This window comes from Rhizobium sp. CBN3, assembly GCF_030518245.1.
Taxonomy (GTDB): Bacteria; Pseudomonadota; Alphaproteobacteria; order Rhizobiales; family Rhizobiaceae; genus Rhizobium; species Rhizobium aethiopicum_A.
In genome coordinates this window covers 111,285-166,617 of the sequence record NZ_JAULSE010000012.1, presented here as the reverse complement: position 1 = coordinate 166,617, position 55,333 = coordinate 111,285, and the positions used below count along the sequence as shown (strand labels likewise).

The 55,333-nt window shown below is 60.8% G+C and carries 60 protein-coding genes (1 of these 60 running past the window's edge); 10 read left to right on the top strand and 50 right to left on the bottom strand.

Annotation, left to right across the window (positions count from 1 at the left end; genetic code table 11):
- Positions 1-94: 94 nt before the first annotated feature.
- From QWJ46_RS19510 to QWJ46_RS19400, 23 genes are all read right to left on the bottom strand, one after another.
- Complete coding sequence (locus QWJ46_RS19510; protein ID WP_184457317.1) at positions 95-634, bottom strand: hypothetical protein; 540 nt, start codon at positions 632-634, stop codon at positions 95-97.
- Positions 634-999 (bottom strand): hypothetical protein, encoded by a 366-nt coding sequence (locus QWJ46_RS19505; RefSeq protein WP_003556590.1) that lies wholly within the window; start codon positions 997-999, stop codon positions 634-636. Before QWJ46_RS19505 ends, QWJ46_RS19510 begins: the two co-directional genes overlap by 1 nt.
- A gap of 123 nt (positions 1,000-1,122) precedes the next feature.
- Positions 1,123-1,686, bottom strand: a complete 564-nt coding sequence (locus tag QWJ46_RS19500) for a rod-binding protein (protein WP_302753012.1) — start codon at positions 1,684-1,686, stop codon at positions 1,123-1,125.
- Between the two features lie 31 nt (positions 1,687-1,717).
- Complete coding sequence (locus QWJ46_RS19495) at positions 1,718-2,131, bottom strand: hypothetical protein (RefSeq protein WP_064800702.1); 414 nt, start codon at positions 2,129-2,131, stop codon at positions 1,718-1,720.
- 7 nt (positions 2,132-2,138) lie between these two features.
- Positions 2,139-2,891, bottom strand: a complete 753-nt coding sequence (fliR, locus tag QWJ46_RS19490; protein WP_184457313.1) for a flagellar biosynthetic protein FliR — start codon at positions 2,889-2,891, stop codon at positions 2,139-2,141.
- Positions 2,888-4,975 carry a flagellar biosynthesis protein FlhA gene (gene flhA, locus QWJ46_RS19485; RefSeq protein ID WP_184457312.1) on the bottom strand — a complete coding sequence of 696 codons (2,088 nt, stop codon included), beginning with the start codon at positions 4,973-4,975 and terminating at the stop codon, positions 2,888-2,890. Before flhA ends, fliR begins: the two co-directional genes overlap by 4 nt.
- 149 nt (positions 4,976-5,124) lie before the next feature.
- A complete protein-coding gene (fliQ, locus tag QWJ46_RS19480) occupies positions 5,125-5,391 on the bottom strand; it encodes a flagellar biosynthesis protein FliQ (protein ID WP_184457310.1) in 267 nt (88 codons plus the stop codon).
- A 91-nt stretch (positions 5,392-5,482) separates the two neighbouring features.
- Positions 5,483-5,908 carry a flagellar hook assembly protein FlgD gene (gene flgD, locus QWJ46_RS19475; RefSeq protein ID WP_184457308.1) on the bottom strand — a complete coding sequence of 142 codons (426 nt, stop codon included), beginning with the start codon at positions 5,906-5,908 and terminating at the stop codon, positions 5,483-5,485.
- On the bottom strand, positions 5,899-6,348 hold the full coding sequence (gene flbT, locus QWJ46_RS19470) for a flagellar biosynthesis repressor FlbT (RefSeq protein ID WP_012482697.1): 450 nt from the start codon (positions 6,346-6,348) through the stop codon (positions 5,899-5,901). The genes flgD and flbT overlap by 10 nt, the downstream gene beginning before the upstream one ends.
- Positions 6,345-6,692 carry a flagellar biosynthesis regulator FlaF gene (gene flaF, locus QWJ46_RS19465; RefSeq protein ID WP_184457306.1) on the bottom strand — a complete coding sequence of 116 codons (348 nt, stop codon included), beginning with the start codon at positions 6,690-6,692 and terminating at the stop codon, positions 6,345-6,347. Before flaF ends, flbT begins: the two co-directional genes overlap by 4 nt.
- A gap of 31 nt (positions 6,693-6,723) precedes the next feature.
- The gene (locus QWJ46_RS19460; RefSeq protein WP_302753004.1) at positions 6,724-7,776 is read right to left on the bottom strand and encodes a flagellar hook-associated family protein; all 1,053 of its coding nucleotides are present in this window, start codon (positions 7,774-7,776) and stop codon (positions 6,724-6,726) included.
- Between the two features lie 3 nt (positions 7,777-7,779).
- Positions 7,780-9,267, bottom strand: coding sequence for a flagellar hook-associated protein FlgK (gene flgK, locus QWJ46_RS19455; protein WP_302753002.1), 1,488 nt, complete (start codon positions 9,265-9,267; stop codon positions 7,780-7,782).
- Between the two features lie 19 nt (positions 9,268-9,286).
- Positions 9,287-10,585 (bottom strand): flagellar hook protein FlgE, encoded by a 1,299-nt coding sequence (locus tag QWJ46_RS19450; protein ID WP_302753001.1) that lies wholly within the window; start codon positions 10,583-10,585, stop codon positions 9,287-9,289.
- A 126-nt stretch (positions 10,586-10,711) separates the two neighbouring features.
- A complete protein-coding gene (locus tag QWJ46_RS19445; RefSeq protein ID WP_064709879.1) occupies positions 10,712-11,383 on the bottom strand; it encodes a winged helix-turn-helix domain-containing protein in 672 nt (223 codons plus the stop codon).
- Positions 11,384-11,663: 280 nt separating this feature from the next.
- Positions 11,664-12,248 (bottom strand): lytic transglycosylase domain-containing protein, encoded by a 585-nt coding sequence (locus QWJ46_RS19440; RefSeq protein ID WP_302753000.1) that lies wholly within the window; start codon positions 12,246-12,248, stop codon positions 11,664-11,666.
- Complete coding sequence (locus QWJ46_RS19435) at positions 12,169-13,611, bottom strand: flagellar hook-length control protein FliK (RefSeq protein WP_302752999.1); 1,443 nt, start codon at positions 13,609-13,611, stop codon at positions 12,169-12,171. The genes QWJ46_RS19440 and QWJ46_RS19435 overlap by 80 nt, the downstream gene beginning before the upstream one ends.
- Positions 13,608-14,903, bottom strand: a complete 1,296-nt coding sequence (gene motC / locus QWJ46_RS19430; RefSeq protein ID WP_184457295.1) for a chemotaxis protein MotC — start codon at positions 14,901-14,903, stop codon at positions 13,608-13,610. Before motC ends, QWJ46_RS19435 begins: the two co-directional genes overlap by 4 nt.
- Positions 14,904-14,913: 10 nt before the next feature.
- Positions 14,914-16,251: a MotB family protein gene (locus QWJ46_RS19425; RefSeq protein WP_302752997.1), complete on the bottom strand. Its 1,338-nt coding sequence runs from the start codon at positions 16,249-16,251 to the stop codon at positions 14,914-14,916.
- Positions 16,248-16,877 (bottom strand): hypothetical protein, encoded by a 630-nt coding sequence (locus QWJ46_RS19420; RefSeq protein WP_184457291.1) that lies wholly within the window; start codon positions 16,875-16,877, stop codon positions 16,248-16,250. Before QWJ46_RS19420 ends, QWJ46_RS19425 begins: the two co-directional genes overlap by 4 nt.
- A gap of 202 nt (positions 16,878-17,079) precedes the next feature.
- Positions 17,080-18,042, bottom strand: coding sequence for a flagellin (locus tag QWJ46_RS19415; RefSeq protein WP_184457289.1), 963 nt, complete (start codon positions 18,040-18,042; stop codon positions 17,080-17,082).
- Between the two features lie 298 nt (positions 18,043-18,340).
- On the bottom strand, positions 18,341-19,252 hold the full coding sequence (locus tag QWJ46_RS19410; RefSeq protein WP_184457288.1) for a flagellin: 912 nt from the start codon (positions 19,250-19,252) through the stop codon (positions 18,341-18,343).
- Positions 19,253-19,498: 246 nt separating this feature from the next.
- Complete coding sequence (locus QWJ46_RS19405; RefSeq protein WP_184457286.1) at positions 19,499-20,407, bottom strand: flagellin; 909 nt, start codon at positions 20,405-20,407, stop codon at positions 19,499-19,501.
- Between the two features lie 282 nt (positions 20,408-20,689).
- The gene (locus QWJ46_RS19400) at positions 20,690-21,595 is read right to left on the bottom strand and encodes a flagellin (RefSeq protein WP_184457284.1); all 906 of its coding nucleotides are present in this window, start codon (positions 21,593-21,595) and stop codon (positions 20,690-20,692) included.
- Between the two features lie 428 nt (positions 21,596-22,023).
- On the opposite strand from QWJ46_RS19400, the gene QWJ46_RS19395 reads away from it, so the two are divergent.
- Complete coding sequence (locus QWJ46_RS19395; protein ID WP_184457282.1) at positions 22,024-23,940, top strand: glycosyl transferase; 1,917 nt, start codon at positions 22,024-22,026, stop codon at positions 23,938-23,940.
- Positions 23,941-24,019: 79 nt separating this feature from the next.
- On the opposite strand, the gene fliP is transcribed toward QWJ46_RS19395, so the two are convergent.
- The 13 genes from fliP to flgF form a co-directional block, all read right to left on the bottom strand.
- Positions 24,020-24,757 (bottom strand): flagellar type III secretion system pore protein FliP, encoded by a 738-nt coding sequence (fliP, locus tag QWJ46_RS19390; protein WP_184457279.1) that lies wholly within the window; start codon positions 24,755-24,757, stop codon positions 24,020-24,022.
- Positions 24,754-25,257, bottom strand: a complete 504-nt coding sequence (gene fliL / locus QWJ46_RS19385) for a flagellar basal body-associated protein FliL (RefSeq protein WP_184457277.1) — start codon at positions 25,255-25,257, stop codon at positions 24,754-24,756. Before fliL ends, fliP begins: the two co-directional genes overlap by 4 nt.
- 12 nt (positions 25,258-25,269) lie before the next feature.
- Positions 25,270-25,986, bottom strand: a complete 717-nt coding sequence (gene flgH, locus QWJ46_RS19380) for a flagellar basal body L-ring protein FlgH (RefSeq protein WP_064800681.1) — start codon at positions 25,984-25,986, stop codon at positions 25,270-25,272.
- The gene (locus QWJ46_RS19375) at positions 25,983-26,522 is read right to left on the bottom strand and encodes a MotE family protein (RefSeq protein ID WP_184457275.1); all 540 of its coding nucleotides are present in this window, start codon (positions 26,520-26,522) and stop codon (positions 25,983-25,985) included. Before QWJ46_RS19375 ends, flgH begins: the two co-directional genes overlap by 4 nt.
- Entirely contained in the window at positions 26,519-27,640 is a 1,122-nt protein-coding gene (locus QWJ46_RS19370; RefSeq protein ID WP_085776956.1) for a flagellar basal body P-ring protein FlgI, read from the bottom strand. The genes QWJ46_RS19375 and QWJ46_RS19370 overlap by 4 nt, the downstream gene beginning before the upstream one ends.
- Positions 27,637-28,119 carry a flagellar basal body P-ring formation chaperone FlgA gene (flgA, locus tag QWJ46_RS19365; protein WP_064800678.1) on the bottom strand — a complete coding sequence of 161 codons (483 nt, stop codon included), beginning with the start codon at positions 28,117-28,119 and terminating at the stop codon, positions 27,637-27,639. Before flgA ends, QWJ46_RS19370 begins: the two co-directional genes overlap by 4 nt.
- Positions 28,120-28,135: 16 nt before the next feature.
- Entirely contained in the window at positions 28,136-28,924 is a 789-nt protein-coding gene (flgG, locus tag QWJ46_RS19360; RefSeq protein ID WP_011424026.1) for a flagellar basal-body rod protein FlgG, read from the bottom strand.
- 19 nt (positions 28,925-28,943) lie between these two features.
- On the bottom strand, positions 28,944-29,285 hold the full coding sequence (locus tag QWJ46_RS19355) for a flagellar hook-basal body complex protein FliE (RefSeq protein WP_302752991.1): 342 nt from the start codon (positions 29,283-29,285) through the stop codon (positions 28,944-28,946).
- A 3-nt stretch (positions 29,286-29,288) separates the two neighbouring features.
- Entirely contained in the window at positions 29,289-29,705 is a 417-nt protein-coding gene (flgC, locus tag QWJ46_RS19350) for a flagellar basal body rod protein FlgC (RefSeq protein WP_064693821.1), read from the bottom strand.
- 5 nt (positions 29,706-29,710) lie between these two features.
- Positions 29,711-30,103, bottom strand: a complete 393-nt coding sequence (gene flgB, locus QWJ46_RS19345) for a flagellar basal body rod protein FlgB (RefSeq protein WP_011424023.1) — start codon at positions 30,101-30,103, stop codon at positions 29,711-29,713.
- Between the two features lie 160 nt (positions 30,104-30,263).
- Positions 30,264-30,806, bottom strand: a complete 543-nt coding sequence (locus tag QWJ46_RS19340) for a flagellar protein (protein ID WP_184457269.1) — start codon at positions 30,804-30,806, stop codon at positions 30,264-30,266.
- Between the two features lie 2 nt (positions 30,807-30,808).
- On the bottom strand, positions 30,809-32,206 hold the full coding sequence (fliI, locus tag QWJ46_RS19335) for a flagellar protein export ATPase FliI (RefSeq protein ID WP_302752985.1): 1,398 nt from the start codon (positions 32,204-32,206) through the stop codon (positions 30,809-30,811).
- 3 nt (positions 32,207-32,209) lie between these two features.
- Positions 32,210-32,944 carry a flagellar basal-body rod protein FlgF gene (flgF, locus tag QWJ46_RS19330; protein WP_302752983.1) on the bottom strand — a complete coding sequence of 245 codons (735 nt, stop codon included), beginning with the start codon at positions 32,942-32,944 and terminating at the stop codon, positions 32,210-32,212.
- A gap of 254 nt (positions 32,945-33,198) precedes the next feature.
- Here flgF and motA point away from each other — a divergent pair, with 254 nt between their 5' ends.
- The 6 genes from motA to QWJ46_RS19300 all read left to right on the top strand — a co-directional run bounded on the left by motA (position 33,199) and on the right by QWJ46_RS19300 (position 38,500).
- A complete protein-coding gene (gene motA / locus QWJ46_RS19325) occupies positions 33,199-34,071 on the top strand; it encodes a flagellar motor stator protein MotA (RefSeq protein WP_020920386.1) in 873 nt (290 codons plus the stop codon).
- Positions 34,072-35,022, top strand: coding sequence for a FliM/FliN family flagellar motor switch protein (locus tag QWJ46_RS19320; protein ID WP_302752980.1), 951 nt, complete (start codon positions 34,072-34,074; stop codon positions 35,020-35,022). It begins immediately after the preceding gene.
- 65 nt (positions 35,023-35,087) lie between these two features.
- The gene (gene fliN, locus QWJ46_RS19315; protein WP_302752978.1) at positions 35,088-35,675 is read left to right on the top strand and encodes a flagellar motor switch protein FliN; all 588 of its coding nucleotides are present in this window, start codon (positions 35,088-35,090) and stop codon (positions 35,673-35,675) included.
- 27 nt (positions 35,676-35,702) lie between these two features.
- Complete coding sequence (fliG, locus tag QWJ46_RS19310) at positions 35,703-36,743, top strand: flagellar motor switch protein FliG (RefSeq protein ID WP_064800671.1); 1,041 nt, start codon at positions 35,703-35,705, stop codon at positions 36,741-36,743.
- Positions 36,744-36,974: 231 nt separating this feature from the next.
- On the top strand, positions 36,975-38,054 hold the full coding sequence (gene flhB / locus QWJ46_RS19305; protein WP_302752976.1) for a flagellar biosynthesis protein FlhB: 1,080 nt from the start codon (positions 36,975-36,977) through the stop codon (positions 38,052-38,054).
- A 5-nt stretch (positions 38,055-38,059) separates the two neighbouring features.
- Positions 38,060-38,500, top strand: coding sequence for a hypothetical protein (locus QWJ46_RS19300; RefSeq protein WP_302752974.1), 441 nt, complete (start codon positions 38,060-38,062; stop codon positions 38,498-38,500).
- Positions 38,501-38,547: 47 nt separating this feature from the next.
- On the opposite strand, the gene QWJ46_RS19295 is transcribed toward QWJ46_RS19300, so the two are convergent.
- The 13 genes from QWJ46_RS19295 to QWJ46_RS19235 form a co-directional block, all read right to left on the bottom strand.
- Complete coding sequence (locus QWJ46_RS19295; protein ID WP_302752973.1) at positions 38,548-39,294, bottom strand: helix-turn-helix transcriptional regulator; 747 nt, start codon at positions 39,292-39,294, stop codon at positions 38,548-38,550.
- A gap of 8 nt (positions 39,295-39,302) precedes the next feature.
- Positions 39,303-40,049: a helix-turn-helix transcriptional regulator gene (locus QWJ46_RS19290; protein WP_184457257.1), complete on the bottom strand. Its 747-nt coding sequence runs from the start codon at positions 40,047-40,049 to the stop codon at positions 39,303-39,305.
- Between the two features lie 445 nt (positions 40,050-40,494).
- Positions 40,495-42,180, bottom strand: a complete 1,686-nt coding sequence (fliF, locus tag QWJ46_RS19285; protein ID WP_302752972.1) for a flagellar basal-body MS-ring/collar protein FliF — start codon at positions 42,178-42,180, stop codon at positions 40,495-40,497.
- A 196-nt stretch (positions 42,181-42,376) separates the two neighbouring features.
- Complete coding sequence (locus QWJ46_RS19280; protein ID WP_302752971.1) at positions 42,377-42,766, bottom strand: hypothetical protein; 390 nt, start codon at positions 42,764-42,766, stop codon at positions 42,377-42,379.
- 16 nt (positions 42,767-42,782) lie between these two features.
- Positions 42,783-43,337 (bottom strand): chemoreceptor glutamine deamidase CheD, encoded by a 555-nt coding sequence (gene cheD, locus QWJ46_RS19275; RefSeq protein ID WP_184457253.1) that lies wholly within the window; start codon positions 43,335-43,337, stop codon positions 42,783-42,785.
- Positions 43,334-43,723, bottom strand: coding sequence for a response regulator (locus tag QWJ46_RS19270; protein WP_004672258.1), 390 nt, complete (start codon positions 43,721-43,723; stop codon positions 43,334-43,336). The genes cheD and QWJ46_RS19270 overlap by 4 nt, the downstream gene beginning before the upstream one ends.
- Positions 43,724-44,767, bottom strand: a complete 1,044-nt coding sequence (gene cheB / locus QWJ46_RS19265; protein WP_064800663.1) for a protein-glutamate O-methylesterase CheB — start codon at positions 44,765-44,767, stop codon at positions 43,724-43,726.
- Entirely contained in the window at positions 44,764-45,672 is a 909-nt protein-coding gene (gene cheR / locus QWJ46_RS19260; RefSeq protein ID WP_020920377.1) for a protein-glutamate O-methyltransferase CheR, read from the bottom strand. Before cheR ends, cheB begins: the two co-directional genes overlap by 4 nt.
- On the bottom strand, positions 45,669-46,136 hold the full coding sequence (locus QWJ46_RS19255; protein WP_184457251.1) for a chemotaxis protein CheW: 468 nt from the start codon (positions 46,134-46,136) through the stop codon (positions 45,669-45,671). Before QWJ46_RS19255 ends, cheR begins: the two co-directional genes overlap by 4 nt.
- 3 nt (positions 46,137-46,139) lie before the next feature.
- Positions 46,140-48,416, bottom strand: a complete 2,277-nt coding sequence (locus QWJ46_RS19250; RefSeq protein ID WP_184457249.1) for a chemotaxis protein CheA — start codon at positions 48,414-48,416, stop codon at positions 46,140-46,142.
- Positions 48,417-48,433: 17 nt separating this feature from the next.
- On the bottom strand, positions 48,434-48,799 hold the full coding sequence (cheY1, locus tag QWJ46_RS19245; RefSeq protein ID WP_003570362.1) for a chemotaxis response regulator CheY1: 366 nt from the start codon (positions 48,797-48,799) through the stop codon (positions 48,434-48,436).
- The gene (locus tag QWJ46_RS19240; RefSeq protein WP_064809596.1) at positions 48,796-49,092 is read right to left on the bottom strand and encodes an STAS domain-containing protein; all 297 of its coding nucleotides are present in this window, start codon (positions 49,090-49,092) and stop codon (positions 48,796-48,798) included. The genes cheY1 and QWJ46_RS19240 overlap by 4 nt, the downstream gene beginning before the upstream one ends.
- Before the next feature lie 63 nt (positions 49,093-49,155).
- The gene (locus QWJ46_RS19235; protein ID WP_184457247.1) at positions 49,156-50,787 is read right to left on the bottom strand and encodes a globin-coupled sensor protein; all 1,632 of its coding nucleotides are present in this window, start codon (positions 50,785-50,787) and stop codon (positions 49,156-49,158) included.
- A gap of 647 nt (positions 50,788-51,434) precedes the next feature.
- Here QWJ46_RS19235 and QWJ46_RS19230 point away from each other — a divergent pair.
- Complete coding sequence (locus QWJ46_RS19230; RefSeq protein ID WP_302752951.1) at positions 51,435-52,856, top strand: glycosyltransferase family 39 protein; 1,422 nt, start codon at positions 51,435-51,437, stop codon at positions 52,854-52,856.
- Here QWJ46_RS19230 and QWJ46_RS19225 read toward each other — a convergent pair.
- Complete coding sequence (locus tag QWJ46_RS19225) at positions 52,823-53,167, bottom strand: DNA-binding transcriptional regulator (RefSeq protein ID WP_302753070.1); 345 nt, start codon at positions 53,165-53,167, stop codon at positions 52,823-52,825. The genes QWJ46_RS19230 and QWJ46_RS19225 overlap by 34 nt on opposite strands.
- Before the next feature lie 34 nt (positions 53,168-53,201).
- Between QWJ46_RS19225 and ybaL the strand changes: the two genes are divergently transcribed.
- Together ybaL and QWJ46_RS19215 are read left to right on the top strand one after the other, a co-directional pair.
- Positions 53,202-55,010, top strand: coding sequence for a YbaL family putative K(+) efflux transporter (ybaL, locus tag QWJ46_RS19220; protein WP_302752950.1), 1,809 nt, complete (start codon positions 53,202-53,204; stop codon positions 55,008-55,010).
- Between the two features lie 54 nt (positions 55,011-55,064).
- On the top strand, positions 55,065-55,333 hold the 5' portion of the coding sequence (locus tag QWJ46_RS19215; RefSeq protein WP_302753069.1) for a hypothetical protein. It continues 112 nt past the right edge of the window; the window shows 269 of its 381 coding nt (coding positions 1-269); it begins with the start codon at positions 55,065-55,067; its stop codon lies off the right edge, out of view.

The window sequence follows — 55,333 nt, the reverse complement described above, 5'->3', positions numbered from 1 at the left end:
ATTTTGATGCTCGTATAAGTAGTTTATTAACCAAAGGCGGCCCAACGACAAACGGCGCCCGAAGGCGCCGTTACTGCATCGATAATCGGTTGTTTCAATGGGCGGCCGGGGCCGGTGCTCCCTCGGCTGGCGCGCCATCGATGATCTTGACCGGTGCGCCGAGTTTCTTCGGTTGACCGGCCGAATTTTCCTTGACCTCTTCCTTGGAGAGATAATCGAGCTGCTCCAGCATCACGTCGGCGACATACTCGCCGCCGAGGCGCTCGTTCATGCCCTTCCTGATCTCCTCGCGAAAGGCTTTTGGGTCAAAAGATTTGATGTGAGCAAGATCGACCATCTTGTTGCCGACAAGCAGGCTGAAAAGTTCGTCGGTCGTCATCTCGGTGAGCGGCAAGGTCACGCCCTTCAGCATGTCCTTGTTCATCATGAAGGAAATGCGGCCGAGAAAATAACCGGTGATCGCACCGTCGCCGATGACCGGCACAGTAATCGTTTCGCCCTTCACCAGCTCGAGCGCGCTCTGCTTGGAATCCGTTGCCGCGGGTGCCGGCGCCGTCGCCAGGTACACCGAAAAATAGACCGAGGCCAAGGTGATGGCGCAAACCCAGATACCGGTGAGGACGAGCTTGACCATCAGTTTCCACGCGCGGCGAATTGTTCCTGGGAATAGGTGCCGTCGGCGTCGGCGTCCTGAACCGCATTCTTCAGGAGGTCGGCCACGGCACGAACCGCTTCGAGATGCGCCTCGACACGCCGGGCGTTCAGAACCAGCTTCTTTTTCAGGCCGTGCAGCTGATCGAGATGGGCAGCGGCAAGCTCGGCCGGATCGGTATCGCGGAAAAGCATCGATAGCTCGTAGAGGCAACGGCTCTTGTGGGCGTTGGAGACCTTGAGGTCGAACTGCGGATCGTTGCCGATTCGGGTGTTCTCATTGTCGATGATCATCTCGAGGCGTCCGAGAACGGATTTGATCCTGTATTCGTTCGAAACTATTTCCATTGTGCCCTCGGTTATGTGTCGCTGAGAGCCTGATGCCGAAAAGTGTGCGCGGTTTTCGGACGACATCATGCTCTAACTAATAATTGAGAACAGGGTTCAGATTTCAGGCCAACAGGCCTAAAATCATCCTGTTCTATCGGTCTTGGAGTCGGCGGTCGGCGTGCCGAAGGTCCTGCGCTGGAAATCATCGATCATGCTGAGCGCGGTGTTGCGGTCGCGATCATCGGTCGAAGCGTTGACGATCTTGCCTTCCTGGCGGCGCAGCTGCTCGCTGTACATCTGCTTGGCGATGCCGATGCCGTCGCCCTTGGCCATGGTGTTGCCGAGCTGCTCGGCCATCATACCCTTCCAGATATCGCCGGTCGCGCCCTTGCCGTAAACGTCTTCACTCTCGCTCGGCAGCATCGACTTGACGAAGTTCTGCAGCACCATGGCCTCGAACTTCCGGTAGCTTTCCGGAACCTCCTCGGTCTTGGTGCGGTTCTGGATGTTGGAGAGGCCGCTCTTCTGGCCGATATGATCGAGAACGTCGACCGTATTGGAGAAGCCCTTGCCGTTCTCGGCGAGACTCGTCGCGGCAAAGGCCGCACGATTTGCCTTCAATTTTTCCTGGGCTGCCTGAACCTCCATGGGGTCGGCAGCTTTGACCACGTCCAGGACCAGATCACTGGGGGGCGAAATAGCCACGTTACAATCCTCTGAATTAAGATCGCAACGATTATGGTTTTTGAAGCTTGCTGGAGGCTGGCGTTGCGAATTGCTGATCGATCACATCGTAAACAGCATTGTCGTCGGCCTCGCGGCGCTCAGCGTCCAAGGCCTCTTTCATACCTTCTTCCAGCCGATCGGCCTTGGCGCGCTCGCGCGACAGCCGCATCTCGTGGATCTGCTGCATGCCCGTCAGCTGCTGATCCTTGATGGTGAGCCTGCCGAATCGATCGGCATAATTCTGCGAGAAAGCGTGGTGGACGGGATCCATCGAGCCAAGCGCGACGATGACGTCGTCCATCGCCGCATTGACCTCGATGCGTTGACGGCTGGTTTCGGCCAGATCGTTTTCCGCCATCCTTTCGATATGCCGCTGCACCGACAGGAGGCGCTTGAGCTTCTGGGAACGGCTCTTCTCGATCATGACGGCCTCATCGCCCGATGTAGATTGAACTGAAAGCCTGGCCGAACTGGCTGATCAGCGCCGCAATCGAGATGTAAAGCAGGAAGAGCCCGCCCATCAGCAGATAGGGCGTGGAAATGAAATAGACCGGGATCTGCGGCGCCAGCTTGTTGATGAAGCCGATCGAGACGTTGAAGATCATGCCGTAGATCAGAAAGGGGCTCGACAGCCGCAGCATGATGTAGGTCGTCTGCTCGAGCGTGTCGGTGAAGGAGATCAACGTCGCGCGCATCTGCACCAGGCCGCCGAAAGGCATGGTCGTGTAGGAATCGATCAGGGCGCGGAAGACGATGTGATGGAAATCCATGATGAAGAGAATCATGATGCCGGCAAAGGTGATGAAGGCGGAAAGGCTGGTCTCGGGCGTGTCTTCGATGACATCGGCCGAACCCGGTTGGGTATAACCGACCATCATGGCGAGGATCGTCGCGGCGAATTGCATGCCGAGCGTATAGAGTCTGGCCAGCATGCCGTACATCACGCCGATCAGTGATTCGCTGAAGATCAGGCCGATATAGGTCGCGGATCCCGTGTGGACGGCGGGATAAACAGTGTCCCAGAGCAGCGGCATGACGGCGATCGACAGCGCGAGGGCAATGAAGACGCGCAGTTGCTCAGGCACGCGCGCCGAGGAAAAACCCGGAAGAACCAGCACACAGCCGCCGATCCGGCAGAAAACCAGAAACAGCGCAAGAACCGTCCCTTGCGGGTCTGTTATCATGAAATCGAGCCCAAAATCTTTATCTCGATGCCCTTGGCCAATTCGACATGCGACAGGACCGGGAGCGTGGCGAACAGCCGTTCGATGATCATGCGCACATAGGAGCGTGTTTCCGGCGACGTGACAAGGGCGAATGGCAGGCCGCGATCCATGAACTCACGGATAACTTTGCTGGCCTGCTCGCTGAACTCCTCCAGGCTGCGCGGATCGATGTCGAATTCGATCACCTCGCCCTTGGCATCGCGCTTCAGCGCCTGGTGGAAGGCGAGATCCCATTTGCTGCCGAGGCGCAGCACACGCAAGACGCCATTATCGGCGAGATCGCCGCAGAGCTGCTGGGCCATGCGGATGCGGACATGCTCGACGATCTGCTCGGTCTTCCTGACATGCGGGGCGAGCTCGGCCACCGCTTCGAGAATGAGATGCAGGTTGCGGATCGACACTCGCTCGGCAAGCAGGAGCTTGAGCACCGCCTGCAGGCCGGAATAGGACATGTGCGACGAGCAGATCTCATCGGCGAGCTTCTTGTATTCCGGGTCGAGGCGGTCGATCAGCACCTTGACGTCCTTGTAAGACAGAAGCTGCGGCAGGTTGTTGCGGATGACCTCGCTCATGTGCGTGAGCACGACGGAAACATTGTCGATCGGCTGGAAGCCTTCGCGTTTCAGATCGTCGGCGAAGTTTTCGAGGATCGAGACGGCCGGCATGCCGAAAGCGGGTTCGCGGATTTCATCACCCGGAATGCTGGGCTTGCGGCCGGCGCCGGTGACGACCAGGACTTCGCCGACACGCAGCAGATTGGATGCGACCGTCGTGCCGTGGATGCGGATCTGATAGGATTTCTCGGCGATGGCGATGTCGTCCGTGACCTTGATTTCCGGCACGACGAAACCGTATTGGGTGGCGAACTTCTTGCGCATCTTGCCGACGCGGAACGCCAGCTCCTGGTGAGCGCCGAGCAGGCGCGTCGACACCATCTTGCCGAGCGCGAGCTCGATTTCGGAGGTGCGGAGCACCGACTTGACCGAATCCTTCTCCAGCTCCTTGCTCTGGACGACCTTCTTTTCCTCCTGTTCGCGGCGAAGCTTGTTTTCAGCCTCGACCTGCCGCGGAATGAACCAGGCGCCGAAGGCGAGAAGGCTGCCAAGGATCACGAAGGGGACAAAGGGCAGGCCCGGCATCAGGGCGAGAACGAACATCAGCACCGCCGAAACGGAGAGCGCGCGGGGATAGCCGCTCAGCTGGTTGACGACCGCCTGGTCGGTGGAGCCGGTCGTGCCGCCGCGCGACACGAGAAGGCCGGCCGCGAGCGAAACGATGAGGGCCGGCATCTGCGAGACGAGGCCGTCGCCGACGGAGAGCTTGACGAAGACGTCGGCCGCTTCGCCGATCGGCATGCCGTGGCGGAAATAGCCGATGATGATGCCGCCGAAGACGTTGATCGCGGTGATGATGAGACCGGCGACGGCATCGCCGCGCACGAATTTCGATGCACCGTCCATCGCCCCGAAGAAGGAGCTCTCCTCTTCGAGCTCCTTGCGCCGGCGCTGGGCTTCCTTTTCGTCGATGATGCCGGCCGAGAGATCGGCATCGATCGACATTTGCTTGCCGGGGATGGCGTCCAGGGTGAAACGCGCGCCGACTTCGGCGATGCGCGTGGCACCCTTGGTGATGACGATGAAGTTGATGGTGATGAGGATCAGGAAGACGATCAGACCGATGACGAAGTCGCCGGACATGACGAGACTGGCGAAACCGGCAATGACGCCGCCGGCCGCATCGTGTCCTTCATTGCCGTGGGACAGGATGACGCGGGTCGTCGCGATGTTGAGCGCCAACCGTGTCATCGTCGCGATCAGCAGAATGGTCGGAAAAGACGAGAAATCGAGCGGCTTCTGGATCCACAGCGCGACCATCAGGATCAGCACCGAGAAAGCGATCGAGAAGGCCAGGCCCATATCGATCAGGAACGGCGGGATCGGCAGGAAGAGAATGCAGATGATGCCGATGATGCCGAGGGCAAAACCGATATCGCGCAAGCTCGGGGCGACTTTCGGAAGGGGGAGTGCAGGTGGTTGCGCCATGACGATTCCGTCTCTTCATGAGAGGAGGCGGAGATGGGTCCGCCCAATTCGGATCGAGAATTAAATGGCGAAGCTTGCGCGAAGGTGGCTCAGAGCGGTTCAGCTTTTTATGGAGGCGTAGAACCGCTGCACAGTTTTGCTCGAATTGTTCAGAAGCCGGACTGGATGCGCGAGAAGACGAGATTGGTGAAAATGGAGATCTGCGAGCCGATGAAGGGGGCAGTGATTCCGACCACGACGAGCACCGCGACAATCTTCGGCACGAAGGTCAGTGTCGCTTCCTGCACCTGGGTCAGCGCCTGGATCAAGGCAATGACGAGACCCACCACCATCGCGGCGAGAACCGCCGGACCGGAGGCAATCAGGACCGTCCAGATTGCGGCCTGGAACAGATCCAATGCATCAGCTTCATTCATCTGAAGGCAACCTCATATCGCCTCGAAGCAGCCCCGCTATGACAGGGCTGCGATTGATCTGGTTTGTCGGGCGCGCTGACGCCCCTTTGCGTCAGGAGCTGCTGCTCGGCGCCTCGTCGGCAACAGTGATTCCCGCCTGCACGAGTATCTTATCGCCATCCGTGGTCGTCGCAATGATGCCGTCGGAATAAACTTTGACGGAATCGATCACGCCTTTGACAGTGCCGTCGGCGCTTTCCATATATTTGCCGACATAGCTGCTGGCCTGGGTCAGGCTCGAGCTTGCCAGAAGCGTATCCAGCTTGGTGTTGGTCTGGATCGTCTGCTCGACCTGTGAGAAGGTCGCAAGCTGAGCGACCTGCTCGCTTGCATCCATCGGATCGGTCGGATCCTGGTTCTTCATCTGCGCGATGAGCAGCTGAAGGAAATTGTCGTAGTTCAGCGTCGCCTTGCTCTGGGTCGAGCTCGAGCTCGTCGAGGTCGAACTCGTCACGCTTGACGTTGCGTCTACCGCCATGGTGCGATCTCCCTGCGAATCTGCTCGACCATCGTCGGCGGCAGTTCGTGATTGTTGAGGATATTGTCTTCGATCGCGTAGAGACCGCGGATCGCCTTCAAGGCGTCGAAGGCGCGGCCGGTCGACACAAGCGCGTCGATCCGCTTCAGCTCAGCGAGGATCTCTTCGTTCTTGAAGCAGGTGAGCAGCATGGTGATCGACTTGCGGAACATCGCCGTCGAGTGGTCCTTGCCCTCGGGATTGATGAGGATCATCTGCGCGATGAAATAGAGCTGGCGCAGGGGTGTCGTTGCGCCTTCCGGCTGGAGGACGTGATTCTCGAGAAGGAACGTCACATCGTTCAGGAATTCCAGCGCGACCTTGCGGTCGACACGCAGGACGGCGCCGTTGATGAAGATTCTTTCTCCGGCTTTCAGAGAAATTCGAAGTGTACTTTTCATTTAAGTCCATCCCTGATGATGGTGGTAACGTCGATGATGCCCTGGTAGTTATTCGACAGACGTTTTCTGATCCTGTCGCATTCCTTCAATATCCAGATCGCAATCGAGATGAGGTTGGCCCTGAGCTGGATATCCAGCTGGTTTTCCGGATGTTTCAAATCCTCGATAAAGCTGATCCACACCCGGCGCGTATAAAACAGGGCTTCGATGGCTTCCCGACCGTATTTTTCCTTGTCGCGCGCCAACGACAGCAGCTCTATGGACCGGTCAAGAACCTGCCATTCCCGCTCTTTCGCGTCGGCCACCGAGTCCTGCATGACTTCGGCATATGAGAACTGATACATTCATGCATCCTTCTGTGCGCGCCTTTGATCATCAAAGGTAGTTTACGAGACTCAACTGCTGGATTTTCGAGACGATCGTGTAAGCGGTTTCAAGCTGCGTTTCCAAAGTCTTGACGAGGGTCGAGGCTTCGTAGGGATCGACGCCCTGGAGATCGACCAGCTTGTTCTTGATGATGTTCGACTGGGCATCGAGAGCGTCGTTGGACTTCTTGACGCGCTCCTGCGAGAGGCCAAGCTGGCTTGCCTGCGTCACGAGGCCACTTGTGGCCTTCGCTGTGTAGCTGATGGCCTGCTTGGACACCGTCGTCATTGCATCGGTGCTGAGGTTCTGGCTCAGCAGCGCGGTGGTCACGACCGAGGCGAGCGCCAAATAACGCATGCCTTCGGAATTGGCATTGGTAGAGGATTCGATCACTTCCGAGTTGCTGATGCGGCTCGTCATGTTCTGGCTCGATGCCTGCGACCAGCCGGTCGTCGTGTTGGTCCAGTTCGCCTCGCTGAACATCGGCTCGACCGTCGAGGTGATGAAGGTCTGCATTTCATCGCCGGTGAGATCGCTGACCGCTTTCGGCGGGACAAGACCGGCTGCATAAGTGTTCAAAGCCGTAACGATTGCCGTACTCGTGGCGGTCGTCTTGTCGGTGAGCGGCTGGACGTCGGTGTTGATGCCGGAGAACAGATATTCGCCGTTCACCATGGTGTTGGCCGTATCCATCATGGTCGAAAGTGCGCTGGTCGCCGACTGAATGGCGACCGTGATGCTGCCCGGATCGTGGCTGCCCTGCAGCGCCGTCAGCTTCGACACGAGGCCGTCGCCGACATCCTTCATCTTGGAAAGACCGAGCTGCGAGGATTCCATGCGCGCGCTGACGAGCGAATTGCTTGATTTGATCGAGTCTATTCTGTCGGTCTCGCGGGTGAAATCCACACTTCTGGCCGCATTGCCGCCCAGCGAAACACCGATATCCGCGTAGACTCCGGTCGTCGCTTCCATCGTCGCCTTCGTCATCTGATTCTGCGCCTGACGGATCGTCAACCGCATCGCGTTCTGAATGGCCGAACTTGAAATAAATGAGCTCTTCATGGCTTAACTCGCAATATCCAGCAATGACTTCAACATTTCGTCTACGGCGTTCAGAATCTTGGTCGCCGCCTTGTAGGACTGCTCGATATCGAGGAGCAGCGTCAGCTCCTCATCGAGATTGACGCCCGTCTCATTGGAATAGGCTTCGTCGGAGCGCGACAGTGCCGCCGAAGTGTTTTCGGCCGCCGTTGTTGCATTGCTGCGGTACTGCTCGAGCCAACCGAGGGAATTCGTGGCATATTCCATGATGCTGACGTTGGAATCGATGCCCGTCGTGGCGTCGAAGCCGACCGGCGCTCCAGCTGCCGGGTCGAAATCCATGTCGGATGTCATCGCCGTATAAAGGCGGTCGAGTTCAGCCGTATAACCGCTGACGCCTGACGTGTTCAGGACGACGCCGGCGGCGTTGACGCCACCATCGCGCAGACGCATCGGATCGCCGCCCTGTGAGGTGATCACGCGGGTGCTGACCGTGATGGTCGACGCCATGCCGGCGACCGCGGTGGCGCCAGTATCGACCGTGCCGCCGCTCCAGGTGAAGAGGCCGGGCACATCGGCCGGGGGCCCTGCCGTGTTCTGCTCCTTGAAGAGCGAGACGAGGCCACGGGCGATTTCGTCGAGCTGCTTCTGGAAGTTGGGGGCGATTTCGTCGCGAATCTGCAGGAGCGACTGGAGGCTTCCCTGCCCCGTCGTCGTCGAACCCTTGCCGAGCGGCAGCGCAACACCGTCGATATAGACAGAATTGCCGACGGTGGTGGCGGTATAGATATCCTGGGACTTGAATGTCACCTTGCGCGGGATCGTCTCGAATAGGATCGTTCCGTCCGGCGTGCTCAGCACCATGTCGTTGTTGTCGCGCGTCGTCGCGCTGACGCCAACGATTTGCGAAATCTGCTTCAGAACTTTCTCGCGTTCATCGAGAGCGCCGGATGCATCGGTACCGGAGGCCGTGGCGGTCTTGACCGCATTGTTAGCCTTCTCGAACTGGCTGAGGAGCGTATTCAGCGTATCGACGGCGGTGGTGATTTCCTTGTCGGCGTTGGCGCGAACGTCCTGAACGGACTGCGAGGCATTGTTCAGCGAGTTGGCGACGTCCTGGGCGGCGGTGATGGCGCCCTGTGCGGCGACGGTGCTGCCAGGCGTTGTGCGGAATGCCTGCAGTTTCTGTTGGAAAACACCGAGATAGGTCGACGGCGAGGTTTCGTAGTCGTTGCCACCCATGATCGATTTGAGATCTTCAAGGCCGCCCAGCAGGGTTTGCTGAGCGCTGTCCTGAGAGGATGTCTTCAGATACTGGCGCAGCAGGGCGTCTTCCTGTGCCCGGTTGATCTGGACGACCTGGGCGCCGTTCAGGGACGTGGTGAGCATCGCCTGTCGGCGCACATAATCTTTGTTGCCCGCATTCGAGATATTGTTCGATACGACACTGCTCTGCGTGCCGGTATTGTTGAATATGTTCTGCGCGGTATTAAGTGCGGACGTGAGCGACATGGCTTACCCGTTACCCTGCTTATCTCTTGAGGTTGACGAGGACGTCCATAATGTCGGACCCCGTCTGGAACACTTTCGAATTGGCGGTGTAGCTGCGCTGCGCTTCGATCATCTCGGTCAGCTCGCCGGCAAGATCGACGTTCGAACCTTCGAGAGCGCCCGATTTGATCGTGCCGAGGCCGTTGGTCTGCGGGAAGCCGGTGACGGTGACACCGGACTGGCCATTGGCGCTGTAGACGTTGCCGCTCATCAGCGTCAGCTTGTCCGGGCTTGCGACATTGGCGAGCGGAATACGATAGAGCGGCTTGGTGCTGCCGTCTTCGTACTTGGCGTAGACGATGCCATCGCCATCGATGGTGACGTCCTTGACCGGGGTCGCCGCCTGGCCGTTCGGCGTACCGGTGCCGGAAAAGGCGGCGCCGAGCTGAGTAAAGCCGGAGAGATCCATTGCTATCGTCTGGCCGGTGGTCGTATCGTTGATGCTGAGGGTGCCGCCAGTGAGCATCTTGCCGTCACGGTCAAAGGTTAGCGATCCCGATCCGACAGCGCCACCGGCGCTGTACGGAAATGAAGTTGTGCCACCCGTCGCCGCGTTGGCGTTGCGAAAGACTGCAACCTCCCAGGTTGCAGCGGTACCGGTTGCCGGCGGCGGCGTAACGACCGAGGTCTTCGTGAAGTAGAAGTCGTACATCACCTTGTTGCCGAGACGGTCATAGGCGACCATCGAGACCTTTTTGGTGTCGGCGGTGGTGGTCGCGAGGTTTGCGCTTGGAAGGGTCGCCGGGGCAACCGGAGCGACGCTAGCGTTGGAATCAAGGTTCCCCTTGAAGACACCTGATGTCGACGCGATTGCGGTCAAACCATCCTGATTGACGTTGACGGGGACGAGGCCGTCGAAGCCGTTGACGACGACGGCGGGAGCGCCGGAGTCGTAGGAATAACCCATCAGCTGGAAGCCGGCGGCATTGACGAGATTGCCTTCGTCGTCCTTCTGAAAATCGCCGGCGCGGGTCAGAACCGGGGTGCCGTCAGGCCCTTGGACAATGAAGAAGCCGTCGCCCGAAATCGCAAGATCGGTGGAGGAGGTCGTGTAAGAAATATCGCCTTGGTCGGAGACGGCCTGGCGCACGGAGGTCTGAACGCCGCCGGAATTGTAGTTGCCGCCCGAGGAGGGAAGAACCAACGAGGAGAAGCTCGTCGATACGGCCTTGTAACCGGTGGTGTTCACGTTGGCGATGTTGTCGGAGACGGTACTGAGGCGGTTTGCCTGCGCGTTCATGCCCGACACTGCCGTCTTCATGCTGCCGAAAATGCTCATCTGAAAACCTCGTTTTACCTGTTAAACTCGAGAGTATTTGCCGGGCCTTGCGTGAAGCTGTCTGTCATGGGGAGCAGCGAGGCCGATATCGAGGTTCAGCCGGGCGCGGCCACCCGGCCGGAAAAATCAGGCCCAATCGATGCAGTAGCCGAGGAAGCGCTTGGAATCGACCGGATCGACGCCGAGCTTCTTGCGCAGCTTCTTGCGCAGCTTCGAGATGTGGCTTTCGACGACGTTCTCCTCGACCTCTTCATCGAAGATGCCGTAGATGGCGTTGAAGATCTGAGTCTTGGTGACCCGGCGACCGCGGTTGGCGATCAAATATTCGAGGATGCGGCGCTCGCGCCGGGGAAGCGCAAAAACCTCGCCGTTGATCTCGGGGTCACGGCCATCCGAGAAGACGCGGATGCCGCCGATGTCGGTGTAGTTGGCGATGGCCTTCAGCCGGCGCCGGATTGCTGCCGCCCTGGCGAGGATTTCGCGCGGATGGACCGGTTTGCGCACCACGTCGTCGACGCCGCAATCGAAAAGCGCGAGCGTGTTTTCGAGCGAGGGCTGGTCGCTGACCGCGATCACCGGCGCCATCGAGCGGTCCCGGATCGCCCGGGGCAGCTCGAAGCTGCGCTGGCCCTGACCGATCAGGAAGGCCTCGACCGCCGCAATATCCGAATCGGCGGCGGTCTGCACCCACTCGCCGAATTCCGATGGATCAAAGCCGGTAGAGGGAATGCCCTCCCGGCCAAACAGGGATGTGTATCCGTCTTTCACGAGCTCACGCTCATCAACCACTACGATCATTCGTCCGCCTCCGAATCAGTGTGGCACTTCGATGATCTATGGGTACGAATCGCGCGAATCGGCGACAACTCGTTAAAGTGAATGGCAGAAATTAATAATTGATTAAGACCTTCGTGGCGATTTGATCTACATCTAGTGGCCACTCTCGGATATCCACACATAAGTTTCGTGGAAAAGTTAACGAGTCGTTAAATGTGACTTGCACACCCATTTAGCGCCGGATTCCTGCCACATTACGACACAGTTTCGTCATAATCTGGCACTTCTATCTTTGGTTGCACTAATTTTCGCAGAAGTTACTCGCATTGGGAGTCCATTTGCCATAGCCGGTGGCCACCAAATTGGCGATGACGCGGCAGACATATTGCTTTTGCGCGGGGTTGTTGTTCGGCCCTGCATGGTATCGGGCTACCGCCATCGTCCACGTCTCATGACGGTCATGCAGGTTGCGGAGAAACTTCGCCGCATATTCGACGTTGCGATGCGGATCGAACATATCTTCGGCGGAGGCGAAATTCTCGCCGTGATAATAGTGATTGATCTGCATGCAGCCGATGTCGATGAGCTTCGCCCCGCTCCTGCGGGCGACATCGAACTGCCTCATCGCATCCTCTTCCGAGGGCGGAAAAATCGCCCTGCCTTCGACGTTCATAGCATAGGGATAGAGTGAGCCCTTGCGACCGGTCTCCGTCAGGCCGACCGAATAGAGGATGCCTTCCGGGATACCGTATTTCACCGCAGCCGACTGGATTTCGCGTTCGCAGGCACCGGTGGAAGCGGCTGCCTCAGAGGTAAACGCCGCCAGCGCCGCTGCTGCGATCACTGCCAACAGAGACGTCTTCGAAACCGGTCTCGCCTGCGCCATTGAAGCCTCCATCCGTCCGCTGCGCCATCTGATTGTGGCGCTCGCGCGCCTCGCCGCCCTGCCCTTGCTGAGGGAGCGACTGCTGCTGGGAGGCCTGCCCCTGGCTGTCGGCCTGATTGCCGGCGTCGGCCCGCTCGACGGGGGCCATGCTGATGGTTACGTTGTCGACCGCATAGCCCTGGCTGCGAAGGGATTCGAGAATCTTGCCGTGATCTTCCTTCAGCTGCCGGTAGGCGGCGCCGGTTTCGACCTTGAGGTCGACGTTCAGGGCGTCGCCGGTCAGGCGCATGGTCGCCGTCACCAGGCCGAGATCGATCGGGTTCATCTGAATCTTCAGCGTATTGACCACCTTACCGGTGCTCGTCCATTCCGCCGCGTTGGAGAGCGCCGAACTCGGCTGCATGGCGCGCGCCCATTCGGAATCACCAGAGAGAGCGGCGGTGACCGCAGCGGAATTGGTATTCTGCGCCAGGCCGATATAACGGCGCGATTCGAGGACCGAGACGTTCTCGAGATCGGTCTTCTTCGCACCGTCGTTGGACCCGGCCTGTTCCGCGCCGAGGTGAACGTCCATCGACACGCCGCGGCCATCGGCGCGGCTGATCCGGAACGTTCGGCCGTCGGCGACTTCGGTGTTCTCGGCGCCGGGAACCTTAATATCATCAGCCTTAACGCTTTCGACATTGCCGCTGACGACAGCCAGGGCGTCGGATGCGTGCCCGCTCGTTTTGGCTTCGATACCAGCGGCCGTCTTCTCGGCAGTTCCGGCCTCGCCGGTCTTGGTGATGGCTTGATGGGCGGCTGCGGCGGCCGGCAAAGCGACCGTGCCATCGGCGGGCTCCTGCTTCAGCAAACCGAGCACATCGGAGATGCCGCCGTCCTCGGCCTCACCGTCCGTATCCGCATCTGTTTTCGAGATCTCCGTCTTGACGCGCTTGACGCCCTTCGCCGCCTGCGCAGCCTCGTCAGCTGCCTGATCCTTGGCATCGGGCTTGCCGGCGCCGGCCGGCAGTTTGAGCCCATCCTTCGCAGGCTTTGCGGCGACCTTTTCGGCATTGGCGACCGTTTCCGGCTGCACGTCGGCCTGTGCCTTCAGCGCGGCGCTGCCGAGATCGATCAGCGGTCTGGCGCCGCTGCGGCTGCGGATCGTCCGCGCCACTTTCCCAGGATCGCCATCGGCGACACCCTGATCCGGCTGTGCATCGTCGGGCGCGTCGTCGACTGCGCTCCCGCTTGTCTTGGCAAGCACATCGGAGAAGCCGCCCTGCTGACCGGCGGGATCGCCCTTCCCAGCATTCGCGGATTTCGCGGCCGCAGCCGCCTCCGCACCAGAGGCTCCGCCCGAGACGCTCAAATCCATCATTGTTCGTTGCCTTCCTGCGCCAGAAGACCATCGATCTCGTCGAGCTTGGATCGGCTGGTCGTCACAAATGCGTTGAATGAGGAGTCGGTATCCTGGCTCTGGCCAGTCGATGCCACACCTCCCGGAACAGGCTCGGGAGGCGCGCCTGGCGTCCCCGGTTGCATGGCTATCGCCGCAGCCTTTTCAGAAGTGATTTCTTGTTGAGAAGTGTTAGGATTGGATGCTTGCGTCAAGCTTGCCAGATCCGGCTCACGCAGAATCTGCTCGGCAACGGACCGCGCCGCCGCCTGCAGCGCCTGATCCCGCGGCGAAAGCGTTTCGCCGTCGATGCCACTGACATTCTTCGCCGCCTGGTCGATATCGTCCGTGGGAAGGCCGGCCATGCCGCCATAAAAATCTGCGAGCGGGCCGAAGGCATTGTCGGTGCCCGCGCCAAGCAACTGCACATGTTCGACCGCCATGCGCGCCAGCTCCGGCTTGCCCGCTATCGCGGCGGCGCGGGCGATGCGCAGATAGACCTCGCGCTGGCGCGGGGCATCCATGAAGGAGAGGATATCGACGACATCCTGCGGTTTCACGTCGTGATCATGGGCGACGACAAGCTTGACGAAAAGATCAGCGAACTGGCTGGCATAGGGCGAATGCAGGAAGCGTCTGGCATAACGCTGCGAATAGGCGAGTCCCTTGTCGAGCATTCCCTTGTCGACGCAGATGGCGAGGGAACGGCGCAAGGCCGCCTCCTCGACGATCGTGCCCGGCGCGGCGAGACGTGCCTGGTCGTAGAGGTCAAGCGCATCTGTCGGTTTCGTGGCGATCATCACGTTGCCGCCGATCAGCGCGAGGTATGGACCGATCTTCTTGTCGCGATATTCCCTGGCGGTTTCCTCCAGCGTCTTGGCGACGAGCAGCCCCTTGCCGGTCAGATATTTGCGCAGCACATCGGTGACGCGGTTGTCGAAATAGCCGTTGACGTCATGGGCGATCAGATATTCGAGCGTCTGGGGATTGCCGCCGCTCATCGTATAGATCAGCGCCGCATCGACATTGCGGTCGTCATCGAAAATCGTTGTATCAGCTGTTCGCAGCCGCTCGTCGATCGTGCCCAGCATGAAGCGCTGCATTTCGCCGGCCGAATGATCGCCGGCAACGACCGAATCCTGCACGAACTGCAGCGACCGCAGCATCTTGTACGGCGCAAGATCGTCCGGATCCTGCGCTTTGCCTGCGGCAGGCGAAAGCATCGCCAGGCCGAGGGCCATAAATCCGACGTAGCGATGCTGCCGACGCGCCATCCGACTATCCCTATTCCGCCTGCACCAGGATCTCGATCCGGCGGTTGGCCGCGTTGAACGGGTCGGCGGGGAGCTTCAGCCGACGGTCGGCGAAACCGGAGACCTGGGAGACGCGCGTCTCGTCCAGCCCGCCGCGCACAAGCATGTAATAGGCGCTCTGGGCGCGATCCATCGAAAGCCGCCAGTTCTCGTTCTGCCCACCCTTGTATTGGCGCCCGTCCGTGTGGCCGCGGATGGCGACTGCGCCACCCCTCTCCTTCAGGATCGTCCCGATCTTTGCCATGGCGAGCACCATCTCCTGGCGCGGGACAGCCGAACCGATATTGAACATCGAAGCGTCGTTCTGGTCGGAGATGCTGACCAGCAGGCCGCCTTCGGCCGCCGTCACTGTCAGGCCTTCGGCGAGCTTGCCGGCAACACCGCCGATCTGTTGCGCGATCTGCGCCTGAAGCTGTTCGGCTTCCTTCTGCTGCTGCTCGGCCCCAGCCGCGCTCTTGTCGGCTTCCTTCTGATGCTCGGCATCCTTCCGAGCTTCCGCCTTCTTCTCCTCGGGCGCTTTGCCATTCGTCGCCTTGCCGTCCTTGGCCTCGGCGGCGCCGGTCGTTTCCCTGGTCTCCTTGGCTTCTTTGGCGGGAGCTTCCTTAGCGGGCTTCTGATCGGTCGCCAAAGGCACCGGCTTCATATCCTCGGCCTTGGCGATCTCCGTCGTCTCGCTCTCGGTCGCCTGCTGCTCGCTTTTGCCGGGCGGCAAGGGTTTTCCGGCCGTTGTCACCTCGACCTGCTTTGTCCAGAAATCCGGATCGAAGGGATCGCGATAGGCTTGCCCGCCATCGGCGCCGGTGGCAGGGCCGGAATCGGCGGCGCCGCCATCGCCCTTGGCGCTGACATTGGCCTGCTGGCCGACCTCCTGGGCGATCTCGGCGAGAACCGAATAGGGATTCTCGAAGAAATCGGCCTCGGAATAATTGGTCTGGTCGCCTGAGGTCGATGTCTGGTCGTCACCATCGGCGGCCGACTTGCCCTCGGTCGGATTATCTTCCTTCTGTTTCGACTTTTCTTTCTTCTCCTCGCCCTCGGCGTGATCGACAGGCTTCTTCAAGCCTTTCTCGGTCGGCTTTTCGTCGGCAAGCTTGATCGGATTGAAATAGGTCGCGACCGCGGCCTTGGTCTCCTCGTTGGCGGCGTTGACCAGCCACATGACCAGGAAGAATGCCATCATCGCCGTCATGAAGTCGGCATAGGCAATTTTCCACGCACCGCCATGGGCACCATCGTGATCACCGCCGCCATGCCGCTTGACGATAATGATCTCGTTTCTGCCGTGGTGATGGTTTTCGCCGTCGCTCATTCGAGAACTTTCTTCAAGCTGGCCGCCCAAGCGGACATACGGGTGACGATGACGGATTCACCGATTTCGACGGCTAGATCGACATCGTCGGCCTCGATGTGCCGAACCGCCGCGGCATGTTCGCCGAGCTCGGCTTTCAATATGTCGAAGAGGCTGGTCGGCCCCCTGACGACGATCGGTCCGGCCGCGCCTTCGAGAATCGCTTCACGCAGCAAAGCGGCGAGACTTTCGGCAGCCTTGGCCGCCAGCGCTTCCGTCATGACGGGCGCAATGGCCGTGGCTGCGCCGGCGCTGACCAGCTGAGCGACTTCTTCGGCGATATCGAGGACGCGGGATGCAATGACCGCCGCCGCCTCCACTTCGTAGCGAATCTTCAGTTCCTCGAGCGCGCGCGCATGGGCCTCGGCCAGGGCGCGCGCCTCGCTTTCGTATTTCTCGGTCAAATCAGCGGTCGCCGCCGCATGGCCTTGCGCATAGGCCTCGCGCCGCTCCGCCTCGATGTCGACCGGCGGTTCGCTCGGCGTCTCCGGAAAAACATCTCCGGCCAAATCGTCGATATCGATGATCGGCGCTGACGGCTTCGGTTCGCCGAAGTCCTTCAAATACCGAGAAAGCGAAATGCTCATAGAAACCATCCAGCGTCCGGGAAACGTGCGGCATGCCCGCCCCCGTTCAAAATGACCTTGCGCGCGACATGTCCTTCGCAGCGAACAAGGGCTTGACCTTGCGCCGGCACGATTTTCGGACGATGCCTTCATGCCGGAAACTAGGAAGTCAAACTTGCGCGAGGATGAATGGCGCCGCCGCCATCGGTGATCGCGCCCAGCTCTACTCCAGCAGAATGAGGATCTTGCTTGCAGCCGTGTTGAGGATCGAGATCGCTTCGACGGCCATCTGCTTCTGGGTTTCAATCGCCTTCTGGCGGATCGAAGCTTCATCCATATCGGTATCGACGAGCGCGCCGACGCTCTTGTCGATCGAATCCGACAGATCGGCCGCGTAGTCGATCTGGTCGTCGATACGCGTCTTCATCACACCGATGGAGGCGGCCGTCGTCGTCAGCGAGGAGAACAGGGCGTCGGTCACATCGAGCATGTCGACCAGCTGGGCGTCGGTGGTGTTGTTGTCGATCGCGATCTCGCTGCCCGTCGCCGACGTGGTCGAACCGGCGTCCAGCAGGTAATAGTTGCGCGGTCCGGTGCCGCTGTTGTTGATCGCCTGGGCATCAATCGCCTTGGTGAACAGGCCACCGCTCGCATTGTTCTTGTCGATGAGGATGGTCTGCGACGAAGCGAAGTCGATGGTCTGGGCCTGGTATTCGCCCGTCGAGGCGCGCACGAAGCCTGAAATGACCGACCATGTCGGCGGCGCGGTCTTGTCACTGTTCAGCAACCAGTTCTCGCCTGCAAACGACGTCGATTCGACAACTGTCTTCAACTGCTCCTTGTATTCGCTGATCTCGGCATTGATCTTGTCCTTGTCGGTGCCGGGCTCTCTTGCCGCAACCAGCTTGGCGCGGATCTGGCTGACGAGATCGATCGCCGAATTCATTGCCGTGTAGGTCGCGTCCACCTTGGCAGCGCCGAGACCGAGCGCATCGCCGATCGTGCCGAGATTGGTGCTGTCCGAACGCATGACGGTGGCGACCGACCAGTAGGAGGCATCGTCCGCGGCCGTCTCGATCCGATAGCCCGAAGAAACTTGCTGCTGGGTCTGACTGGCTTCTTTGTTGATGCTGCGCAGCACCGCAAGTGCATTCACCGCGGCCGCGCTGGTAATCTTAACGGTCATCGACAGGTCTCGGAATAAGATGAAAGGGCAGGCCGGATTGCCGGCGGCGACTGAAGTGGCCTCATGCCTCCGGCGAGTTTTCACCGGCGCGTCGCAAAAGCAAATCAACTCAAGGCGAAGTTAACTCGATATCAACTTGTTGGGCAAGAGCGGCGCCGAGAGCGCGACAAGCGGATTGTCTCGCAAGTCAAGCTACTGATATTAAATAAAGAACCGCGCCGTTTCGGGCGCGGTCCGGAAGGTTTTCTGCTTGCAGCCGAACGGCGGCGCAAGATTCGGTCCAGCTTCAGCGGCTGATTTAGCTGCGGAACAGCGTGAGGATGTTCTGCGCGCTGGAGTTGGCGATCGACAGCGACTGGATCGCCAGCTGCTGCTGGGTTTGCAACGCCGTCAGCTTGCTCGATTCCTCTTCCATGTCGGCATCGACGAGGCGGCCGACGCCCGAGTCGATCGAGTCGCTGAGCGCTCCGACGAAGTTTTCCTGCAATTCGATACGGGTCGAAATCGAACCGAGCTGCGAGGCAGCCTTGGTCATTGCTTCGAGGCCGGCCTCAATCGAGGTCAGGGCCATGGAGATCTCAGCCGAACCGAAGGTGCTGATGTCCATAGAGTAGATCGAACCGATCGTGCCGTAGGACGTGCCGATGATGCCGGAACTCGTCTCGATCGTACCGGTCGAAGTCATGCCGAAGAGAACGTTGCCCGTGGAGCTCGTGTCCAGGACGTAGTCCGTCGTCTTGACCGAGACGTTGCCGTTGCCGTCGCGGACGAAGGTCGACACGACGCTCTTGGTGCCGTCGGCGCCGGCGACCCAGTTTTCACCGGAGAAGGAAGCCGACTGCGCGATGCTCAGGAGCTGCTGCTGCAGCTGACCGATTTCCTCCTGGACCTTGGTCTTGTCGACGCCCTTTTCGGTTGCGGCGACGATCTTCGCCTTGATCTCGCTGATGACGTCGATGGCGCTGTCCATGGCGGAGTAAGCGGTGTCGACCTTGGCGGCGCCGAGACCGAGAGCGTCGGACACGGCCGAAAGCGCCTTGTTGTCCGAACGCATGGTCGTTGCGATCGACCAGTAAGCGGCATTGTCGGCAGCCTTTTCAACACGATAACCCGACGAGACGTGGTTCTGCGTGTCTTCGAGGCTGTCGTTGATTCCGCGGAGTGTCTGAAGAGCGGCCATCGCCGCGACGTTGGTCAAAATGCTGGTCATGAAATGATTGCCCCTTGTTGGCATCTGGGAAAAAGGGACATTCCGGAATGTTACCGGGAACGGGGATCAGCCTCATGCCTGTTAACCGGTTGTTAATGTCGGTTAACCCGCCGTCTCGTTGAGCTGAGAAGACAACATTATGGTTAATCAATCGTTAACGGAAATAAGAAAGCCGCGCTTCATCGAAGCGCGGCTCGAATACGAGGTGCCCGCCGGACACCGGCGGGCCATATTTTCTGGCGCTTATTAGCCGCGGAAGAGCGACAGGATAGTCTGCGAAGAGGAGTTGGCGATCGACAGCGACTGGACGGCGAGCTGCTGCTGGGTCTGCAGGGCGCTGAGTTTGGAGGACTCTTCTTCCATGTCGGCGTCGACGAGGCGGCCGATACCGGAGTCGATCGAGTCGCTGAGAGCCGACACGAAGTTTTCCTGAAGTTCGATACGCTTGGAGATCGAGCCGAGAGCAGCACCGGCGCTGGTCATGGACTTCAGAGCCGATTCGACGTTCGTCAGAGCCGACTGGATCTCGCCGAGGGTGAAGTTGGTGATGTCCATCGCGTAGACCGAACCGGTCGCGCCGTTCGAAGAACCGAGGATACCTGTGGAGGTTTCGACCGCGCCGCCGCTCATGCCGAACAGAACGTTGCCTGTGGAGCTGTTGTCGAGAACGTAGTCAGTCATCACGACCGAAACGGCGTTGGAGCCGTCGCGGACGAAGGAGGCAACGACGTTCTTGGTGCCGTTGGCGCCGGCAACCCAGTTTTCACCGGAGAAGGAGGCCGACTGAGCGACGCTCAGGAGCTGCTGCTGCAGCTGGCTGATTTCTTCCTGGACCTTGGCCTTGTCGACGCCGTTTTCAGTCGCGGCAACGAGCTTGGCCTTGATGTCGCCGACGACATCAATGGCGCTGTCCATGGCGGAGTAAGCGGTGTCGACCTTGGCGGCGCCGAGACCGAGAGCGTCGGAAACAGCCGAAAGAGCCTTGTTATCAGAACGCATGGTCGTTGCGATCGACCAGTAGGCAGCGTTGTCGGCAGCCTTGCCGACGCGGTAGCCGGACGAAACGTGAGCCTGGGTCGTCTGGAGACCCTGGTTGACGCCACGCAGAGTCTGGAGGGCTGCCATCGCAGCGTTATTGGTGTTGATGCTCGTCATAGTTTGTTTGCCCCTTGTTGGCAGATTTTAAGAAGGGACATTCCGGATTTTCGGCCGGCCCACAGCGATCAGCATCATGCCTGTTAACCATTCTCGTTAGGGTTAACTCGCCGTTTCGATGGGCCTAGAAAACAGCAAGATGGTTAAGGAAAGCTAAATCGAAATTGAAAATAACGTAAAAATATCTGATACTTAGAAAGATTTTCATTAACCTTATATTAAAACATTTCGCGGCCGGGGATAAGCCGGCCGCGAAACTTGGAAACCTTGTGCAGACCGCTCTTAGCGGAAGAGCGACAGGATGTTCTGCGAAGAGGAGTTCGCGATCGACAGCGACTGGATCGCCAGCTGCTGCTGGGTCTGCAGAGCGCTGAGCCTCGAAGATTCCTCCTCCATGTCGGCGTCGACGAGACGGCCGATACCGGAGTCGATCGAGTCGCTGAGAGCCGAGACGAAGTCTTCCTGGCTGTCGATGCGGCTGGAGAGCGAGCCGAGAGCAGCACCGGCGCTGGTCATGGACTTCAGAGCCGATTCGACGTTCGTCAGAGCCGACTGGATCTGGCCGGCTGTGAAGTTGGTGATGTCCATCGAGTAGATAGAACCGGTCGCGCCCGTCGACGTACCGAGAATACCCGTGGAGGTTTCAACCGTGCCGTTGCTCATGCCGAACAGAACGTTACCGGCGGAGCCGCTGTCGAGAACGTAGTCGGTCGTCGTGATCGATACGGCGTTGGAGCCATCGCGGACGAAGGAGGAAACGACGCTCTTGGTGCCGGCAGCGCCAGCAACCCAGTTCTCGCCGTTGAAGGAAGCCGACTGAGCGATGCTCAGCAGCTGCTGCTGCAGCTGACCGATTTCTTCCTGGACCTTGGCCTTGTCGACGCCGTTTTCAGTTGCGGCAACCAGCTTGGCCTTGATGTCACCGACGACGTCGATGGCGCTGTCCATGGCGGTATAAGCGGTATCGACCTTCGCAGCACCAACGCCGAGGGCGTCGGAAACGGCCGACAGAGCCTTGTTGTCCGAACGCATGGTCGTTGCAATCGACCAGTAAGCAGCGTTGTCGGACGCCTTTTCAACGCGATAACCGGACGAAACGTGATTCTGCGTCTTGTTGAGGCCCTGGTTGACATTGCGCAGCGTCTGGAGAGCGGCCTGTGCGGAAGAATTCGTGTTAATGCTTGTCATAAATCTGTCCCCTGGAAACTAGATACAAAAAGGAGGACATACCGGACTGTAATACCGGCGATGACGGACCAGCTTCATGCTACTCGGCGCCTGTTTGTTTGGCCCAAACCCGTCATGTCCAGGGCAATCTCGCAGCCAATGCTTGCCAACTTCTTAAAAATAGAGGCTCCGTTCCGGCTCCTTACATCCCATAGTTAATACCGGCTGAATCTATCCGTTCGCATGCTAACGTATCGGGAAAGAAGCCGTTCTCTCGGACAAGACAATGTCTTCATGAGGCGCACCTGTTTCAAGCAAGCTTCGAATGGCAACGTGGCAGGTGCCGGGATAGCATCGTCGGATCAATCCACCCATTGCCTGGGAGGACGGATCGTGCGCGCTCGGCAATCGACAGCCATGCCAGAAAATTTCCTTCACGGAGTTGGGTTTTGAACAGCAAAGTTTCGTTCTCTGCGGCATCCAAAGATTACCAGGCAGGCCGCTACACAAAGTCCTTGGCGACGCTCAACCAGCTCATCGATACTCAGCAGGACGCCAAGACCTATGCGCTGCTGGCCAAAAACCTCGTGCAGCTCGGCTTCAAGGCCGACGCCGCGAAAGCCTATGGCCTGGCCGGCAATTGCGAAGGACCGAACGCCTACGAATATCAGAAGCAGGCTGCCAAGCTGCACTACGAAACCGGCAACGAGGACGAAGCGCTGCTGATCGCCATGCGCAACCTCACCAGAGCGCAGGAAGATGCCGAACTCGCCTTCATCATCACCGCTATCTATCTGAAGCGCCAGCAGCGGGATATCATCCGTCCGTTCAAGACGGTTCTGTCGGAAAGCATGAATCCCGATCACATGCGCCTGGCGGCCCTGCTGCTCAGCGACGATCTCAACGACGCAACCAACCAGACGCTTGCCCGCAACATCTTCAAGCGTTTTCCGGGCAATCACGCCTTCCGCTTTCTTCACCTGGTTTTTGCCCGCGAATTCAACGATTTCGAAGAGGCGGCCAAGCATCAGGCAGTGATCGACGACGCGCTGGCAAAGGGCAATGTCGAGATCCTGCGCAAGGACAACCCGTTCTATCATCTGCACTGGTGCGGCAACGAAGATTTCAACCGGTATGCGACGATCGGCACGGCCCCGCTTAATCAGGAACGGGTCGCTTTCCGCCGCAACCAGCCGCACACATGGTCTGACAAGATCCGGATCGGCTACATGTCGTCGGACTTCTGGGATCGCCACGCGACGATGAAGCTGCTGCAGCGCATTCTCGAACTGCACGACAAGGACAGGTTCGAGGTGACGCTCTTCTGCCATACGGGCCCCGAATACCTGAAGCATAACGACACCGACCGCAGCCGCTGGGGCAGGATCGTTGACATTCACGGCTTCTCCGACCAGGCGGTGCTGGAAATCGTACGCGAGCACAATATCGACATCATGGTCGATCTGAAGGGTCATACGTCGGGTAGCCGCGCGGCAGCCTTCAACCTGCCGCTCGCACCTGTGCATGTCGGATGGCTCGGTTTTCCCGGCAGCACCGTCAACATCGACCTCGACTACGTCATCGGCGACCATTCGGTGCTGCCCGACGTGGCCAAGCCATTCTTCCATGAGAAATTCTGCCGGCTTCCGGAGAGCTACCAGCCGAACGATCCGATGCATCGCCCGAAGCCGCGTCCGGTCACCCGCGAGCAGCTCGGCCTGCCGGAAGAGGCCTTCATCTTCGCCTCCTTCAACGGCAACCGCAAGATCACGCCTGATGTGGTCAACAGCTGGTGCCGGATCCTCAAGCGGGCGCCGAACAGCGTGCTCTGGCTGATGGCCAATTCGCCGCGCAACCAGGCGAACCTGCTGAAGCAGTTCCAGACATCAGGCATTGCGCCCAAACGCATCATCTTCTGCCCGCGCGCGCCCTACGAAGACCACATCAGCCGCCAGCAGGCTGCCGATCTCGGAATCGACACTTTCCCTGTCAACGGTCACACGACCACCTCGGAGCAGCTCTGGGGCGGCCTGCCGGTCCTGACCGTCAAGGGCACCAACTTCGCCTCACGCGTCAGCGAAAGCCTGCTCAGGGCAATCGATCTGCCCGAGCTCGTCGCGAGCGACCTGCAGGCATACGAGGATCTCGCCGTCGAGCTGGCGCAGAATCGCGGCCGGATCGCCGAATACAAGGCACACCTCAAGGAGAGGCGCTATATCGCGCCGCTCTTCGACGCCGAACGTTTCTGCCATCACCTGGAGCAGGCCTACGAAAACATGGCCGAACGGGCGAAACAGCGCCTGGCACCCGAGCACATGGATATTCCGGCGCTGCCCCCGCGCACGGCCCCCTTCGCGGCCTTGTAACGGCTCGACTGTATGATAAACCCCGCCGGAGCGGATCCGGCGGGGTTTTCTTTTTTCCAAATAGAGACGGGCCAGCCGATCAGCTGAACGAGCGCACCAGGCTGCCGACGAGTAGGTTCCAGCCGTCGATCAGTACGAAGAAGAGAATCTTGAAAGGCAGCGAGATCGAGGTCGGCGGCAGCATCATCATGCCCATCGCCATGGTGATGGTTGCGACGATGAGATCGATGACGAGGAACGGCAGCACGACGAGAAAGCCGATTTCGAAGCCGCGGCGAATCTCCGAAATCATGAAGGCAGGGATCAGCACCCGATAATCGATCGGATCGGTGGTCTGGATATTCTGTCCGCGTTCACGCGCGAGATCCACGAACAACGCCAGATCCTTGTCGCGAGTATTGGCCGCCATGAAGGTGCGGAAGGGTTCGGCGATGCGCTGCACTGCGTCCGTCTCGTTGATCTGGTTGGCAAGCAGCGGCTGCACACCGTTCTGCCAAGCCTGATCGAAGGTCGGCGACATGACGTAGAAGGTCATGAACAGCGACAGCGACAGGAGGATCATGTTGGAAGGCGTCGAGGAGATGCCCATCCCCGAGCGCAGGATCGAGAAGGCGATGACGAAACGCGGGAAGCTCGTCACCATGATCAGGATGCCCGGCGCGACCGAAAGTACGGTCAGCAGCCCGAATGTGCGAATGATCCAGGCGGCGACAGAGCCATCGACCGGCACGTTCAACAAGTCGGTGGGCAGCTGCTGTGCCACCGCCAGTTCCGGCACCGCCATCATGGCGGCAAGGAAAACTATGAAACGAATCATTCGATGACAAAGGTCCTGAACATGACCTTCGATACCCGCCCTTGCGAGCGAAGGTCAACACGTTCCTGGATGTCATCCTTGAGATATTGAAAGCCGCGCGGCCCCTCGATCTGCTGAAGGGAAACCGTCCTGATATAGGCGAGGATATCCTGGTGAATGTCCTCGGCGACCTTGACGTCGGGCGGCCCGTTGAACAGCAGCGCGACTTCGAGTCGGACCCAGTTTTCCGAGGGGTAGGCAAGGTTCGATGTAATCGGCTCGAGCTGGACGACGTTGTTGGCCTCGGTCGAGATGCGCGCCAGACCTTCCTCGGCCTTCTTCTTGGCATCGGCTTCCTTGGCCTGCTCTACCTCCTTGGCGCCCTTGACTTCGGGCGCGACGATCGTGCCGACCGCCCAGCCGCCGCCGGCGCCGAGGAGCGTCAGGACGGCGATGCCGATGATCGTCATCAGGCCGGATTTCTTCTTCGATTGACCTGCGCTTACGTCTTCGTCTGCCATCGTCGTTCGGCCTCAAAGCGGCGAGAAGAGATCGACGGCCTGCTGGCCGCGCGGAGGCTGCTGCACTTCCATCAGGCGACCGCGGCCGCCATAGGAGATGCGGGCTTCGGCGATCTTGTCGTAGGAGATCTGGTTGTCGGCGTTGACGTCCTGCGGACGCACGATACCGGCGACGTTCAGGATGCGCAGCTCCTGGTTCAGACGGACTTCCTGCGAACCCGAAATGACCAGATTGCCGTTTTCGAGAATACCGGTGACGACGGCCGCAACAAGAAGGGTCAGCTTGTCGGTGCGCTCGATCTTGCCCTTCCCGTCGGTGCTGGTATCCGAACCGTAGGTCAGATCGGTCTTCGATTCCGGGGTCCAGCCGAAGATCTGGGCATTAACGTCCCAGTTCATGCCGCTCGAATTCTTGCGGCTGCGGTTGGTCTCGTTGTCGAAGGAGGCCTTGTCGTTGATCTGGATGTCGACGGTCAGGATGTCGCCGACGTTCAACGCGCGTGCATCCTTGAAGAGCGCGGCCTGCGAATCGCTCCACAGCGAATAGCCCTGCGCCACGGCGCGCGGCTGCTTCGGATAGAGCGCCATCTGCGGGGTCTGGCCATAAGCAAGGCCGCTGCCGATCGGGCTCATGGCGGGCGCGCGGCCGATCTCGCTGACTGCCGTCGGAGACTGGCAGCCCGCAAGGAGTGCGAGGGCGGCGATCGCGGCCGGGAAACGCATATTCATGAAGGATCCTTCGACGTATTGGGATCGGACGCACTGGCGATGACGCTGGCGATGGCCGCGGCCTTCTTCGAGTCCATCTCGTTGAGGATGAGGCTCGACTGGCGCGGGCCGAGCCGCATGATCACGGCCGACGCCACTTCGATGTTCATATCCTGCAGCTGCAGCGCCGCCGCATCCGGCTTCATCTTCTTGTAGATATCGGTGAGGCCGGCTTCCGCCTGCTTCAGGAAATCGTCGCGCCGCTTCAGCCAGTCCTGATATTCGGCCTTGCGCTTGTCCATCTCTTCCATCCGGGCGTCAATGTCGGCGCGGAGCCTTTCCAGCTCCTGCTTCTGCAGCAGGTAGCGCTGGTCACGGGCGGGATCGGCGATGTTGGTGCAGAATTGCTTGATCTCGTCCTGAGACGTGATGTCTCCCTCCGGATGCTCCTGTGCGAAGGCGCCAGGGATCGACAGCAGGACGAGGCCGGCTGCCGGCAGCGCCAGGCGGCGCAGCAGCTGCAGCACGGTCATGTCAGGATTCAGGATCGTTATCATTGCAGCACAAGCTCCGCCTGCAGGGCGCCCGCCGATTTGATGCCCTGGAGAATGGCGATGATCCCATCCGGTTTCACGCCGATATTGTTGAGGCCGGCGACAAGGGTCCTGAGGTCGGGACCGTCGATGATGGCAACGCGCCCACCGGTCTGCTCAGCCGCGATATCGGTCTGCGGCTGAACGGCGGTCCGCCCGCGCGAGAAGGGTTCGGGCTGAATGATCTGCGGTGTCTCGGTGACCTGAACCGTCAGAGTGCCGTAGCTGACGGCGACCGGCGAGACACGGACATCGGAGCCGATCACGATCGTTCCGGTGCGCTCGTTGATGACCACCTTGGCCGGCGTATCGGTTTCGACGATGAGGTTTTCGACGTCGGCCATCAGCCGGGTGAGATCGGCCGTGCGCGGTTTCTGGATCACCACTTCCTGCGAATCCTTGGCTTCGGCGACCGGGCCGCCGAAGCGCGCGGAGGCATAGCCATTGACGATGTCGGCAATGCGGATCGCCGTCGAGAAGTCGGGATTGCGCAGCTGCAGGACGAGATTGACCGAATCCTTGAAATGGGACGGCAGTTCACGTTCGATGATCGCGCCGCCTGGCACGCGGCCGGCGGTGGTGACGCCTTCGGTCACCGTTGCCGCCTGGCCCTGCGCCTGAAAGCCGGAGACGATAACGGAGCCCTGGGCGACAGCGTAGATCTGGCCGTCGGCGCCGGAAAGCGAGGTCATGACGAGCGTGCCGCCGCGCAGCGAGGTCGCATCGCCGAGCGAGCTCACCGTAACATCGAGACGGCTGCCGGGGCTTGCGAAAGGCGGCAGGTTGGCGGTGACCATCACGGCCGCGGTGTTCTTCGCGTTGGACTGGCCGCCCTGCGTCGAAATGCCGAGATTCTGGAGCATTGCCCGCATCGACTGCTCGGTGAAGGGCGAGGAACGGAAGCCGTCGCCGGTCCCCTGCAGGCCGACGATGAGGCCGTACCCGATCAGCTGGTTATCGCGGCCGGCCTGAAGCGAAGCGATATCCTTGATACGGGACGTCAGCGCCCAGGCGGGCGCCACGTCGGCCAAACTCATGGCGACAACCGCAACAAAGGTGACGATACGGAAGAACAATTTCATTTCGCCCTCACATGGATCGTGCCGTCCGCAAGCACCGTGCCGCTGACGATGACGCCGGAATCCATATTACGTGCACGGACCACCTGCCCCGTCGCACCGTCTTCGAGCGGCGTGCCGGCGGCGGAGATCGTCATGGCGCCGAGAGAGAAGACCAGACGGATCGAAGAGCCGCGCGTCACCGTATAGGGCTCGCGCAAAGCTGAAACCGAGATCGTGCGGCCCGGCAGCAGCGTGCGTTTGGAAACCAGACCTTCGACCTGCGAAATCGATTTGGCATAATCGCCGGCGAGGTTGGGGTTGGTGACCTCGACCTCCTGAAGCTGGCTGCCCGACAATGTGTCGCCGGGGTAGATGATCGTCGTCGGGACGACGGCATAACCCATGCCGGCATCCGCGTTCACGGGCAAGATGATGCCCGCGAGTGCGATCGTGGCTGCCGCCACCCATCCTGAGATGTGTCCTGCCCGGCAAAACATCATGTTTCGGCCCTTCCCTTTACTTCAGGTTCTTGCTGACGATGGAGGCCATTTCATCAGCTGTCGTGATCACCTTGGAATTCATTTCGTAAGCACGCTGAGCCGATATCAGCTCGGTGATTTCCTTCACCGGATCGACGTTCGAGGATTCCAGATAACCCTGCTTCATATACGCAAAGCCTTCCTCGTCGGGGTTGCCGACGACCGCCTCGCCCGAAGCCGGCGTTTCCTGGAAGAGATTGTCGCCGATCGGCTGAAGACCCGCTTCGTTGACGAAATCGGCAAGCGTCAGCTGTCCGAGAACGGTCGGATCGGTCTGGCCCGGCAGCTTGGCCGAGACCTCGCCGGAGCGGCTGATGGTCAGTTCGGTCGATCCCTGAGGGATGGTGATCCCGGGCAGGACCTCATAGCCGTCGATGGTGACGAGCTGGCCCTGGTCGTTCTTGTTGAAAGCGCCGGCGCGGGTATAGAGCGTGGTGCCATCGGTCGACTGGATCTGGAAGAAGCCCTTGCCGATTAGCGCTACGTCGAGGTCGTTGCCGGTCTGCGTCAGTTCGCCCTGGAGATGCAAATTGCGGACGGCCGAGGTCTGGACGCCGAGGCCGATATTGGCGCCTTCAGGAACGACGGCCTGGTTGGCCCGGTTGGCGACGCCCTTGGCGCGTTCGGTCTGGTAGAGAAGGTCGGTGAACTCGGCGCGGGCCCGCTTGAAGCCCGTCGTGTTGATGTTCGCAATATTGTTGGCAATGACTTCCAGATTGGTCTGCTGGGCATCCATGCCCGTTGCTGCGATGGCGAGCGCTCTCATGTGTTCGTCCTCAAATCAGTTACATCTGCATCTTGGTGACTTCGAGAAAGGCCGAAACGACCTTGTCGCGGATGGCAATCGCGGTTTGCAGCGTCTGCTCGGCCTGGAGCATGGAATCGACGACTTCACGGGTCGTCGCCGTGCCCTTGATGCCGGCGAAGGACATGCTTTCGGCACCCTTCAGGCTGCTGACCGCGTCGGTCGCCATGCCGCCCAGGACCGAGGCGAAGCTCAGGCCGTTGGCCGCACCCGCAGTGCCCGGCATGGTCGTTGCGGAGGACGAAGCGGAATTTTCGGTGTCGACGGCGCCGAGCGCGCGGGTCATCGAAAGATTGCTGACATTCTGGACGCTGCTGATCATTGATTATTGGCTCTTCAGAAGATCGATCGTGGACGAGATGAGGTCGCGGGTCTGCTTGATGGTCTGCAGATTGGCATCATAGGAGCGATTGGCTTCACGCATGTCGGCCATCTCGACCAGGATGTTGACGTTCGGCAATTTGACGACGCCCTTGGCGTCCGCCGCCGGATTGCTGGGGTCGAACTCGGTGCTGAAATCGCCTTCGTCGACGCCGACCTTCTTGACGTTGACGGTCTCGACGCCGCTGGTGCGGTCCATCTGCTGGCCGAAGGTGATCGTCTTGCGGCGATAGGGGTCGGCGCCCGGCGTGTCCCCGGTCGAGCGGGCGTTGGCAATGTTTTCCGAGACGATGCGCAGACGCGTCGATTGCGCCTCGAGCCCCGAACCGGCGATTTTCATAGCTGCGGAAAGCGGATCCATGACAATTACTTCCTGACCGTCATCAACATCATGCGGTTGAAGGAGCTGACCAGCGAGGTGTTCAGGTCGTACTGGCGCTTGATGTCACCCGACTTGGAAAGCTCCTCGGCCAAACCGACGGTGTTGCCGGATTCCTGAATGCCGATCTCCTGGTCGAGGGCCGCTTCCTTGACGTCGATATCGCCGCTGTCGCTGAAATCGTTGCCGCTGAAGTGCGCCGGATTGGTGCGCGCCATGGTGATGTCGGATCTGTCCAGCACGGCATCGAAGGGCGTGACGTCCTTGGCGCGGAATTTCGGAGTATTGGCATTCGCGATGTTGCCGGCAACAACCTGCTGACGGATCGTCAGCCATTCCGCCTGTCGCGAAGCCAAGTCGAAAAGTTGGATCGGTTGCATGAGAACTCTCCGTTTTTACTATCCGGAACCTAGAGCGGTAATCTTGCGTGGGACTTACGGGAATTCGGCCTTCGAGGCGCTTCGCCGAAGGCCGCCATAGAAAAGGGCTCCTGCCGGTTCGCGGCGGAGCCCCTCTTGTCTTCAGCTTTTGCGAGGAGGTTCAATCGTTCTTGTAGATATCGCCCTTGGAGGTGATGATCACCCATTTGCCCTCGCGCTGCTCGATCATCGCCAGGCGGCTTTCGTCGGGCAGGACCGAGCCGATGCGCACCACGTACATGCCCGAGGGATCCTCGATCAGCGCCCGGCCGTTGGACACGTGCAGAAGGCGGAAGGAAGACTTGCCCGGGAAAGGCTGGTCTTCCAGCATCGCGCCGCCGTCACGCTGCTTGCCGAGATCGGAGACCGTCGCCGTCGTCAGCGGATCGACCGGCGGAGCCTTCTTGGCCGCCTCGTTCTTGTTGACCATGGCCAGCGGTGAGACGCTGAAGACGTTGCGGGCGGGCCAATCCGGCAGTTCGCGCGAATTGCTGCTGGTGGCGACATGGATGCCGAACTTGTCGGCATTGAAGAAGACGTACCAGGGGAAAAAGGCGGAGGCGCCGGCAAGCGCCAGGCCGGCGAAGGTGAGAAACCGATCCAGAGTGGCGGTCTTCTTGCGCTGCGTCAGGGAAGCAATGCGTTCATCGTCGAAATCAGCCACGTCTATCTCCTCTGCATGGGTGCGCCCTGATTGCCCATGCCGGCCGCAGCCTTGAGCGCGCCGGCGAGATCGGCAAAAGCGTCGACCGAGTCGCGATCGCCTGGAGACTGTTTCAGGACGTCGTAAATGATGGGGACCTGCTTGACCGCCATGTCGAGATCGGGATCGGCGCCCTGGCGATAACCGCCGATCAGCCGCAGGTCCCTCGTTTCCTCAAAGCGGTGGATCAATACCTTCAAGCGCGACACCAGCTTTTCCTGATCCGGCGTCCAGGCCTTACGGGCAAGACGCGAGATCGAGGCGAGCGGATCGATCGGAGGATAGCGCCCTTCTTCGGCGAGACTGCGCTGCAGGACGATATGGCCGTCGAGAATACCGCGCGTCGAATCGGCGATCGGGTCGTTGTGGTTGTCGCCGTCGACGAGGATCGAGATGATGGCGGTGATCGTGCCGGCGCCCTCGGGGCCGGGACCGGCGCGTTCGAGCAGGCGCGGCAGCTCGGTGAAGACGGAGGCGGGATAACCGCGAGCGATCGGCGGTTCGCCCGAGGCGGTCGCCACCTCGCGGATCGCATGGGCAAAACGGGTGACGCTGTCGACGATGAAGAGCACGTTTTCGCCCTTGTCGCGGAAATGCTCGGCGATGGTGACCGCCGTCAGCGGCGCCATCTTGCGCAGCATCGGGCTTTCGTCGCTGGTCGCGACGACGGCAATCGCCTTCTTCATATTGCTGCCGAGCGTATCCTCGATGAATTCGCGCACCTCGCGGCCGCGTTCGCCGACGAGCGCGATGACCACCTTGTCGAAGGCGTCGGCGCGGGCGAGCATGGACAGAAGCGTCGACTTGCCGACGCCGGAGCCGGCAAAAATGCCGAGCCGCTGGCCGAGGCAGAGCGGCGAAAAAATGTCGATCGCACGTACGCCGGTCTTGAAGCCGGTCCCGACCCGCTGTCGGGTCATCGACGGCGGCGCAGTATTGGAGATCGAGCGGCGGTCGAGGCCTTCGGTGATCGGACCCAGCCCGTCGATCGGTTCGCAGAGCGAATTGACGGTGCGCCCGCACCAGCTGTCCGACGGCGCGATGCGGAAGGCGCCCTTACGGATGACGGTATCATGGATGCCGATCGGCTCGCCGGGCTCGATCGGGCAGACATAGATCAGCTCCGGCTCGACACGAACGACCTCGCCGAGATGGACGCCGGAGGCGGATTTATGCGCCACGAACTCGCCGAGACGAACATGGCGGGAAAGACCGCGGACGGTATAGTGGCCGGCGGCAATGGTCTCGACGCGACCGCCATGGGCAACGGCGAGTTCCGGCGATGCATATTGGTCGACGAGACCTGCCAGATGCGCCAGCTTGGGGGAAAGGCCATCCTCGGACAACAGCGTGGTGCTCATTGCTTAGCGGCTGCCCCCAAGCGTCTGGACGGCTTGCTTGAACGAATCCTCGCTGTCGCGCATCAGCGAGGAGACACTTTCGAAGGCTCGGTTGACTTCGATCAGCTGGGTGATCTCGCGCATGGCGTTGACATTGGAATTTTCCAGATAACCCTGTTCGACGCCGACATTGAAACGGTCGACGACGGCGCGCGGCTGGTCGGTGGTCATGATGCCGCTGTTTTCGTAGCGCAGGTAACCCTTGCTGATATCGGCCTCGAACAGGCCAAGCGAGCCGACCTGGCGGCCGCCCTGATAGATGATGCCGTCGGTGCCGACAGCAGGCTCGCCGCCCTTCGTATCGAGCTGGATCGGTGCGCCGCCGGCATCGAGAACCGGATATCCGCGGATCGAGACGAGTTCGCCGGTATCCTTGAGCGTAAAGCGGCCGTCCCTGGTCAGCACACGGCCGGCGGGAGTGTCGAGGGCAAACCAGGCATCGCCCTTAATGGCGAAATCGAGCATGTTGCCGGTGTGCTGCAACTCGCCGTTCTGCTCGTTCAGATAGTCGTTGCCCTGGGAAACGAAGGCGACCTTGGTGTTCAGCTTGTTCTTGGTGGCCGCCACCATCTCGTCGAACTTCACCTCGGTGGCGCGAAAACCGGTGGTGTTCACGTTCGCCATGTTGTCGGCGATGGTGTTCAGGCGCTTTTCAAGCGCCATCTGCGACGACAGAGAAACGTAAAGACCGGATTGCATGTCTGTAAGCTCCAAGCATTGGCGATGAACGGTACGAAAAGCCGGGCGTCGTCTGATCTGGTTCGGCCGGAATTTCGCTGAGGCGGCATCTCAGAAACGGGCGCGAGCGCCCATTCGTCTCCTTTAGATTGGCGGCAGATGCTTGCGCGAAGCTGGCACGTGGAAATGCCCCGGGACCGACCCTTTCATCAGCCTCACGCAAGGCAGAAACCCTATCCGTCTCGAAGAAAAGCAACGTTCAGATTGGGCTGACGATGAACATCATTATCGGATTTATTGTTGTCTGCGGCTGCATCGTCGGCAGCTTCATGGCGATGGGCGGCGAAGTGGATGCGCTGTTCCAGCCCTTCGAATTTCTCATCATCGGCGGCGCCGGCCTCGGCAGCTTCATCATGGCGAACCCGATGAAGGTGGTGAAGGACTCCGGCAAGGCGCTTGCAGAGGCCTTCAAGCACGCCGTGCCGAAGGAGCGCAATTATCTCGATACGCTCGGCGTACTCTACTCGCTGATGCGCGACCTGCGCACCAAGTCGCGAAACGAAATCGAAGCCCATATCGACAATCCTGCCGAATCGACGATCTTCCAGCAGGCTCCGACGGTTCTGAAGAACAAGGAACTGACGGCCTTCATCTGCGATTACGTGCGGCTGATCATCATCGGCAACGCCCGTAGCCACGAGATCGAGGCGCTGATGGACGAAGAGCTCAATACCATCATGCACGACAAGATGAAGCCCTATCACGCGATCCAGATCATGGGCGATTCCTTCCCGGCGATCGGTATCGTCGCGGCCGTTCTCGGCGTCATCAAGGCGATGGCCCACATCAACGATTCGCCCGAGGTGCTCGGGCATCTGATCGGCTCGGCGCTCGTCGGCACCTTCCTCGGCATTCTCCTGTCCTACTGCGTCTGCTCGCCGCTGGTCTCTCAGATCAAGGTCGTCCGCAACAAGCAGCATCGCCTCTACGTCATCGTCAAGCAGACGCTGCTTGCCTATATGAACGGCTCGGTGCCCCAGGTCGCTCTCGAATACGGCCGCAAGACGATCTCGGCCTACGAACGTCCTTCCATCGATGCAGTCGAACAGGAAATGATGAACCCAGGCGGCGAGAACAAGGCGGCTTAAATGACCATGAGCGATGCTTCGCATGACAAACCGGCAATGGATCCCGCCCTTCTCGCCAAGCTGACCGGCGGGCTCGGAGACAGAGGCAGGGTCGCCAAGATCTGCAGCGCCTTCGGGGATGTCTACAGCGAGTTCCTTCCCGACGTCATCAAAAGCGAGACCGGTCTCGACGTGACCGTCGGCTATCTCGGCTGCGAGATCGGCTACAAGAACCACCTGGTCGACGACCTCAGCCACAACGTCACGCTCGTCGACGCGACGCTGCGCAACTGGTCTCAGAACGTCGCGCTTGCCTGCGGCAACGGTTTCATCATCACGCTGATGGAACACCTGCTCGGCGCCACCGCCGATACGATCGAGGAGCCGGCCGAGCGGCTGCTCTCGGTCATCGAACTCGATCTGGCGGTCATGGTCTTCGACAAGATCGCCAAAGTGCTGCGCTCGGCGGTGAATGCACCGGGTGGTTTCGAACCCAGTCTTTCGGCCCCGCACGCCCATGACGCCCGCCCCCGGCCGGCGGAGGACAAGCCGGACGAATTTGCCGCCGCCATCAATATGTCGATCACGCTCGCCGGCATTGTTTCGGAATTCTCACTGATCATTCCGCAGACGGCGCTGCTCAAAACCAAGGTGACGCCGCCGAAGCCGAAGCGCCAGACCGGCAGCAATTCGCCGGAATGGACCGAACAACTCGGCGACCAGGTCCGCCGCTCGCATGTCACGCTCGAAGCGAGGATCAGGCTACAGGACCTGACGCTGCGCACCATATCGAAGCTGATGGCCGGGGACGTCATCCCGTTCCGCGACAGCGGCGACGTACGCGTCGAGGTCAGCGCCAACAGCAAGGAACTCTATATATGCGAGTTCGGGCGCTCCGGCGAAAACTACATGGTCCGCGTCAAGGATACGATGAACTCGGATGACGAACTCATCCGTCACTTAATGAATTGATCGGTTCTCTGGCTTCTGGGCCGCAAAGGCAGTTTGAGGCAAGTTTCAACTGGAATAGTGATTTCATGGCAACGAAGAAAACACAGCAGAACAGTGACCTCTCCCTGGATATGCCGGGCAGCGAAGCCGATCTCGACCAGGCGATCGACGATCTGCGCGGCGTGCTGAAGAAAGATGCCGATAGCGACCTGTCGCAGTTTGGCGGCGAGTTGGAGAATGATGACTTCGCGGCAGGAACGGATCTGGCCGCCTTCGGTGGCGAGATTTCGGATTCCCCTTTCGGCGGCGATGATTTCGGCGGCGATTTCGGCGCCGGCAATGCCAGCCCGGCCGCAGGCATGGATTTCGGCGGCAGCTCTTCGTTCGAGGCGTCATCGGCGCCGCTCGGCAGCGCGCTGACCTCGAACTTCGAGCTGATCATGGACATTCCGATCGATGTCCAGATCATGCTCGGCACCAGCCGGATGCAGGTCTCCAGCCTGATGAACCTCAACGAAGGAGCGACGATCGCTCTCGACAAGAGAATCGGCGAACCCGTCGAGATCATGGTGAACGGCCGCAGGATTGCACGCGGCGAGATTACGGTTCTTGATAACGACGACACCCGGTTCGGCGTGAAGCTGATAGAAGTTTCGAGTACGAAAAAAGCCTGATCCCTGTGGGGACGGAGAGGTTAGACCATGATGGACTTTGACGATTTCGGCGGCGCGCTAGCCGGGAAACCGTTGACCCAGGCTGAAAAGGCGGCGGCGGTCCTTCTCGCCATGGGAAAGGGTGTCGCCGGCCGGCTGTTGAAATATTTCACTCAGGCCGAGCTGCAGACCATTATCGCATCTGCCCAGTCGCTGCGCGCCATTCCGCCGGACGAGCTCCTGTCGCTCGTCTCCGAGTTCGAGGACCTCTTTACCGAGGGCGCCGGACTGATGGACAATGCCAAAGCGATCGAGGCCATTCTGGAAGAGGGTCTGACCCCCGACGAGGTGGACAGCCTGCTCGGCCGCCGTACGGCCTTCCAGGCCTACGAGACCTCGATCTGGGATCGCCTCAGCGAAGCCGAGCCGGCATTCGTCGCACAGTTCCTGTTGCGCGAACATCCGCAGACCGTCGCCTATATCCTTTCGATGATGCCCTCCTCCTTCGGCGCCAAGGTGCTGCTGCAGCTTCCCGACAACCGCCGCGCCGACATCATGAACCGAACGGTCAACATGAAGGCCGTCAGCCCGAAGGCGGCGCAGATCATCGAGAACCAAGTGATGACGCTGCTTGCCGAAATCGAGGCAGAGCGCAACGCTGCCGGCTCGACGAAGGTCGCCGATCTTATGAACGAACTCGACAAGCCGCAGGTCGATACGCTGCTCACCTCGCTCGAATCGATCAGCCGCGAATCGGTCAACAAGGTTCGGCCGAAGATCTTCCTCTTCGAGGACCTCATGTATATGCCGCAGCGCAGCCGCGTCCTGCTGCTCAACGACATTTCGACCGACGTGCTCACCGTCTCGTTGCGCGGCTCGCCGGCCGAGATCCGCGAGTCGGTTCTGTCCGCCATCAGTCCGCGCCAGCGCCGCATGATCGAATCGGATCTGCAGAGCGGCATGGGCGGCGTCAATCCGCGTGAGATCGCGATTGCGCGGCGCGCTGTGGCGCAGGAGGCGATTCGCCTGGCCAACTCAGGCCAGATCGAGCTCAAGGAGAAGGAAGGCGAGGCTTCGGCAGCCGCCTGACCTTCTGAGACTGTTGACAAATCCGGCCGGCAAACAGGCCGCTGTTGATCGCCGCGCCACAGGCGACTACCCTTCATCGATAGACCGCGCTCTATGGCGTGTCGCAGAACACTCGGTTTCTGCGGCGCGCCTTAGGTTTTTGTTTTGACGCATCTCGTCATCCCAAAATCGCTGCCCGGTTCGGGGTGGCATGCATGAGCTGCGGCCTGTTTTTTGACGGAGGGCCGCGACTTGGCAGATGATGACAAGGACAGCAAAACAGAAGCCCCGACCGCGAAAAAGCAAACGGACGCCGCGGAAAAAGGCAATGTGCCGTTTTCGCGCGAGCTGTCGATCTTCGCGACCATCCTCGCCACTTTCATCTATCTGGTGTTCTTCCTTCCCGATAGCGTCGGCCGCATGGGCGAAACGCTGCGCGACATTTTCGAACAGCCCGACCAATGGAAAATCGAGACGGGACCGGACATTCTGGCGCTCTTCGTCCGGCTCGGCTGGTCGAGCGCGGCGCTGCTGGCACCCGCCTTCATCCTGTTCATGGTCTTCGGCATCGCCTCCTCGATCTTCCAGAACCTGCCGACGCCTGTGCTCGAACGGATCAGGCCGCAGGCCTCTCGCATCTCTCCGGTCAAGGGCTGGTCACGGCTCTTCAGCCTGCCCGGCCTCGTCGAGTTCGGAAAGTCGCTGTTCAAGGTCGTCGTCGTCGGGGTCGTCCTGTTCTTCGTGCTCAGGAGCGAATATTTCGGCTCGATCGACGCCATGTTCTCCGATCCGCAGACAATCCTCGTGCGGATGATGACGGCGATGCGCAAGATCATCATCGTCATGCTGATCGCCACCGCGATCGTGGCGATCGCCGATCTTTTCTGGACGCGCCATCACTGGTTCACCGAACTCAAGATGACGCGCCACGAGGTGAAAGAAGAAAACAAGCAGGCGCAGGGCGACCCCTTCGTCAAAAGCCGGCAGCGCTCGCTGATGCGCGACCGCGCTCGCCGGCGCATGATCGCCAACGTGCACCGCGCCACGCTTGTCATCGCCAACCCGACGCACTACGCCGTGGCGCTGCGCTATGCGCGTGAAGAGAACGACGCGCCGGTGGTTCTGGCCAAGGGCCAGGACCTGATCGCACTCAAAATCAGGGAGATCGCCGAGCAGAACGGCATTCCGGTGTTCGAGGACCCGCCGCTCGCGCGCTCCATGTTTGCGCAAGTCTCGGTCGATAGTGTCATACCGTCAGTCTTCTATAAGGCCGTTGCGGAGCTCATACACAGGGTCTACGCCGCAGACGCCAAGAACAAACGGGTAAGATAAGCCGAATGAAAAAATGCCCTCACTCTGCCCAGCGTGAAAAGATCCTCGCAGACGCGATCAGCCCGGTCGCCACCGAACTGCGCCTTCTGGATGCCTCTGACCTTATCTCACTGCTGCGCTTCGAGTATTACGGCAATCTTTCCGATCTCGTCGCTTCGGCGGCGGAGCTTTTCTTTCATCCGGGCACGGTCAATTTCGGCCTGGGCGGAAACTATACGCTCGAATGGGGCGGCAAGCCCGAAGTCGTTCTCGACCTGGAAATCAAGCCGCGCGGCGTCACCGTCTATGCCCAGCTCACCCTTGCCGACAATCATGCCGGCATCGAAATCAACCACATCGCCTTCGAGGACCCCTCCTCCGATCCCGACGAGAACACTGCCTTTCTGGATAAGAGCCTTCGGCAATCCCGCTACAGCGTGAAACCGCCGCACGCGCTCGCCAGCTGATTTGCCTCAGGGCAATTTCGCCGTCTTACAAGAAGGTGGCAGGCGCTCTAGCTAATGTATCCGAGCCGGATAGCCTTGGCGATCGCCTGGATGCGGTTGACGGAATCGAGCTTGATGGTCGCCGAGCCGAGATAGGCATTGACCGTGTGCACGGACAGGCCGAGTTTTTCGGCGATCTCTTCGCTGATGCGGCCATCGCCGGCGAGCTGGAGACAGGCGATTTCCCGTTCGCTCAGCGCTTCGGCAGCGGCCGAGCGGCGTTCGTCGAGCGAGAGCAGATCCATCATCACGTGGCAGCAGCGGCCGTGCAGCTCGACGATCGTATCGCTTGAAGGATCGATATCATCGCCGGTGAAAAGGATGAAGCCGTTGCCGAGGGCGCCGAGCCGCACCGGGAAAGCAAGGCCGGAGAAAGGCAGAATTCCATCCTTCAGGCGCGTCATGAAGGGCGAGAAATCCGCCGGACCGGGGGCCGCCCGGTCGTGTGCGCCGGCCCATGAAAGCGGCAGCAGCGACTTTTCGATATGGTCGAGAAGAATATTGCCATAGGCATCCGTGAAAGCTTTGGCAAAACCGCTATTCGAAGGTCCCCAGTTCTCGAGCTCACAGACAAGGCGCTGCTTTGCCGGCAGTCCCGAGCCGCTGACACGGTAGATCGCGAAGCCTTGAGCGTCGGCGAGCTTCTGCATCGCGATCAGTCGCGGATAAAGATCCGAACGGCTGGAAATCCTGTTCACCCGCACCATGCGCAGCGGATCGGCGCCGTTCATCGCCCTGCTTGATGGATGTGCCATGGATTCCCCTATACGAGATTGTTGCGGACCGCGAAGGCAATGGCCTCCGACCGGGTCTTGGTCGCCGTCTTGCGCATCACGCTGGTGATGTAATTGTTGATGGTATTGCGGGATATTCCGAGAATCATCGCGATCTCATCGCTGGTCTTGCCCTCGGCGATCCAGAACAGGCATTCCAGCTCGCGGTCAGTCAGTTCGAAATCGCGGTCGACCTTTGCGCCCCCGCAGCGAAGGAAGCTCGCGACGTAGCCGGCAAGCAGTCCCACATCCCGCAGGCGCTCCGGCGACAGGATGAAGCCTTCGCCGAACAGGAACATCAAGGCGAGCCGCGAGCGGCCGACATTGAAGGTCAATGAGCAATATTGGCGGCTGGCACCCTCCGGCACATCGGCGCCTTCGGGCAGAAGCGCGAAATTCGGCTGGAAAACCTGCATGCATTTTTCCAGCTCGGTCGAGCGGGCATAGGTGCTGACGAGATCATTGGCGACCTCCTTGACCAGATCGAAGGGCCAGTCGGAGGAAACGATGAAATCCAGGCCGCTTTCCTGGATGAGATCACAACGCGCCAGAAGATAGTGCGAGGCACCGACATATTCTGTCAGTGCACGCAGGCCGGACTGCAACCTGCCAGTGTTGGCGACCCCGTGCAGGCGCTGGATCAGTTCGTCGCGCGGCAACAGAGCCGGCGCCACTGCGCTCGCGAAACTCATCATCTGCCTCTCGCCTTTGCTCGCCAGAGCTATGTTCATATCCATCGGCAACGTCCTGCGGCTGAGAAGCGATCACACTCGGGTGCAACTGCACTTTTTCTGCAAAGGATTCAATTCAGTCCCGCTCGAATCCCATTTCGAATCACCTAAGGGTAAGCCAGCCGATGTAAAGTACCATCTCCGACTTCTAGGGATTTACTTTCGCTGCCGCTCATGCCGTGATTCGAGGACGAATGGCGCCCCTCAGAATACTCGGAAGGCTAAGATGATTCTGACTGTACCGCAACTTCATTCGCGTTTTACGCGAGTGATCTTCAACAATTTTATCCAAATTCTTCACGCGGCCGGATCTATTCCCATTCGACAGCCGGAGCCGAATACAAATCGGGGAATGAGCAGTCGGCTCTCCTGCGGAGACCGATAACAATCCTGCTCCGGCAGTGAAAAGCCTGTACCGACATGAAAAAAGGCCGGTTGCCCGGCCTCTTTCTTATGCTGCGTCGTCGATCGCCCATTTTCTAAGGATTTTGGCGGCGCGCTCCTCGTTGATTTCCACCATGCGGGCAAGCTTGCGTTCCGGGCCCTCCTTGACGCGGCGGTTGAAGTTGCCGTCGTCGTCGCCGAGGCTGAGCAGATCCTCGGTGCTGTCGAAGCCGAAATCGGAGCCGAAGCCGTCCATGAGAGCGCCTCCAGGGGCGCCGGTCGCCGGTGCGAAGTCCGGAAGTTCGAGACCGGCCGCTTCCGGCGTGGCGTCGCCGAGAACCGCGCCGTTGCCGCTGATGCTGCGTACCAGCGGCCGCAGACCCATCCAGACCACCACGAAGGCGACCGCGACGAAGGCGAGCGAGTTGATGATGCCGGCAAGGTTGCGGCTCAGCATATCCATGACGCGGACACCGCCGGTGGCGTCTTCCAGCAGCTGGTTCTCGAGGAAGTCCATCGCCGTGACGGTGACGACGTCGCCGCGCTTGGCGTCGATGCCGGCCGCCGATGCGACGATCTTCTGCATTTCGGCGAGATAGGCGTCGATCTTGGCCTGGTCGGCGGGCTCGCCGACCATCTTGGCGATGCGGCCCTTGTTGACCACGACGGCGATCGAAAGCTTCTCGACCTGATAGCTGTTGCGGGTCGTCGCCGTCGTCTTGCTGTTGATTTCGTAGTTTGTCTGCTCTTCGCGCTTATCCGACTTGTCCTGTGATTCCGGGCCGCCGGAGCCGCCGGCATCAGGAGCCGCCTGGGGAATGTTCTGTTCGACCGTCGTCGCGTTGTCGGACTGCCTCTGCTGCGACTGCTGAGCTTCCTTCGTCGAACGAACCGAACGTTCGACCTTGGATTCGGGATCGTAAACCGTCTCCTGGATCTGTTGAGCATCGGTGTTGAGGTCGGCGGTGACGCTGGAGCGGAAGTTATCCATGCCGAGGAAAGGCGCCAGCGCCTTGTCGATGTTGGATTCGACTTCCTGCTGAACGTTCTGGACGATGTTGAGCGAGCGGTTCAGCGAGCTGTTGCTCGCCTCGTCGCCGGACGCGAGAAGCTGGCCGGCCGAATCAAGAATCGTGACATCATCGACATCAAGCCCCGGCACGGCCGAGGCGACAAGGTGACGGATCGAGGTCGCGGCGCCGCGCCCGGTGGCGGCGCTGGCGCGAATCATCACCGAGGCGGTCGGTTTCTGCTCCGCCTTCCGGAAGTTTCCGACCTCAGGCATGACGATGTGGACGCGCGCGGCCGTTATGCCCGAGATCGACTGGATGGTGCGTGCGATTTCGCCTTCCAGCGCTCGAACCCGCGTCACCTCCTGCATGAAGGAGGTCAGGCCGAGGGAACCGACATTGTCGAAGAGTTCATAGCCGGCATTGGCGCTGTTCGGCAGGCCGCGCTCGGCCAGCATCAGGCGGGCCTTGCCGGTCATGCCAGCTGGAACCGTGATGCTGGCGCCGTCCGTGCCGACCTGGAAATTGATGTTGGCTTCAGCAAGCGCCATGCTGATCTGGTTGAGATCGGGAGCGTCGAGACCGACATAGAGCGTTTCTTGGGCCGGTTTGTTGACGAAAAGGGCAGCCGCAAGGATGATTGCGATGGAAACGGCGCCGACGCCTCCGAGAATCATCAGGCGTGTCCGGCCCAGGGCGCCAAAGTTCTTAAAAATCTGAACTAATTGATTTAACAGATTCATTCTGTTCTCGCACGATCCGTCAAAGACAAAGCAGGCTTATTGCCTCATCCGACGAATAATCGGCGAAACTTGTGCGAGCGTTTCGTGAGGAGCGCGCGAGAGCGAAGGCCGAAGCATGTCGCGCAACGATTTTGCGAGAACGACGTGCGTGAAAAGGACCTGGGGCGCGAAAAGCGGCGTTGAAAAGCCGCGTGCTTCAGAAGAAGTCGAAGTCGCCGGCGGCCTTGCTCAGCGGCTGCGAGTGACCGTGGCGCGTGGAGCCGCCCAGCGCCTTCTGCATCTCCGCCAGCTTGACGAGGCTGAGCGCGGTCGCGACGTCGACCGTCCAGCCGAGCGGGATTTCGCCGGTGATGGTGTCGATGAATTCGGCAAGGCCGCGTGACTTCTGCACGGCCAGATCGATGCCCTGCATGACCTTCATGGCGTCAGGCGAGTTCAGAATTTCAGCGCCACCGAGTTCGAGAAGCTGCGGCTCGATGCGCTCGATCAGGTAGGCCACGTCGTGGAGTTCCGAAACGATGCGCATCAGGATATCGCTCAGCCCTTCGACAGGCGCGGGCGGCTCCATCACCGGAGTAAATGTCATATGAAAATCCTCGCCATCAAAAAAATTCGATGCTGGTTTCGGCGGGCTTCTGCGGAGCGGCGGGACGCTGCTCGAGAGCGACGGTTCTCTGCGTTTCGGCGCCGGTCAAGGGGTATTGCCGGGCCCGACCGGAGACCGGCCAATATTCGAGCTTGCGCCCATGCTCTCCGCCTGTGGAGGAGCCGACCACCGGAATGCCTTCATCCCTCAGGAACTGCATGGCGAAGGTCGCATTCTGCTCACCGACGTTGGAGAAAGTCGAGATCGTCTTTGCGCCGCCGAAGATCTTTGCCTCCAGCCGGTCGCGCCGGGCGCCCTGCTTCAGGAGACCGTTGATCAACAGTTCCATCAGATGCACACCGTAGCGTGTGGCATCGCCGCCTGATGTCGGGGACGTTGCCGAACCGGGCAGCAGAAAGTGGTTCATGCCGCCAACACCGGCGACGGGATCTCTGAGGCACGCAGCCACGCACGAGCCGAGAATGGTCGAGAGGACCGCATTCGGATCGCTCAGAACCTTGTACTCGCCTTGAATGATGTGCACGCGGCGGGCTGCCCCCTCAGTGATCATTTCAAAGCTCCAAACACGGCTTCAATGGCCGCTTTCATCTTCTCGATCGTAAACGGCTTGGCGAGCACGTTGTTGGCGCCGAGCTGAGCCGCCTTCTGCACCAGCGCGCGATCGCCCTGGGCGGTGAGAATGATGAAGGCCGCCTTCTTGGTGTTCGGGTTGGTGCGCACGGCCTGAAGGAAGCCGATGCCATCCATCTTCGGCATGTTGAAATCGGAGATCACCAGGTGGTGCGGCTGCTCGGTCATGATCTTCATGCCCTGCTCGCCGTCGCCTGCGGATGTGATCTGCTTGAAACCGAGCTGGGTCAGCGCGTCGCTGAGCAGCAACCGGCTCGTTACCTGATCATCGACGATCAGAACTTTGATTTTCTCCGCGATCGACATTTATTCGGTCCCTTCCTTTCGGGCGGCTGTCAATTTCAATATTTCTTCACCGATGGCAGTCAGTGGCAGCTGCTGCTCGACGGCGCCAAGTTCGTGAGCAACCCTTGGCATTCCGTAAACGACGCAGGTTTTTTCGTTCTGGCCGAGCGTTCTGGCGCCCGCGTGGCGCATTTTCAACAATCCGGCGGCGCCATCGCGGCCCATTCCGGTCAGAATCACGCCGACGGCGTTGCGGCCTGCGAGTTCCGCGACCGAATCAAAGAGCACGTCCACGGACGGGCGGTGACCGTTGACGGGCGCCCGGTCGACGAGACGGCAGCACGGCGCGGAGCCGCCGCTGACCTGGAGATGACGTTCGCCGCCCGGCGCCAGGTAGATCTTGCCGATCTCGAGACGGGCGCCATCGGTCGCTTCCTGCACCACCGGCGCGCAGAGACGGTTCAGCCGTTCGGCGAAACTCTTGGTGAAGGTCGGCGGCATATGCTGAGTGATGACGGTCGGCGGGCAATTTGCCGGGAATTTCTGCAACACGGCGATCAGCGCCTCGACGCCGCCGGTCGACGAACCGATCGCGACGATCTTGCGGCCGACGCGGAAATCGGCGACGGAGGGCGGGGGGGTGACGGCGGCGGCCGGTTGGGAGAACTGACGCTGCGTGCGCGCGGCCGCCTTGACCTTCTCGGCGAGATCGCCGAAGGGCCGGGGTTCGCCGGGACCCGGCTTGCCGACGCAATCGAAGGCGCCGATCTCCAGCGCCGCAAGCGTCGCTTCGGCGCCGCGATGCGTCATCGTCGAGACCATGATCACCGGCATCGGCCGCAGCGTCATGATCTTTTCGAGAAAATCGAGGCCGTTCATATTCGGCATCTCGATATCGAGCGTCACGACGTCGGGATTCAGCCGCTTGATCGCCTCGCGCGCTTCCAGTGCGTCGCCGGCCTGGCCGATGACGCTGACTTCCGGGTCGGAGCTCAGTACTGCGGTAATCAGACCCCGCATGGTCGGCGAGTCGTCAACAACGAGAACTCTTGCCGGAGCGCTCATGCCTTCCTCCCGAGACCTTTGGTCGTGTAGCGATAGGTCGTGATGCCGATATTGTCGAAGACGTGCTTCGCCTCACCGGAGACGCGCTCGGAATGGCCGATATAGAGATGGCCGCCTTCCGGCAGGAGGCCGGCGAAACGCTGCCAGATCTTCATCTGCGTCGGCTCGTCGAAATAGATGACGACGTTGCGGCAGAAGATGACGTCGAACTTGCCCTTGAACGGCCATTGCGCCATCAGGTTCAGCTCGTTGTAGGTGATCAGCCGCTTGACGCGGTCGTCGACCTGGAACTTGCGCCGGCCCTGCACCTCGACTTCGCTGAACCATTGCTTGCGCATGGCGGGCGAGACGGTTTCGAGCGCGCTCTCGTCGTAAGCGCCGGCCCGGGCGATGGCGAGGATTTTCGGGTCGATGTCGGTCGCCAGGATCTTGAAGTCGTAATCGGCGACATTCGGCATCAGCGACAGCACGGTCAGCGCGATCGAATAGGGTTCCTGCCCGTCGGAGGAAGCGGCCGACCAGATGCGCACCCTGCCGCCCGATCGCGCCCGCTGCAGAAGCTCCGGCAGGACATGATCGCGCAGATGCTCGAAATGATGGTTTTCGCGGAAGAAGCGGGTGAAATTGGTCGTCAGATGCGAGAGCATTTCGCGGCGCGCCGCGGCACCGGCCGGTGAGGCGACGAGTTCGCAATATTCGCGGAAACCCGACAGACCAAGATTGCGGATATGCTTGGACAGACGCGAATAGACGAGCGAGGCCTTCGTCTCGTTCAAGAAGATGCCGGCATCCGAGTAGATCATGGCTGCAATTTCCGTAAGGTCGCGGCGCGTCAGCGGATATTCTCCGCTCGCCAGCACCTCATCGGCTCCCTGCCTCTGATCTTTTGCACCCATTGCACTCATGCGGCTTCGCTTTCGGTCTCGGAAAAGAGGGCTTCAAGTTCGATCAGGCAGATCATGCGCTTGTCGATGGCGAGAATGCCTCGGGCAAATTGGCGCTCGAGGTCGGAAGAGATTTCGGGCGTCGGCTGGATGATCTCGTCGGTGACGGTCAGAATGTCGGAGACGGCGTCGACCAGGAGGCCGACGACCTTGCGGCGGACCTGGGCGACGATGATGACATGACGGGCTGTGGGATCGGCGGGCTTCATGCTGAGTCGAGCGGCAAGATCGATGATCGGCAGCACCGCGCCGCGCAGGTTGATGACCCCCAGCATATAGGCAGGCGAGTGCGGCATCGCGGTCGCGGGGGTCCAGCCCCGGATTTCGCGAACCGACATGATGTTCACGCAGAATTCCTGATCTCCGATGCGGAACGCGATCAACTCGCGATCCCCCTGGTTCAGACTTTTTACAGCGTACGACATTCCTTACCCTACCGCTGCTAACGACATTTCCGCTTTGAGCGAGTGGCCGCGCGAGGCGCCGACCACCGCGTCGACATCGAGGATGAGAGCCACGCGGCCGTCGCCGAGGATGGTGGCGGCAGCGATGCCGGGCACATGGGTGTAGTTGGCTTCCAGGCTCTTGATGACCACCTGGCGCTGACCCTGGATGGCATCGACCATCAGGGCGCGCTGGCCGCCGCCTTCGGATTCCACCAGGAGCGCCACACCTTCGACAGGGTTGGCCTGGGTCGCGCGGAAGTTCAGGATGCGGCCGACATCGACCAGCGGGCAGAACGAGTTGCGGATCGAGATCAGCCGGTGGTTCGCGCCGAAGGAGTGGATCGCGGCAGCTTCCGGCTGCAGGGTTTCGACGATCGCGGTCAGCGGCACGACCAGCGTCTGGCCGGCGACGGTGACCACCATGCCGTCGAGAACGGCGAGCGTCAGCGGCAGGCTCATGGTGAAGACTGAGCCGTGGCCCGGCTTGGAGGTGATGTTGATGCGGCCGCCGAGCGCCTGGATCGAGCGCTTGACGACGTCCATGCCGACGCCGCGGCCCGATATGTCGGAGATCTTGTCGGCCGTCGAGAAGCCCGGAAGGAAGATCAGGTTATCGATTTCCTCATCCGACAGGTTGGCATCGGCCGGGATTAGATCGTTGTCGATCGCTTTCTGGCGGACCTTCTCGCGGTTGATGCCGGCGCCGTCGTCGGCAAGCTCGATCAGGATGCGGCCCGACCGGTGCTTGGCGGTGAGGCGAACCGTGCCTTCGGTGTTCTTACCGGCGGCTGCGCGCTTTTCCGGGGTTTCGATGCCGTGGTCGACGGCATTACGGATCATGTGGGTCAGCGGCTCGGCTAGCTTATCGATAACCGTCTTGTCGACTTCGGTATTTTCACCTTCGGTAATGAGGCGGATCGATTTGCCGGTCATATCGGCGATTTCGCGGACGATACGCGACATGCGCTGGAAGACCGGCTTGACCGGCTGCGCGCGGATCGCCATGACCGAGTCCTGGATCTCGCGCGTGAGCTGCTGAAGCTCCTCGAGACCCATGTTGATCGATGAGGTGCCGGTCGTGTCGTTCTCGATGACGCTCTGCGACAGCATCGCCTGGTTGATGACCAATTCGCCGACGAGGTTGATGAGGCGGTCGACGCGATCGAGATCGACGCGGATCGTCTGGCCGGCTCCGGCAGCATTGTTCTGGGCGGCGGCATTGGCGGCGGCGGCTGCAGCCGATTCCTTCTTCTCGACGCGGGAGGCGGCGGCCGCCATCTGCGTGACGTTGGAAGCAGTTTCGGCGGCGGCAACGGCAGCGGCCGTGTCTTCGGACCGTGCAGCGGAAACGCCTTCCGTTGCGCCGGTTTCGTCCAGGATCGACAGGTCGAAGGGAACCGGCACCATCGGCAGTTCCTCGTTGCTCGAAACGTCGCCACCGGTCTCCTCGACCGGCTTCACCGTCAGTTCGCAATCCCACTCGGCGAATTCGAAGACGGAGCGAATGGCATCCTCGCCCTTGTCGGTCCTGAGCGTGACGTTCCAGAAGAAATAGGCAGCCTCCGGATCGAGCTCCTCGAGACCCGGCAGCTCATCCGTATTGCAATAGATCGTCATTTCACCGAGGCGCGAAAGGTCGCGCAGCAGCAGGGTGGCGTCATTACCCTTCGAATAGAGTTCGTGGCGCGGCTTGAAGGTGATCTCGTAGGCCGGCAGGCCGGTCTCTGCGCCGTCCTCATCACCGAAATCGTCGAAGGAAAAGGGGATCGGCTGGAAGCCGCTGTCGTCGGTCGGCTTGGGGGTCGACGCCGGAGCGGCCGGAGCCACCTTTGCGGCGGCCTTGGGCGCAGGCGCTTCGGCCGAAGGAGACGGCAGCTCACCATTGGCCAGCGCCTCGAGCTCCTTGACGAGGCCGCGGCTGCGGCTTTCATCGACACTGCCGCCGTCGCGTGCAGCATTGGTCAGGTCGGCGAGCACGTCGGCCGACTTCAGCATCACCTTCAGGACGTCCTGGGTCGGCTCAAGCTTGTTGGAGCGAACGCAATCGAGAGTGGTCTCGAAAACATGGGCGAAGGCAACGAGATCATCAAGGCCGAAGGCGCCGGCGCCCCCCTTGATCGAATGCACGGCACGGAATACCGCATTGACGGTTTCCGGATCGCGATCGCCATCGTTCATTTTCAGAAGACCGGATTCCAGCTCGGCAAGCTGTTCCTCGCACTCCTGGAAAAAGATCTCTTTGATTTCGTTCATATCCATAGGAGCAAATCCTGGGTTTAAGCGGTTACGCGCTCAATTGCATCGATCAGCTTGGCCGGGTCGAAAGGCTTGACGATCCATCCCGTGGCGCCGGCCTGGCGGGCGCGGTTCTTCTTTTCCGCGTCGCTTTCGGTCGTCAGGACCAGGATCGGGATCGCCCGATACTTCTCATTGCGGCGCACACCTTCGATGAAGCCGAAGCCGTCGAGGCGCGGCATATTGATGTCGGTCACGATCACGTCAGGATTGGATTCTTCGAGAACCTCGAGTCCCTCGACGCCGTCTTCCGCCTGGATCGTCTCGAAACCGGCATTGTTCAGCGTCACGAGCAGCATGTTTCGGATGGTGCGGGAATCATCCACGGTAAGCACTTTTTTCTTCATTGCCGAATCTCCTTGGCAAGCAGGTGGTCAATATTGACGCCAACCAGCTGCATGGTTTTGTGAAATGCGTCGGACACCTTGGAGAAGGTGAACGGCTGCTTGTCCTGCTCCCAGGTCTTCTCGGCGGACATCAGGACCTGAGCGCAAAGAGCCCCGATCCGCTCGACGCCCGATGCGTCGATCGAAAGACCGCTGCCCCTTAGAGAGATGAGTTTTTCACGCAAGGCGGAAGCCTCGTTGAGATCGAGCACCGCTGTCAAATTCAGCGTCTTGCCACTCTTCTTTGCCACCATCAGCTTGTCCTTGTCCCCTTGTCCCCGGCCCGAAAAGATGAGCTGCGGCGATCATCCGATAGGTTAGTAAACATTCCGCCCACCTCCGACGCTTGCGAGCGACTGCGGAAGGTCAAAATCGTCATTTTCGTATTCGTCTTCGACCGCAGGACGGGCAGCCGCTTCGATCGCGCGAGACGGCGTTGCGCGAACCGAGCCCAGGCGCCCGGAATGCGCATTTTCCCTGGCGATGCGGAATTCGCGAATCGTCTGGCCGAGCTCGAGAATGACGGTATGCAGGTGGTCGGCGCCTTCGGCGGAGCGTTCGGCCAAACCGGCACTGTCCGCCACCTCTGCGCCGAGACCCTTGACGTCGGCCGCCACGCCGTCGAGGCTTGCGGCATGCTCGCCGGTCCTGGTGGCGATGCCTGATATGGCGGCGTTGATGTCGGTGACCTGCCGTACGATGCTGCCGATCGAATCCTGTGTACGTCCGACCATCTGCACGCCGGCGTCGACCTGCGCCTTGGTCGTCGTCACCAGCGTCTTGATCTCGCGGGCGGCGTCGGCCGAGCGCTGGGCAAGCGCACGGACTTCCTGGGCGACAACGGCAAAGCCGCGGCCGGAATCGCCGGCGCGAGCCGCCTCGATGCCGGCATTCAGCGCCAGAAGATTGGTCTGGAAGGCGATCTCGTCGATCGCGCCGATGATCTGGCCGATCTTTTCGGCCGACTGCTCGATATCGGCCATGGCGCTGATCGCGCGGCCGACGACCTCGCCGCTTTGCTCGACCGCAGCGCGCGTCGAGGCGGCCGCCTGTTCGGCGGCGCGGCTGTCGGCGGCGCCGTCGCGGACGCTTCCGGCAATGCCGGCAAGGGCAGCGGCGGAAAGCTGTAGCCGGTCGGCGTGGCCGGACGCCGTACCGGCGAACTGCCGCGACTGGCCGGCCAGCAACGTGGTCGCCGTTTCCGCCTTATCAGTGCGTTCGGTCACGGCGGTGAATTCTGCCTGCAGGCCATCCAAGGCGCCGTTCAGGGCGGCGGCGATCCCGGCATAGGCGCCGTCGGCCTCGACCGGCGCGCGCCGCGTCAGGTCGCGGGCGGCGAGACCCTCGATGACCTCACCGAAGATCCGGGCAATCTCCGCTTCACTTCCAGCGCGCTGATCGGCGAGCGCACGGCTCTGGGCGGCTCGCAGCGCATTGAAGCGAAGCGAAACGGCGATTTCGACGTCGACCATGACGATGCGGATGATCGCCGTCATCAGATCGGACATTTCGCGGGTGCGGCGCCTGGCCGAGGGCAGCAGGGGCCGGCCGGCGATTTCTTCGACGAGGCCGGAAAGGACATGCTCCAGCATGACGCCATGGCCGGCCACATGCCAGCGCGGGTCGAGGCCCATCTTGCTTTCGGTGTCGGCGAGAACCTTGACGCGCTCGGCATAGAGGCTGTCGAAGCGCGCATCCGTCAGCACGTCCCAATGCGAGGACTGCAGATCATGCAGACGATCGACCTGTCGGTCGCTCTCGAAATTGCGCGCAGCGTCGGGATAGGACTGGAACCTGTGGAAGAGATCGCGCAGGCCGGCTTTCAGATGCGCTTCGAGTGCCGGCCGGTTGCGGCGCACCAGTTCGCACTGATCGGCATCGAGACCGGCAAAACGCAGGCGGTCGCGCAAGCTGCCTGCCTGCGTTCCACGAGCCTGATCTGATGGCATGTCCTGCCTCAACGCCTGTCCCCGACCCACTTTCCAGGCGAATGCCCGGCAAAAAACTTTTGCAGCATTCGATGAACGCAAGCGCGGAGCCGGTCTTCACCGCCGGCGACGACCGGCAGGTAAAGGCCCCTGATCAGCTATGTTTCGAAGCTGTCTGAAGAGATAGATACCGGATCGACCCGGTACGGCGGTACGGCGTCATGCCTGCTGGGAACGAGCACATCTTCCCATTCCGACGTGTAACCCAATCTTTATGGTTAATTCCTTGCCCGAAGGTTAATACGCCTTTGCAGGAGCAGGCTTTTGGAGCAATTCAAGGCAGTTCGCAGGAAATACTTCCACGGAGTTGCACGGCTGCTACAAGGCACACGCAAGCTCCGTGTTATAGGCCGGTCGACAACCAAGACATGACGTCGACAAGGACAGAGCAATGATTGTTCTCGGATTGGGTTCCTGCTTGATCGCAATGGGCGTACTTGCCGCCATCGCCCGCCTCGATTTCCTCGCCGCAAATCGCGACATCCGCATGCTTCGGGTGTTCTGAAGCCCCTCTGGCTCCAAGCCTATCCATTCCATTCCCCGTTGGCAGTCCGGCGCCTTTGGTGTAATCGCACTCGCGCCTTTCATGTCAGCGGAACACTCGGTTCATGTCCCCCAGATCTGGTCTCCTCATCGTTCTCGGCTTCACGCTCTGGCGTGTCGTCACGCTGCATTTCGATGCCACAGACCTGTTTGTCGACGAGGCACAGTACTGGTTCTGGTCGCAGAATCTCGATCTCGGCTACTATTCGAAACCGCCGATGATCGCCTGGGTGATCCGGGCGATGACGGAGCTTTCCGGCTCCAACGCCATCTATTTCATCAGGCTGCTCGGACCGCTGATCCATATGGCGGCGGCACTGGTGCTGATGAAGGTGACAAAGCGTTTCGTCGGGCCTGAGATCGAAGGCTGGACGGGCGCCACCTACATTACGCTTCCCGGCGTAGCACTTTCTTCGGTGTTCTTCTCGACCGACGTGATCCTGCTGTTCTTCATCGCCATCGCCTTGCTCGCCTATTTCGGCCTGACGCAGCGGCGCTCGGTCGGACTGGCTCTCATCATGGGCCTCGGCGTCGGCCTCGCCTTCCTGACGAAATATGCCGTGCTGTTCGTCGTACCGGGCGGCGCGATCGCCCTCCTGCTCATTCCGTCGGCGCGCATCGCCGTTCGGGATTTCATCATCGCGGTCGCGGTCGCGGCGGTCGTCGCCTTGCCGAACCTCTGGTGGAACCTGCAACACGACAATACGACGGTGCGCCATACGCAGGATATCGCCCATTGGAGCGATCTCGGCATCAATCTGCGCCGCGGGCTCGAATTCTTCTCCGCCCAATTCGGCGTCGTCGGACCGATCATCTTCTTCGCAATGCTCTGGGCGGTCTATCGTATGATCAGGGGCCGGAGCGACGACCGCGAAAAGATGCTGATCTGGCTGTCGATGCCGGTAGTGGTGCTGATCACCCTGCAGGCGACGGTCGCGAAAGCCTATGCCAACTGGGCCGTGACCGCCTATGTCGCCGGAACCATTCTTGCCGTCTGGCTGCTTTACCGGATGTGGCCGAAGGGGCTGAGGCTATCGCTCACCATTAACGGCATCGCAAGCCTGCTCTTTCCGCTGGCGACGATCTTTCCGCAGCAATTGCTGCTGCCGAACGGCGACGAGTTGATGAAGCGTTATCTCGGCCGCGCCGAGGTCAGCCGCGAGGCGGGAGCCCTTGCAGCTCAGGCCGGCACCGACATCATCGTCACGAACAACCGCGACATGGTCGCCGATCTTTTCTATACCCTGCGCGACGGACCCTACCGGATCTACGCCCGGGCGCCCGCAGGACTTCCGGAGAGCTATTACGAGCAGGAGTTCGCGCTGCCCGCCGACGTCACAGGAAAGGTGCTTTTCCTGACGGACGCCCCCCTCACCTGTGCCACTGAAACGCCGGAGGTCCTGAAGAACTGGCAGCCGACCGCGGGCTATTACAAGAGCAAGGCGCTTTACATCTACAAAGTCTCCGCGGGCTGCCTGGCGCCCTGAGCCGCTTCGGCCTGTTCATTGGGCAGGCAGAGGCCGGTGCCTGCCCCTTCGATTTCGACGAACCTGACACCACCCTTTTCGAAAGCGAGGCGCAGCTGCGCCTCCGTCGCGCGGTGGATGTCGTGGCGGCGTCCCTCGTAATCGCGGATGGTGCTGCGCGAGACGGCGGCTCGTTCGGCCAGGTCGGCCTGGGTCCAATCCAGCAGGCCGCGCGCCGCGCGGCAGAGAGCGGGAGTGAGAATTGTTTCCTTTGCGCCTTGACCCATGATTTCATGTTGCCCATATTGGTCGAGATAGGCCATATATGTCATATTACGCATGGGATTTCCAGATCGGGAGACAGCAATGCCGCACGATACGCCCTTGATTTCGACAATCGTCGGCGGCCTCGTTCTGGCTTTCATCTTCGGCGCCCTTGCTCATCGGCTGCGCATGCCGCCGCTCGTCGGCTATCTGATCGCTGGCGTGCTGGTGGGGCCGCACACGCCGGGTTACGTGGCGGATCAGAGCCTTGCGCCGGAGCTTGCCGAAATCGGCGTCATCCTGCTGATGTTCGGCGTCGGGCTGCATTTCTCTCTCAAAGACCTGCTGTCGGTGCGCGGCATCGCGCTGCCCGGCGCGATCGCGCAGATTGGTTTTGCAACTTTGCTCGGCTGGGGCCTCGGCGCCTTGATGGGCTGGCCGACCGGCGGCAGCCTGGTCTTCGGCTTGGCGCTTTCGGTCGCCTCTACCGTCGTGCTGCTCAAGGCGTTGCAGGAGCGCCGGCTGGTGGAGACGGAGCGCGGCAGGATCGCCGTCGGCTGGCTGATCGTCGAAGACCTCGCCATGGTGCTGGCGCTGGTGCTGATCCCGGCCGCAGCCAGCATCGGCGGCGGCGGCCATGGCCCCGTCGAGCCGCTGTCGGCGGGTCTGAACAGCCTGCTCGGCCTCGATCTCGGCATCGGCGGCATGATCGCTATGACGCTGGTCAAAGTGGCACTGTTCGTGGCGCTGATGCTGGTCTTCGGCCGCAAGCTCGTTCCCTGGACCATGCACCGCATCGCCCATGCCGGCTCGCGCGAGCTCTTCCGGCTCGGTGTGCTCGCTATAGCGCTTGGCGTCGCCTTCGGCGCGGCGAAGCTCTTCGGCGTGTCGCTGGCGCTCGGCGCCTTCTTTGCCGGCATGGTGCTGGCCGAAAGCGAGCTCAGCCACCGCGCCGCCCAAGAAAGCCTGCCGCTGCGCGACGCCTTTGCCGTGCTCTTCTTCGTTTCGGTCGGCATGCTGTTCGATCCGAACATCCTGCTCGACAGGCCGCTGCCGATCCTCGCCACCGTCTTCATCATCGTCATTGGCAAGTCCGTCGCCGCTTTTCTGATCGTGCTCGCCTTCAGGAAGCCAGCCGGCACGGCGCTGACGATTTCGGCAAGCCTCGGTCAGATCGGCGAATTCTCCTTCATCCTCGCCGCTCTCGGCGTCGAACTCGGGCTGTTGCCGGAGGAGGGCCGCGACCTGATCCTTGCTGGCGCCATTATCTCGATCATCCTCAATCCGCTGCTGTTCTTCCTCTGCGACCGCATGCGGCCTGTTCTCGAAGGTGCGAAGCGCGAGGAAATCGTGGCCGCCGCGGATGCGGGTGCCGCTCAGGAGCAGGTGCCGCCTGAGGACGACGCCGTGCATCCGACCACGCTTAGCGGCCACGCCATCCTCATCGGCTATGGCCGGGTCGGCCGGATCGTCGGGCAGAATCTCAAATCGTCAGGCACGCCCTTCCTCGTCATCGAGGATTCCGACAAGCGCATCGGCGAATTGAAAGCGCAAGGGATCGAAGCCTTCATGGGCAATGCGGTGGCGCGGAAGACGCTCGATCTCGCCAATCTTTCGGCGGCGCGCAGCCTTGCCATCGCCATCCCGAACGCCTTCGAGGCTTGCCGCATCGCCGAGCAGGCGCGCAGCGTCAATCCCTCCATCCTCATCATCGCCCGCGCCCATTCCGACGCCGAGGTCGACGAGCTGAAACAATACGGCGCCGACACCGTCATCATGGGCGAACGCGAAATCGCACTGGGCATGGTTGACCGGCTCGCTCAAGTGCATCATGAGAGTGTTTCCTATGAAGACAGGCAGGAGCCTGCTACAATCATCCCGACGGGCACTGCTCCGCCGGAACGAGAATGAGAGATTGGCGCGCTTTTGAGCCGATACGGGAGTGACATGGCCGGGACGGAGGAGATGGAGCTGGATCAGCACCGTCTGCCGAGCCGTATCGCCGCTTCCCTCCTCTTCGCCATCCTCGCCTATGTCGGCCTGCTTTTCGGCGGCAATCTCATTATTGCGCCGGCGACCGCCGTCAACACGCTTTCCTCTTCCGGCCGCGATCCGCAGCCGCCGCAACTGAGCGCGCGCGATGCCGTGCGCGGCGTGCTTGCCGCCGAGCGCAAGCTCGCGCCGAAGCAGACCGCCTACGACGCCGGACCGGCCGCCCTTGCCGCCGCCCCGGC

What these genes read in the sequence shown, in the direction of transcription:
- QWJ46_RS19510 (WP_184457317.1), bottom strand. Translation starts at nt 634, where the DNA reads ATGGTCAAGCTCGTCCTCACCGGTATCTGGGTTTGCGCCATCACCTTG.
- QWJ46_RS19505 (WP_003556590.1), bottom strand. Translation starts at nt 999, where the DNA reads ATGGAAATAGTTTCGAACGAATACAGGATCAAATCCGTTCTCGGACGC.
- QWJ46_RS19495 (WP_064800702.1), bottom strand. Translation starts at nt 2,131, where the DNA reads ATGATCGAGAAGAGCCGTTCCCAGAAGCTCAAGCGCCTCCTGTCGGTG.
- fliR (WP_184457313.1), bottom strand. Translation starts at nt 2,891, where the DNA reads ATGATAACAGACCCGCAAGGGACGGTTCTTGCGCTGTTTCTGGTTTTC.
- flhA (WP_184457312.1), bottom strand. Translation starts at nt 4,975, where the DNA reads ATGGCGCAACCACCTGCACTCCCCCTTCCGAAAGTCGCCCCGAGCTTG.
- fliQ (WP_184457310.1), bottom strand. Translation starts at nt 5,391, where the DNA reads ATGAATGAAGCTGATGCATTGGATCTGTTCCAGGCCGCAATCTGGACG.
- flgD (WP_184457308.1), bottom strand. Translation starts at nt 5,908, where the DNA reads ATGGCGGTAGACGCAACGTCAAGCGTGACGAGTTCGACCTCGACGAGC.
- flbT (WP_012482697.1), bottom strand. Translation starts at nt 6,348, where the DNA reads ATGAAAAGTACACTTCGAATTTCTCTGAAAGCCGGAGAAAGAATCTTC.
- flaF (WP_184457306.1), bottom strand. Translation starts at nt 6,692, where the DNA reads ATGTATCAGTTCTCATATGCCGAAGTCATGCAGGACTCGGTGGCCGAC.
- QWJ46_RS19460 (WP_302753004.1), bottom strand. Translation starts at nt 7,776, where the DNA reads ATGAAGAGCTCATTTATTTCAAGTTCGGCCATTCAGAACGCGATGCGG.
- flgK (WP_302753002.1), bottom strand. Translation starts at nt 9,267, where the DNA reads ATGTCGCTCACGTCCGCACTTAATACCGCGCAGAACATATTCAACAAT.
- QWJ46_RS19450 (WP_302753001.1), bottom strand. Translation starts at nt 10,585, where the DNA reads ATGAGCATTTTCGGCAGCATGAAGACGGCAGTGTCGGGCATGAACGCG.
- QWJ46_RS19445 (WP_064709879.1), bottom strand. Translation starts at nt 11,383, where the DNA reads ATGATCGTAGTGGTTGATGAGCGTGAGCTCGTGAAAGACGGATACACA.
- QWJ46_RS19440 (WP_302753000.1), bottom strand. Translation starts at nt 12,248, where the DNA reads ATGGCGCAGGCGAGACCGGTTTCGAAGACGTCTCTGTTGGCAGTGATC.
- QWJ46_RS19435 (WP_302752999.1), bottom strand. Translation starts at nt 13,611, where the DNA reads ATGATGGATTTGAGCGTCTCGGGCGGAGCCTCTGGTGCGGAGGCGGCT.
- motC (WP_184457295.1), bottom strand. Translation starts at nt 14,903, where the DNA reads ATGGCGCGTCGGCAGCATCGCTACGTCGGATTTATGGCCCTCGGCCTG.
- QWJ46_RS19425 (WP_302752997.1), bottom strand. Translation starts at nt 16,251, where the DNA reads ATGAGCGACGGCGAAAACCATCACCACGGCAGAAACGAGATCATTATC.
- QWJ46_RS19420 (WP_184457291.1), bottom strand. Translation starts at nt 16,877, where the DNA reads ATGAGCATTTCGCTTTCTCGGTATTTGAAGGACTTCGGCGAACCGAAG.
- QWJ46_RS19415 (WP_184457289.1), bottom strand. Translation starts at nt 18,042, where the DNA reads ATGACCGTTAAGATTACCAGCGCGGCCGCGGTGAATGCACTTGCGGTG.
- QWJ46_RS19410 (WP_184457288.1), bottom strand. Translation starts at nt 19,252, where the DNA reads ATGACCAGCATTTTGACCAACGTCGCGGCGATGGCCGCTCTTCAGACA.
- QWJ46_RS19405 (WP_184457286.1), bottom strand. Translation starts at nt 20,407, where the DNA reads ATGACGAGCATCAACACCAATAACGCTGCGATGGCAGCCCTCCAGACT.
- QWJ46_RS19400 (WP_184457284.1), bottom strand. Translation starts at nt 21,595, where the DNA reads ATGACAAGCATTAACACGAATTCTTCCGCACAGGCCGCTCTCCAGACG.
- fliP (WP_184457279.1), bottom strand. Translation starts at nt 24,757, where the DNA reads ATGATTCGTTTCATAGTTTTCCTTGCCGCCATGATGGCGGTGCCGGAA.
- fliL (WP_184457277.1), bottom strand. Translation starts at nt 25,257, where the DNA reads ATGGCAGACGAAGACGTAAGCGCAGGTCAATCGAAGAAGAAATCCGGC.
- flgH (WP_064800681.1), bottom strand. Translation starts at nt 25,986, where the DNA reads ATGAATATGCGTTTCCCGGCCGCGATCGCCGCCCTCGCACTCCTTGCG.
- QWJ46_RS19375 (WP_184457275.1), bottom strand. Translation starts at nt 26,522, where the DNA reads ATGATAACGATCCTGAATCCTGACATGACCGTGCTGCAGCTGCTGCGC.
- QWJ46_RS19370 (WP_085776956.1), bottom strand. Translation starts at nt 27,640, where the DNA reads ATGAAATTGTTCTTCCGTATCGTCACCTTTGTTGCGGTTGTCGCCATG.
- flgA (WP_064800678.1), bottom strand. Translation starts at nt 28,119, where the DNA reads ATGATGTTTTGCCGGGCAGGACACATCTCAGGATGGGTGGCGGCAGCC.
- flgG (WP_011424026.1), bottom strand. Translation starts at nt 28,924, where the DNA reads ATGAGAGCGCTCGCCATCGCAGCAACGGGCATGGATGCCCAGCAGACC.
- QWJ46_RS19355 (WP_302752991.1), bottom strand. Translation starts at nt 29,285, where the DNA reads ATGATCAGCAGCGTCCAGAATGTCAGCAATCTTTCGATGACCCGCGCG.
- flgC (WP_064693821.1), bottom strand. Translation starts at nt 29,705, where the DNA reads ATGGATCCGCTTTCCGCAGCTATGAAAATCGCCGGTTCGGGGCTCGAG.
- flgB (WP_011424023.1), bottom strand. Translation starts at nt 30,103, where the DNA reads ATGCAACCGATCCAACTTTTCGACTTGGCTTCGCGACAGGCGGAATGG.
- fliI (WP_302752985.1), bottom strand. Translation starts at nt 32,206, where the DNA reads ATGAGCACCACGCTGTTGTCCGAGGATGGCCTTTCCCCCAAGCTGGCG.
- flgF (WP_302752983.1), bottom strand. Translation starts at nt 32,944, where the DNA reads ATGCAATCCGGTCTTTACGTTTCTCTGTCGTCGCAGATGGCGCTTGAA.
- motA (WP_020920386.1), top strand. Translation starts at nt 33,199, where the DNA reads ATGAACATCATTATCGGATTTATTGTTGTCTGCGGCTGCATCGTCGGC.
- QWJ46_RS19320 (WP_302752980.1), top strand. Translation starts at nt 34,072, where the DNA reads ATGACCATGAGCGATGCTTCGCATGACAAACCGGCAATGGATCCCGCC.
- fliN (WP_302752978.1), top strand. Translation starts at nt 35,088, where the DNA reads ATGGCAACGAAGAAAACACAGCAGAACAGTGACCTCTCCCTGGATATG.
- fliG (WP_064800671.1), top strand. Translation starts at nt 35,703, where the DNA reads ATGATGGACTTTGACGATTTCGGCGGCGCGCTAGCCGGGAAACCGTTG.
- QWJ46_RS19300 (WP_302752974.1), top strand. Translation starts at nt 38,060, where the DNA reads ATGAAAAAATGCCCTCACTCTGCCCAGCGTGAAAAGATCCTCGCAGAC.
- QWJ46_RS19295 (WP_302752973.1), bottom strand. Translation starts at nt 39,294, where the DNA reads ATGGCACATCCATCAAGCAGGGCGATGAACGGCGCCGATCCGCTGCGC.
- QWJ46_RS19290 (WP_184457257.1), bottom strand. Translation starts at nt 40,049, where the DNA reads ATGGATATGAACATAGCTCTGGCGAGCAAAGGCGAGAGGCAGATGATG.
- fliF (WP_302752972.1), bottom strand. Translation starts at nt 42,180, where the DNA reads ATGAATCTGTTAAATCAATTAGTTCAGATTTTTAAGAACTTTGGCGCC.
- QWJ46_RS19280 (WP_302752971.1), bottom strand. Translation starts at nt 42,766, where the DNA reads ATGACATTTACTCCGGTGATGGAGCCGCCCGCGCCTGTCGAAGGGCTG.
- cheD (WP_184457253.1), bottom strand. Translation starts at nt 43,337, where the DNA reads ATGATCACTGAGGGGGCAGCCCGCCGCGTGCACATCATTCAAGGCGAG.
- QWJ46_RS19270 (WP_004672258.1), bottom strand. Translation starts at nt 43,723, where the DNA reads ATGTCGATCGCGGAGAAAATCAAAGTTCTGATCGTCGATGATCAGGTA.
- cheB (WP_064800663.1), bottom strand. Translation starts at nt 44,767, where the DNA reads ATGAGCGCTCCGGCAAGAGTTCTCGTTGTTGACGACTCGCCGACCATG.
- cheR (WP_020920377.1), bottom strand. Translation starts at nt 45,672, where the DNA reads ATGAGTGCAATGGGTGCAAAAGATCAGAGGCAGGGAGCCGATGAGGTG.
- QWJ46_RS19255 (WP_184457251.1), bottom strand. Translation starts at nt 46,136, where the DNA reads ATGTCGTACGCTGTAAAAAGTCTGAACCAGGGGGATCGCGAGTTGATC.
- QWJ46_RS19250 (WP_184457249.1), bottom strand. Translation starts at nt 48,416, where the DNA reads ATGGATATGAACGAAATCAAAGAGATCTTTTTCCAGGAGTGCGAGGAA.
- cheY1 (WP_003570362.1), bottom strand. Translation starts at nt 48,799, where the DNA reads ATGAAGAAAAAAGTGCTTACCGTGGATGATTCCCGCACCATCCGAAAC.
- QWJ46_RS19240 (WP_064809596.1), bottom strand. Translation starts at nt 49,092, where the DNA reads ATGGTGGCAAAGAAGAGTGGCAAGACGCTGAATTTGACAGCGGTGCTC.
- QWJ46_RS19235 (WP_184457247.1), bottom strand. Translation starts at nt 50,787, where the DNA reads ATGCCATCAGATCAGGCTCGTGGAACGCAGGCAGGCAGCTTGCGCGAC.
- QWJ46_RS19230 (WP_302752951.1), top strand. Translation starts at nt 51,435, where the DNA reads ATGTCCCCCAGATCTGGTCTCCTCATCGTTCTCGGCTTCACGCTCTGG.
- QWJ46_RS19225 (WP_302753070.1), bottom strand. Translation starts at nt 53,167, where the DNA reads ATGACATATATGGCCTATCTCGACCAATATGGGCAACATGAAATCATG.
- ybaL (WP_302752950.1), top strand. Translation starts at nt 53,202, where the DNA reads ATGCCGCACGATACGCCCTTGATTTCGACAATCGTCGGCGGCCTCGTT.